A 55,865-nucleotide genomic window follows, 5' to 3' on the forward strand; every position below is an offset into this window, starting at 1 on the left:
TCGCCACTGATCCACCCCGAAGGGCTTCACCGTTCGACTTGCATGTGTTAAGCACGCCGCCAGCGTTCGTCCTGAGCCAGGATCAAACTCTCCGTGAATGTCATCACGCAAGAGCGGCACAGCGACCGGCGGAATAGCCAGCCCCGTGCACTGCGTCCTCGCTATGTAAAACAGTTACTGCCAAATGAAACATTTGGCGTTGACTTTTGGCACGCTGTTGAGTTCTCAAGGAACGGACGCTTCCTTCAGGACCGTTACCGGGACCCTCCGGGCGCTTCGTTCTTCGTTCTGTTTCAAACCTTAGCGGATTCCAGCTCCACAAGCCAAATCCGCCGATTTCCCGATAAACGGCATGACAAAACAACGCCACACCATCTGATCAGGGATTTTTTTGCACCCACACGCTCGCGGGGCAACTCGAAGGACACTACGCGCCGCAGGCCGCCCGCTGCAAATCGGGGCCAGCGTTGGGCCAGCGTTGGGGTCAGCGTCCGGCCAGGGCGTCGAGCTGCTTGCGGTCGAGGCCGGTCGCCTGTTCGACCTCGGACGGGTCGACCGCGCCGCAGTCGAGGCCGCGGAGCAGGTAGCTGCTGAGGGCCTTGGCCGTCGCGGGCTCGTCCATGACGTCCCCAGCCGAGCGCGACACATAGGCCGCGAGCCGGGCGGCGGCCTGCGGCAGGCCCTCCCGGTAGAAGGAGTAGACCGCCGCGTAACGGGTCGGAAGGTGACCGGGGTGCATGTCCCAACCCTGGTAGTAGGCGCGTTCGAGCGACCGGCGGACCAAGCGGTGGTGCAACTGCCAGGCCCCGCGGACCTGCTCGGCGTCTCCGGTCGGGATGACGTTCGTCGAGCCGTCGGAGAGGCGGACGCCGGTGCCGGCCGCGGCCACCTGCATCACCGCCTTGGCGTGGTCGGCGACCGGGTGCTCCATGCTCTGGTACGCCGCGCCGACCCCGCATGAGGCGCTGTAGTCGAAGGTGCCGTAGTGCAGTCCGGTCGCGCGTCCCTCGGCCGCCTCGATCATGCGGGCGACTGTGGCGCGGCCGTCGGCGCCGAGGATGGACTGGGTGGTCTCGATCTGGATCTCGAAGCCGATCCGGCCGTCCGGCAGGCCTGCGGCCCGCTCGAAGTCCTCGACCAGGCGCACCATCGCGGCGACCTGCTCGGTGTAGGTGACCTTGGGGAGTGTCAGCACCAGCCCGTCCGGAAGCCGGCCGCCGCCCGCCGCGAGCAGTTCGGTGAGGAAGAGGTCCAGGGTGCGGATGCCCCGGCTGCGGACCGCCGCCTCCATGCACTTCATCCGGATGCCGATGTACGGTGGCGCGCTCCCGTCCCCCACCGTCGCGGCGACGAGCCGGGCGGCCCGCACGGCGGCGGCGTCCTCCTCGGCGTCGGGACGCGGGCCGTAGCCGTCCTCGAAGTCGATCCGCAGGTCCTCGACCGGCTCGCGCACCAGCTTGGCGCGGACCCGGTCGTACACCTCTTCCGCCAGTTGGTCGGCGGGGCGGCCGACGATGCCGGCCAGCGTGGCGGCGTCGGGCGCGTGCTGGTCAAGGAGGGCGGTCGCCGCGCTGCCCCAGTCGCGGACGAGTCCGCCGACGGTGAGGTCGTCCAGCGCGTCGGCGGGGACGTAGACGGTGTGGACCGGCTGGCGGGTACTGGGCTCGCCCGGGTAGCGGGCGGCGAGATCGGCGTCGACGGGGGCGAGGGCGGTCTCGACTCCGGCCCGTACTGTGCTGGACAGTGTGGTGCCGTAGCCCATGCCCGCAGCAGCCTGCCCCGCGCCGTTCGCCGAGTCGTGACGCCCCATCGCGTACCCCTCCAAGATTTCAACAGTTTGTTGATGTGACGGTAGCTGCGCCGCTCGGGGGCGTCAATGGCCGACCGTCGACCATCAGAGGTGCGGTGGACGGGCGGGTCCGGTGGACAGCCGGGTCCGCCGGACCGTCAGGTGCGATATTCGTTTGACGCCTGACGGACCGCGCCGCCAGAGTGCGCGGATGCCTGCCGACCACCGTTCCGCGCTCGCCCCTCTGCGGTTTCCAGCATTCCGCTTCCTGGCCGCCGGACGCGGCGTCAACACCCTCGGCAGCGGAGTGGCGCCCATCGCGCTGGCCTTCGCCGTGCAGGACATGACCGGGTCGGTGAGCGACCTCGGGCTGGTGGTGGGTTCGCGCACGCTGTTCAACGTGGTGTTCCTGCTCTTCGGCGGGGTGATCGCGGACCGGTTCGCGCGCCACCTGGTCATGGTCGGCTCGGGGGTGCTCAGCGCGTGCAGCCAGGCCGCGGTGGCCGCACTGGTGCTGACCCACTCCGCGAACATCCCGTTGCTGATGGCGCTGTCCGCGGCCAACGGGACGTTCTCGGCCTTCGCCCTGCCCGCGTCCTCGGCGCTGGTGCCGCAGACCGTGCCCGAGGATTTCCGGCAGTCCGCCAACGCGCTCAACCGGATGGTGGGCAACGCGGCGCAGATCGTCGGAGCCTCGCTGGGCGGCGTGCTGGTGGCCACGGTCGGACCGGGCTGGGGACTGGCGGCGGACTCGGCGAGCTTCCTGCTCTCCGCGGCGCTGTTCCTCCAGGTCCGGGTGCCCAAGCAGCTGCTCCAGGGCCCGGCGGGAGCGGAGGACGCAACCGCGCCCGCCCGGACCGGGTTGATCGCCGAGCTGCGGGAGGGCTGGCAGGAGTTCGCATCCCGGACCTGGGTGTGGGTGGTCGTGGTGGCCTTCGCCTTCATCAACGCGGGGTTGGGCGGGTCGGTCCAGGTGCTCGGCCCGGCCGTGGCCGACGAGACCTTCGGGCGCCTGTGGTGGGGTGCGATCCTGGCCGCCGAGACCGCGGGCATGGTGGTCGGCGGCCTGCTGGCGATGCGGCTGCGACCGCAGCGGCTGCTGCTGGTCGGCGTGGTCTGCGTCGGTGCGGAGGTGGCGCTTCCGCTCGGGCTGGGGCTGCACCTGCCGGCCGTCGCGGTCGCCGGGGCCGGCTTCATCGCCGGGGTGTGCATCGAACAGTTCGGCATCGCCTGGGAGATGTCCCTGCAGCAGGAGATCCCAGCCGACCGGCTGGCCCGGGTCTACTCCTACGACATGGTCGGCTCCTTCGTCGCCATCCCGGTCGCGCAGATCGCGATCGGCCCGCTGGCGCTGCTGCTGGGCACCAGAGCCGCCCTCTACAGCGCGGCGGCCGTCATCGTCGTCGGCACGCTGGCGATGCTCTCGGTCCGCGAGGTCCGCACGCTACGGGTACGGACTCCGCGGCGCGGGCCGGAGGCCGCGGACGCAGCGCTCACGGCAGAGCCCGCGGCGGGGCCGAGCCTCGTCACGATGCCCAGCCCCGCCGCAGAGCCGAGCCCCACCGCAGAGCCCAGCCCCGCCGCAGACCCCGCCCTCGGCCAGGACGTCGCCGCTGGCCCGGACCCCGCCGCTACGCGCTGAGCCGTCCCCCGGCCTCGGCCACCAGCCGCCGCACCAGCGCCGGGACGGCCGTGCCGATCGGCTCGCGGACGACCGCCGCCGCCCGCTCGTCGTACGGGGTGGGCTCGGCGTTGACGATGGTGACCTCGGCCCCGGCCGCCAGCGCGACGTCCACCAGGCCGGCCGCGGGGTGGACCCGCAGCGTGGTGCCGATGACGAGCATCCGGTCGCAGGCTGCCGCGATGCCGCGGGCCTTTCCCAGCACCTCGGGGTCGAGGTGCTCGCCGAACATGACGGTGGCGGGCTTGAGCACACCGCCGCAGGCGGAGCAGGCCGGGTCGGGCTCGCCCGCGCGGACCCGGTCCAGGGCGTCCGCCATCGAGCCGACGACCTTGCAGCCCAGGCACTGCGTCTTCCGGGCGGTGCCGTGGAGTTCCAGCACCTTGCGCGCGCTGACGCCGCCGAGCTGGTGCAGCCCGTCGACGTTCTGGGTGAGCACGCGCAGCGGGACGCCCGCCCGCTCCAGCTCGGCGAGCGCGTGGTGGGCCGGGTTGGGCCGGGCGTCGAGCACCCCTGCCTCGGCCCGCAGCAGCCAGGCCTTGCGGCGCACCGCCGGATCCGCCCGGTAGGAGCCGATGGTGACCGCCTTCTCGGCCTCGGGATCACGGCGCCACAGCCCGTTGGGGCCGCGGTAGTCGGGGATGCCGGAGTCGGTGGAGAGCCCGGCACCGCTGAGCACCGCGACGAGGGGACGGGAGGTGGCCATGAAGGAACGGTAGGCGCGGGCGGCGGCCACGGGCGAGTGGATTTCGTGACGGGACACCCGATACATGAAGGATTCTTCATGTATTCCGCTAGGGTGGTCCCGACGCTGTGCGGAACCCTGCGCGGGAGCCCGCGCCAAGGCCTGTGCAAGGGCCTGCGCAATGGCCCGCACGGAACGAGGAGGACCAGGTGGGCACGACCCGGGAGCACCTGCACGACGAGGCCGGGCACGACCACAGCGGCCACGGCGGCAGCCACACCGGTCACGGCAACGACCACGCCGGCCACAGCCACGGCGTGTCCGCCGACGCCGACGGCCGCTATCTGCGGGCCGCGCTGGCGTTGATCGCCGCCTTCATGGTCGGCGAGGTGGCGGTGGGCATCGCGGCCCGCTCGCTGGCGCTGATCTCGGACGCCGGGCACATGCTCACCGACGCCGCGTCGCTGGCGCTGGCGCTGCTGGCGATGCGCCTCGCGGCCCGTCCGGCCAAGGGGGCGCTGACCTTCGGGCTGAAGCGGGCGGAGATCCTTTCCGCGCAGGCGAACGGGATCACCCTGCTCGGCCTGGGCGGCATCTTCACCTATGAGGCGATCCGCCGGCTGTTCTCGCCGCCGGACGTCGAGGGCGGGATCGTCCTGGTCACCGCGCTGGTCGGGATCGTCGTCAATGTCGGCGCGGCCTGGCTGATCTCGCGGGCCAACCGCAGCAGCCTCAATGTCGAGGGCGCCTACCAGCACATCCTGAACGACGCCTGGGCCTTCATCGCCACCGCGCTGGCCGGTCTGGTGGTCATGCTGACCGGCTTCGACCGGGCGGACGCGATCGCCACCCTGGTGGTCGCCGCGCTGATGTTCCACGCCGGGTACGGGCTGGTCCGGGAGTCCGGGCGGATCTTCCTGGAGGCGGCCCCGGCCGGGCTCGACCCCGACGCGATCGGCGGCGAACTGGCCGCGGAGGGCGGCGTGGTGGAGGTGCACGACCTGCATGTGTGGACCATCACCTCGGGCTACCCGGCCCTGTCCGCGCACGTCCTGGTCCGGGAGGGGCTGGACTGCCACGCCGTGCGCGGGCGGCTGGAGGCGTCGCTGCGCTCGCGGCACGGGATCGAGCACACCACGCTGCAGGTGGACCATGCCACACCGGAGCTGTACCAGCTCGGTTCGAACGACGGCGCCGGCGCCGCCGCGGACCGGCCGCACTGCAACGACGCCCACGGCAGCCCGCACCGGGGAGCCGGCGCCAGCTTCACAGGAAATGCGTAGACCGACGCCGTTATCAACCTGTTACCTCTTGATATCGGACATTTCATACCAAAGTAAGATCATCGACCTGCCTGCTGCCTGCACACTTGCGAGACCAGCTACTAACGTGACCGCGCAGGGACGTACAGCCGTTCCAGTGGTCGATCAAGGCCTGGCCGGAAGCAACTGAGGACCGATGACACAGAACAAGCCGTCGAACGCCGAGCGGCGTCGCATAGCCCAGCAGCGCATCGCCGAGCAGCGGAAGGCCGACGCGCGGCGCCAGCGCAATGTGATGATCGCCTGGATCGTGGCCGGCGTGGTTGTCATCGGTGGAGCCGGAACGGCCGCCGCCTTCGCGATCAGCAGCCAGAACAGCTCCAACCAGAAGGCCGCGGCGGCCAAGCAGGCGTCGGACCCGTCGATCGACAAGAGCACAAGCATCCTCGCCAGCACGGCGCACCAGGCCACCGGCGGAACCGTGGACGGTGTGGTCAAGGCCGACCAGATGGAGGCCCTGGCCTACCACATCCACTCGCACCTGCAGATCTACGTCAACGGCACGCAGAAGAACCTCCCCTACGGCATCGGCATCAGGCCGCCGTACAGCCTGACCAACGACGCCAACGGCAGCCCGTTCGTCGGCGGCGGCTCGGCGTTCTACTACCTGCACACCCATGACGAGACCGGCGTCATCCACGTCGAGTCGCCGACCAAGCGGCAGTACACGCTGGGCAACTTCTTCGACGTCTGGGGCCAGCCGCTGAGCACCACCCAGGTCGGCCCGGCCAAGGGCGCGGTCACGGTGTACGTGGACGGCAAGAAGTTCACCGGCGACCCGCGCACGATCGAGCTGACCGAGTTCAAGAAGATCCAGTTGGACGTGGGCACCGACACCCCGTACAAGGACTTCACCTGGCCGTCGGGGTACTAGGCCGCCATGGACCCCGACCGGCAGCAGGCCGAGGAGGAGCGCGAGCTTCTCGCCCTCGAGCAGGAGGCCGCCGCCCTGGAGGCGCGGAACCGGCGCAGGGGTGGGTTGCCGCGGCTCCGGCGGCTGCTGATGGTCCAGGCGCCGGTGCTGGTGGCGCTGGCCGTGGTGCTGCTGCTCTGGGGCCGCAACGCCCCCGAGCAGGCCGCCGCGGCGGCGCCGTCGCCCGCGCTGATCGGCATGACCGACGCGCATCTCGATCCGCCCGCGAGCAGCGGCGGACCGGTCTACGCCTATGTGACCATCCGCAACAACGGCGGGACGCCGGACCGCCTGGTCGGCGCGTCCAGCCCGTGGGCGAAGACGATCAGCGTGGTGAGCGGTTCCTCCAACGCCGGGGTGCCCTGGATCACCGTCCCGGCGCACGGCTCGGTGACGCTGAAGGCCGGCGCGGACCGGTTGGCGCTGTCGGACCTGAACCGGGTCCCCAAGGTCGGCGACACCATCCAGCTCGACCTGAACTTCGCCAGTTCGGGGACGGTGTACGTGTTCGCCCCGGTCGGCCCGGCCAGCAGCCTGACCGTGCTGGACGTGATGAACGCGATGAAGCACATGGACCGGCTCCCGCCGCAGTAGCGCACCCGCTCGCACACGTCACCGCCCCGGGGGGTTCCGTGGTCTCCGCCGACCGTCTTGCCGCGTTCGCGGCCATGTCCCTGCTGCTGATCGTCATCCCCGGCCCCAGTGTGCTGTTCGTGGTGGGACGGGCGCTGGCGCACGGTCGGCGGACCGCGCTGCTGTCGGTGCTGGGCAACACCGTCGGCGCCTACGTCCTGGTGCTCGCGGTGGCCCTCGGGATCGGGCCGCTGGTGGCCCGATCGGTGCTGGCGTTCACCGCGCTGAAGCTGGTGGGCGCGGCCTATCTGGTGTTCCTCGGGGTCAAGGCGTTCCGGCAGCGGCAGGCGCTGCAGGAGGCGTTCGGCACGTCCGCACCGGAGCGCGGCAGCCTGCGGACGCTCGGGGAGGGGTTCGCGGTCGGCGTGGCGAACCCCAAGACCACGGTGTTCTTCGCCGCGGTGCTGCCGCAGTTCGTGAACCGCCAGGCGGGGGACGTGACCGGGCAGTTGATGCTGCTGGGGCTGGTGTTCACGCTGATCGCGCTGGTCTCGGACAGCACCTGGGGGCTGGCCGCCTCGACCGCCCGCTCCTGGTTCGCCCGCTCCCCGAGGCGCCTGGCCGTGGTCGGCGGCACCGGCGGGCTGGCGATGATCGGCCTCGGTGTGGCGGTCGCGGTGACCGGCCGCAAGGACTGACGGGCGAGGAACCGAACCGGTTTCCGGGAAGTCTGCGCTGTCGGGGCCCGAACCGGCTCCAGACTGAACGTCAGTTCCCATCGAGAGGACCACAGATGGCTCCACTGGCTCCGCCCCGCAGCAGCCGGTCCCGGCGGCTCGTCGCCTCCGCCCTCGGCAGCGCAGCACTGGCCGCCCTGCTCCCGCTCGCCGCCGCGGCCCCGGCCCGGGCCGCCGCCGCCCCGCTCTGCGCGTCGACGTCCCATCCGGCCCTCGCCGCCAAGATCGCGAGCGATGTCAAGGCCGCTCTGGCCGGGCGCTCGTCCACGGTGGGGCTCTACGCCTGGGACATCAACACCGGGGTCTTCTGCTCGGTCAACGCCTTCCGGCACTTCGACTCGGCGAGCGTGGTGAAGGCGACCATCATGGGAGCCGTGCTCCGCCGGGCCCAGGACCAGCACCGGAAGCTGACCTCCTGGGAGGTCTCCAACCTCAAGCTGATGATCACCCACTCGGACAACACCGCCGCCACCAACCTGTGGAACAGTATCGGCCGCACCCGCTTCGCGGCCTATCTGAAGCTGGCCGGGATGACCAGCACGGTGCCGGGCTCCGGCCCGTACTGGGGTCTGACCCAGATCAACGCGCACGACGAGGTGAAGCTGCTGAACACCTTCACCAACAACCACGCGGTGCTGTCGGCGGCCTCGCGGGCCTATGCGCTGACGCTGATGTCGCAGGTCATCCCGTCGCAGCGGTGGGGCGTGCCGTACCGGGCGCCGAGCGGTTCGCTGGTGTCCAACAAGAACGGCTGGCTGCCGCGGGCCACCCGGGCCTGGCGGGTGCACAGCATCGGCGCGGTCACCGGCGGCGGCCGGGACTACCTGATGGCGGTGCTCTCCGACAACGACAAGACCATGCAGTACGGGATCGACACCCTGCAGCGGATCACCGGGGTGCTGAACCGCGACCTGGGCGCGCCCGCGACCGCCCCTGCCACCGCCACCGCCACCGTCCGCGCGGCGACCGGGGTGCTGCCGCAACTGTCGGACGGCTCGGCACCGTTCGCGAACGTTCCGGGGCAGCCGTAGCGGGCGTGCCCGCACCGTCCGTGCACCCCGTCCGGGACTCCGGGCGGGGTGTTCCGTGCTTCGAGGTGCACATGTATGCTCATTTCTGCTCAGTCCTCGATTGGTCTGCGCAACTTCAATCATCACCGGTGGGGAGCCGACCATGACCTGGACCGCAGAAGAGATCGCCTCGCAGCCCGACTGCTGGCAGCAGGCGCTGGACCGGCTGGGCGAGTTCGCCCCGCTGCTCCCCCGGCACGGCGAGCGGGTGGCCGTGGTCGGCTGCGGAACGTCCTGGTTCATGGCGCAGTCGTACGCCGCGCTGCGGGAGTCCGCCGGGCTCGGCGAGACCGACGCCTTCGCCGCCTCCGAGGCCCCGCTCGGCGACGGCTTCGTCCGGCGCTACGACCGGGTGCTCGCGCTCACCCGCTCCGGCACCACCAGCGAGGTGCTGGAGCTGCTGGCACAGGTCCAGGGGCAGACCAGGACCACCGTGATCACCGCCGACCCGATCACCCCGGTCGCCGACCTGGCCGAGGACCTGGTCGTGCTCGACTTCGCCGACGAGCACTCGGTGGTGCAGACCCGTTTCCCCACCACCCAGCTGCTGCTGCTCCGCGCGCAGCTCGGCGAGAAGCTGGACGGCGTGCTCGCCGACGGCTCGGCGGCGGTCGCCGCCGAGCTGCCGTCCGAGCTGCTGGAGGCCGAGCAGATCAGCTTCCTCGGCCGCGGCTGGAGCTACGGCCTGGCCCGCGAGGCGGCGCTCAAGGTCCGGGAGACGGCGGCCTGGTGGACCGAGGCGCACCCGGCGATGGAGTACCGGCACGGCCCGATCAGCGTGGCCCGTCCCGGCCGCGCGGTGTGGAGCCTGGGCGACCTGCCGGAGGGCCTGGCCGAGCAGATCGCGGTGACCGGCGCCCATCTGGAGCAGCGGACGCTGGACCCGATGGCCGAGCTGGTGCGGGTGCAGCGGCTCGGCGCGGCACTGGCCGAGCGGCTGGGCCGGGACGTGGACAACCCGCAGCACCTGTCCCGCTCGGTGGTGCTGGACGGCCCGTCCGCCGGCCGCTGACGGCCCGTCCGGGCCCCGACCCGCCCCGCCGACCGTTCGACCACCGCCGGGAGGAACCCCAGCCATGCCGCTCACCCCCACCGCAGAGATACTCGGGACCGCCGAACGGGGCGGCTTCGCCGCGGGCGCGTTCAATGTGATCCAGATCGAGCACGCCGAGGCGATCCTGTCCGGCGCGGCCCGCGCCGGTGCGCCGGTGATCCTGCAGATCAGCGAGAACGCGGTCAGCTACCACGGCGGCCTGGCGCCGGTGGCCGCGGCAGCACGGGCGGCGGCGGAGGCGGCGGAGGTCCCGGCCGCGCTGCACCTGGACCACGCAACCGGGTTCGCGCTGATCCGGGAGGCGGCGGAGTGCGGCTTCGGCTCGGTGATGTACGACGGCTCCCGGCTGCCGTGGGACGAGAACGTCCGCAGCACCCGGGAGGTCACCGCCTGGTGCCACGACCGCGGGCTGCTGGTCGAGGCGGAGCTGGGCGAGATCGGCGGCAAGGACGGCGCGCACACGCCCGGCGTGCGGACCGACCCGGCCGAGGCCGCCGCGTTCGTCTCCGCGACGGGCGTGGACGCGCTGGCGGTCGCGGTCGGCTCCTCGCACGCGATGACCGTCCGTCAGGCCGCGCTGGACCTGCCGCTGATCGCCGCGCTGCGCGCGGCCGTCCCGGTGCCGCTGGTGCTGCACGGCTCGTCCGGGGTCCCGGACCGGACGCTGACCGCGGCGGTCGCAGCCGGGATGCGCAAGGTCAACATCGCGACCCACCTCAACCGCCTCTACACCGAGGCGGTCCGGGAGGCGCTGGCCGCGGACCCGACCCTGGTCGACCCCCGCCGCTGGCTCGCCCCGGCGAGGGAGGCAGTCGCCACCGAGGTGTCCCGGCTCCTGCGGATACTCGGCGCACCGACACCCCGCTGACCTGCGGCCCGCACCTGACCCGCGACCACCCCACGCGCGGCATCGGCAGCCTGCGGCGCACCCGGCCTGTGCCGGACCCGCTCCGCGGCGCCAGCGGTCTGCGGCGTTTCCGGCCTGAGGCACCGCCGACCCGCGGCGTTACCCGGCCCCGTACTCCGCGCACCCCGGCCCCGGGCCCCGCCCCGGGCCCCCGCTCAGGCGCGGGTCACCCGGACGCCCGCGTCGGTGATGGTCTTCTCCTGCTCCTCGGTCAGCGCGTCGTCGGTGACGAAGTCGTCGACCGCGGCCAGCGGGCAGATCCCGGCGAAGGTGGTCCTGCCGACCTTGCTGCTGTCGGACACGACCACACTGCGGCCGGCCGCGCGGAGGAAGGCCAGGTCGGTGGCGGCCTCCATCTCGTCGTAGGTGGTGCAGCCCTCGGTCGCGGTGAGGCCGTCCACCCCGATGAACGCCAGGTCCAGGTGGTACTGCGTCAGCATCCGCTCCGCGGCCGGGCCGACCAGCGCGTAGCTGGCGCTGCGCGCGGTCCCGCCGACGACCAGCAGCCGGATCTCCGGACGGACGATCAGATCCGCCGCGATGTTGACCGCGTTGGTCACCACGGTCAGCCCGCGCTCGCCCGCGCGGCCCTCGCAGAGCGCGCGGGCCAGTTCGGTGACGGTCGTGCCCCCGGTCAGCCCGACCACCGCGCCGTCCGGGACCAGCGCCGCCGCGGCCAGTGCGATCCGGCGCTTCTCCGCCTGCCGACGGCCGGTCCTGTGCCGCAGCGGCAGCTCCAGGTTGACCGACCCGGTGACCGCGCCGCCGTGCGTGCGCTGCAGCAGGCCCTGTTCGTCCAGCAGTTGCAGGTCGCGCCGGACGGTCGCACCGGAGACCCCGAGCAGCGCGCTGAGCTGGTGCACGTCCGCGCTCCCCGCGGAGGCGACGTGGTCCAGGATGCGCGCGATCCGGTCGGCTTTGAGCATGCCAGGAGTGTACGGCGAGCAGCGCCCCGCGGTGGGCGGGCCGCCCGGTCCGTCCAGGTTTGCGACACTCCGCCGCACCTCCCCCGGGCGAACGGCCCGCTGCCGCAGGCTTGGGCGGTGACGCAGCCGACCGGACCCCGACCGCAGCCCCCGCAGTCGCCGCAGCAATCGCTGCCGCGGGGGCTGCGGCAGCGCCTCAACGAGCTTCCGGCCACCCTGCTGCGACTGCGGGCGACCGCGGAGCAGCGGCTGCCGGTGATCACCCGGTTCGCGGCCCAACTGGTGCGGATCAACATCCTGGACGTGGCGACCCGGCTGGCCGCGCAGATCTTCCTGACCGCCCTCCCGCTGCTGTTCGTGGTCGCCGCGTTCGCCCCGCAGGGCGTCCGGAACCAGCTGGTGGACTCGCTGCGCGAGGTGTTCGGCCTGTCCGGGGCGCCGCTGGACCAGCTGCAGTCCGTCTACCAGGGCGGGAACGACTCCTTCGTGCAGACCACGGGGGTGATCGGGGTGCTGGTGGCGCTGGCGTCGGCGACGGTCTGCGCCCGGGTGCTGCAGCGGCTCTGCGAGCGGTCCTGGGAGCTGCCCAAGTCGGGTACCAGGATCGCGGCCTGGCGCTGGTTCATCTGGGTCTGCTCCTGGATCCTGATCATGATCGCGCAGCAGCCGCTGCGGACCGGGTTCGGGGCGGGGCTGTGGCTCGGCATCCCGCTCTCCTTCGCGGCGGGCGTGCTGGAGTGGTGGTGGACCCAGCACCTGCTGCTCGGCGCGCGGGCCCGCTGGCTGCCGCTGCTTCCCGGCGCGCTGCTCGGCGCCGTGGCGATGACGGCGCTGAGCCTGACCGCCAAGATCTACATGCCGATCGCCATCAACAACAGCCAGAACAAGTTCGGCGGCCTCGGACCGGTCTTCACGCTGCTGTCCTGGCTGATCGTCATCTGCGCCGCGGTCGTCGGCAGCATCAGCCTGGGCCAGGTGGTCGCCACCGAGCCCCCGGTCTCCCACTGGCTCGGCCCGGTACTGCGCGAGCAGGGCCCCGCCGGCCCGGCCCCTCGACAGGACCGCCCGCCCCAGCCCGCCACGGACACCACCGGACCGGCTGCGAACACCTCCGGACCGAATGCCGATCCCGCCGGCCCCACCGGCCCCGCCGGCCCCGCCGATCCCGCGGGCCCCGCCGGCCCCGCCCCGGACCGCGCCGGATCTTAGCCGGTCCTCCCCGTCCGCGCGGGAAGATCCGGGTACTCTCCGCGCCCGTTCCGTCACCTGGGGTACCCATGGGGCGGGAGGGAAGAATCCACGTGATATTTCAACGGACCGCTCTAGCCCGCCGCAGGCGACCCGCGCCGGGCTCCACCCTGGCGGCAGCAGAATCGTTCATCCGTCAGTTCGCCGCGGAGAACCCGCAGACCGCCGGGGATCCGGACCGGCGTCTGCGCGAGGTGCGCCGCGCGGTGGAGTCGTACGGGACGTACGAGCACACCACCGAGGAGCTGGCGTTCGGGGCCCGGGTCGCCTGGCGCAACGCCGCGCGCTGCATCGGGCGGCTGTACTGGCGCAGCCTGGTGGTGCGCGACCTGCGGCACCTGCGGCATCCGGACGACATCGCCGACGAGTGCGTCCAGCACCTGCGGACCGCCACCAACGGGGGCCGGATCCGGCCGCTGGTCAGCGTGTTCGCCCCGGACCGGCCGGACCGCCCGGCCGCCCGACTGCTGAGCGAGCAGCTGGTGCGCTACGCGGACGACCCGCTGAGCGCGAAACGCGCGGCGCTGGCACAGGAGTCGGGCTGGAAGGGCGACAAGGAGGAGTTCGACGTGCTGCCGCTGCTGGTGCAGTCGGCGCCGGACCGCGCGCCGGACTGGTACCCGCTCCCGGAGGACGCGGTGCTGCAGGTGCCGCTGCGGCACCCCGAGCACCCCGGCTTCGCCGCGCTGGGCCTGCGCTGGTACGCCGTCCCCGCGGTGTCGGACATGACGCTGCGGATCGGCGGGGTGGACTACCCGGCGGCGCCGTTCAACGGCTGGTACATGGGGACCGAGATCGGCTCGCGGAACCTGGGCGACGCCGACCGCTACGACCTGCTGCCCGCGGTCGCGGCGCTGTTCGACCTGGACACCGCCAGCGACCGCAGCCTGTGGCGGGACCGGGCGCTGGTGGAACTGAACCTGGCGGTGCTGCACTCCTTCCAGCAGGACGGGGTGACCATGGCGGACCACCACACCGAGTCGGCCCGCTTCCTGGCGCACATCGAGCGGGAGCGGCGGCACGGCCGTCCGGTCCCGGCGGACTGGAGCTGGATCGTGCCGCCGCTGTCCGGCTCGGCCACGCCGGTGTTCCACCGCTACTACGACGCCCCGGACGCGAGCCCGGGTCCGGCTCTGCTGCGGCGGCTGCCGGAGGACCCCTGGGCGCCGCTCGACTGAGCCGGACGGGCAGGGCGCGCAGGTAGGGGCGGGTGTGCGGCGCGAACAGCGCGCCGGGCACCCGCCCTTGGTGCTTCTTGAGGCAACACGTTCGATCTTGTTTGGCATCCGGTGGTTCGGACATGAGCAATCAGGGCGTGCGGCACCCGGCACGGCTAGCAGATCACGGTCTCACAACGCATCCGGACCAGGGCGTTGACGCTCCGATCCTTCCGGCGTAGAACTACCCCTGCGGTTGCGACAACGTTTCATCCTGGTGAGTTCTGTTGGAAACCGAGGGATGCTTGCAGGCCTCACCAGGCGACTCCACCCACCTGCCAACGGAGGAACCACCATGTCGGACGCCGGAATATCGCCAAACCGTCGGACCCTGTTGAAAGGTGTCGCCGGAGCAGCCGGACTCGCCGCCGTCTCCGGCGGCCTGCTGACCGCCTGCGGCAGTTCCGGGTCGGGTTCGAGCAAGCCGAGCACCGGCGGCTCCTCCGGCTCCTCCAAGGGAGGGACCGTCACCTTCGGGTCGAACTACTCCGACCCGGGCGTGAAGGCGGCCTTCGCCTCGCTGTGCGCGGGGGCGACGACCTCGACCGGCTCGCCGATCAAGATCAACACCGTGGACCACAACACCTTCCAGAACAACATCACCAGCTATCTGCAGGGCACTCCTGACGACCTGTTCACCTGGTTCGCCGGCTACCGCATGCAGTACTTCGCCGCGCAGGGCCTGGCCCAGCCGATCGACGACGTCTGGGAGAAGATCGGCGGCAGCTTCGGCCCGGCCGCCAAGGCGCTCTCCACCGGCCTGGACGGACACCAGTACCTGGTGCCGCTCTACAACTACCCCTGGGTCGTCTTCTACAACAAGAGCGTCTTCGCCGCCAAGGGCTACACCGTCCCCACCACCTGGGACCAGTATCTGGCGCTGGCGAAGAAGATGAAGGCCGACGGCATCGTCCCGATCGCCTTCGCCGACAAGGACGGCTGGCCCGGCCTCGGCACCTTCGACATCCTGAACATGCGGATCAACGGCTTCGACTACCACAGCAAGCTGATGAAGCACCAGATCCCGTGGACCGACCAGGGTGTGGCCACGGTGTTCCAGCACTGGGCCGAGCTGATGCCGTACCTGCAGACCGGCGCCAACGGCCGGATCTGGCAGGACGCCGCGAAGGCGCTGGAGGCCAAGCAGGCCGGGATGATGTTCCAGGGCACCAACCAGGTCGCCGCGCAGTACGTCAGCGACAAGGCGAACCTGGACGACCTGGACTTCTTCGTCTTCCCCGAGATCAACCCGACCTACGGGCAGGACTACATGGACGCCCCCACGGACGGCTTCATGCTCAGCAAGAAGGCCAAGAACACGGACGCCGCCAAGGCCGTCCTGGAGTACATCGGCACCGGCGCGGCCGAGGCCAACTTCCTCAAGACCGACCAGTGGGACGTCGGCCTGGCCAACGGGCTCAGCGTGCCGACCTACGACGCGATCCAGAAGAAGTCGGTCACCGAGATCGCCAAGTGCAAGGCGGTGGCCCAGTTCATGGACCGCGACGCCGACCCGGCGATGGCCACCGCGATGATCTCGATCATCCAGAAGTTCATCGACAACCCGACCACCAGCAGCATCGCGTCGCTGCAGAAGAGCGCCGAGGACCAGGCGAAGGCGATCTACACCTCATGAGTTCAAGCACCACCGAAGCAGGCGCGGCGGCGTCGGCGGAACCGGCGGGGACGACTCCCCCGGTCCGGCGCCGCCGTCGCGGCGGCCTGCGCCGGCTCTCCGGGCGCGACAAGGTCGTGGTCGCGCTGCTGCTGGGCATCCCGCTGCTGCTGGACCTGGCCTTCGTCTGGGTCCCGGCGCTGGCGACCGTGCTGCTGTCGTTCACCAAGTGGAACGGCGTGGGCAGCCTCAGCGGCAAGGCCTGCCTGCCCAACGTCCCCTCGATCCTCAACAACGGCTGCCTGTACGGGGTGCAGAACTACCACCAGGCCGCGACGATCTATCCGGAGTTCTGGCCGGCGGTCCGTCACAACCTGATCTGGCTGGCCGTGTTCATCTTCGTGGCCACCCCGCTGGGCATGCTGTTCGCGGTGCTGATCGACCGCGGCATCAAGGGCAGCCGGATGTACCAGAGCATCCTGTTCCTGCCGGTGATGCTGTCGCTCGCGCTGATCGGGATCATCTGGGAGTTCATGTACTCGCAGAACCTGGGCCTGATCAACACCGTGATCGGGCGCAACGGCAACAGCAACGCCATCGACTGGCTCGGCAACCCGCACCTCAACCTCTGGGCGGTGCTGGTCGAGGCCACCTGGCGGCAGGCCGGCTACGTCATGGTGCTCTACCTGGCCGGGCTCAAGGCGGTCGACCCCACCCTGCGCGAGGCCGCCCTGGTCGACGGGGCCAACCCGTGGCAGACCTTCTGGCGGGTGATCTTCCCGGTGATGAAGCCGATCAACATCGTGATCATGGTGGTCACCGTGATCGAGTCGCTGCGCGCCTTCGACCTGGTCTACATCACCAACAAGGGGGTGAACGGCCTGGAGCTGCTCTCGGTGCTGGTCACCTCCAACATCGTCGGCGAGACCCAGCGGGTCGGCTTCGGCTCCGCGCTGGGCGTGGTGCTCCTGGTCATCTCGCTCGTGCCGATCAGCATCTTCCTGTACCAGACGTTCCGCCGTGAGGCTGCCGAATGACCGACACCGCGATACCCACCACGACCGCGCCCCGGCAGCAGTCCAGGCCGGGGCCCAAGCCGCGCGCCTGGGGCCAGGCCGCCTCGCAGCTGTTCCTGATCAGCGCCTGCGTGCTGTGGCTGCTGCCGATCGCGTTCGCCCTGTACGTGGCGCTGCGGCCGTACTCGGAGACCAGCAAGTACGGCTATGTCTCGCTGCCGCACACCCTGACGCTGAGCAACTTCACCAATGCCTGGAACCAGTCGGACATGCTCCACTTCTTCTGGAACTCGGTGGTGATCACCGTCCCCGCGGTGATCATCGTGCTGCTGCTGGCCTCCGGCGTCGCCTTCGTGCTGACCCGGGTGAACGTCAAGCTCAACGTCACCCTGCTGATCGTGTTCACGGCCGGCAACCTGCTGCCGCAGCAGGTGATCATCACCCCGCTCTACCGGATCTTCCTGCAGATCCCGCTGCCGGACTTCCTCAGCGGCGGCAGCGGCCTGATGTACAACTCGGCCTTCGGCCTGATCGTCATCAATGTCGCGTTCCAACTCGGCTTCTGCGTCTTCGTGCTGAGCAACTACATGAAGTCCGTCCCGGACGAGATGTACGAGGCGGCGCTGGTCGACGGGGCCGGCCTGTGGACCCGGTACTGGCGGCTGACCCTGCCGCTGTGCCGTCCGGCCCTGGCCGCGCTGGCCACCCTGCTGACGACCTGGATCTACAACGACTTCTTCTGGGCGATCACCCTGATGTCGTCCGGCGACAAGCGCCCGGTCACCTCGGCGCTGGCGAACCTGCAGGGCCAGTTCGTCAGCAACCAGAACATGATCGCCGCCGGGGCGCTGATCGCGGCCGTGCCGACCCTGGTCGTCTACGTGCTGCTGCAGAAGCAGTTCATCGCCGGCCTGTCGCTCGGTTCGAGCAAGGGCTGACGTGGGGGCCGCGAGCGCGCCGTCCAGGACACCCGCCGACACACCGTCAGAACAGGAGGCCATCGCCGCCGCCGCGGCGGCGCGTACCCTGCGCGGGCAGCGGATCATCGGGCTGACCGGCGGGCCGGTGATCCACAAGCTCGCGGTGCACCTGCGCGAGCTGCCCGGCCTGACCGTGGTCACCAACTCGCTGCTGACCGCGTCGGTGCTGGGCCGCTCGGGCCGGGGCAGGGACCGGCCGACGGTGATCCTCACCGGCGGCTACCACAGCCCCAGGGACGACATGCTGCACGGCCCGGTCACCGCGATGGTGCTCCGCAGCATGCGGCTTGAGCTGGCCTTCTTCGACTGCGCCGGTCTTGAGGGCCCGCACGGCGCGAGCACCGACAGCCTCGCCGACTGCGAGACCAGGCGCGCCCTGGTCCAGTCGGCGGCCCGCACCTGCGTGCTGGCCACCGCCGAGCAGTGCGGCCGGACCTCGCTCAGCTCCTTCGCCGCGCCGGACGAGATCGACTGCGTGGTCACGGCCGCGGCCGGGGCCCCGTCGGCGGCGCAGCGGACGGTGCTGCGCTGGGCCCGGGAGTCGGTCTGCGTGGATGTGGATACTGCCGCGACAGCCCCTCGACCAAGGCGGTGAGGCCGGTCTCGAACGCACCCTCGTCGACGCTGCGGCGGTGCTCGGCGAGCAGGTGCGCCTGGCCGAGGTGCGGGTACTCGGCGGCGTAGATCTCCTGGTCGTCCACGAAGCCGCCGGCGAACGAGCCCAGCGCAGACCCGTAGACGAAGTAGCGCATCAGCGCGCCGATCCGGGTGGCGTCGCCGCGGGCCCACCCGGCGTCGACCAGGCCGCCGAAGACGGCGTCGGCGAGCCGCAGTGAGTTCGCCCTGCGGCCGGGGCCCTGTGCCAGTACCGGGACCAGGTTGGGGTGCGCGACCAGGGCGGCCCGGTAGGAGCGGGCCCAGGCGGTGACCGGTCCGGCCCAGCCGTCGGTGTCGACAGATTCCCACATCGACAGGTCGACCTCGCCGACCACCTCGTCCACCACCGCGTCCATCAGCTGCTCCTTGGTGGCGAAGTGGTTGTAGAGCGAGGGCCCGCTCACCCCGAGGACGGCCGCGAGCCGCCGGGTCGACAGGGCTGTCAGGCCCTCGGTGTCCACCAGCTCCAGCGCCGCGGCGACGATGCGCTCGCGGCTGAGCAGTGGGTTGCGCGGTCGTGCCACGACGCATCTCCCTTCACCACACCCGGTGACCTTCACAACACCCAGCGACCGGGCTGGAGTCCAAAAACTTGCAGTGCTAGTTTATTGCACGACACCCCACCGAGGACCGAGGACCCCGTGAACCTGGAGCTCGACGAGGAGCAGGCAGCCGTCCGCGCGCTCGCGGCCGACTTCGTCAATCGCGAGATCGTCCCCCATTCCACCGCATGGGACCGCGCCGAGCAGGTCGATCGCGGGATCGTGAAGAAGCTGGGCGACCTCGGCTTCCTCGGCCTGACCATCCCCGAGGAGTACGGCGGCTCCGGCGGCGACCACCTCTCCTACGTCCTGGTGACCGAGGAGCTGGGCCGCGGCGACTCCTCGGTCCGCGGGCTGCTGTCGGTCTCGCTGGGCCTGGTCGGCAAGACCGTCGCCCACTACGGCACCGAGGCGCAGAAGCAGCGGTGGCTGCCCCGGCTCACCTCCGGCGAGGCGCTGGGCTGCTTCGCGCTGACCGAGCCGGGGACCGGCTCCGACGCCGGGAACCTCAGCACCAGGGCGGTGCGCAGCGGCGAGGAGTGGGTGGTGAACGGCAGCAAGATGTTCATCACCAACGGCACCTGGGCCGAGGTCGCCCTGGTCTTCGTCCGCACCGGCGGCGACGACCCGGCGCAGGCCGGGCACCGCGGCGTCAGCGCCTTCCTGGTACCGACCGACACCCCCGGCCTGACCCGGAACACCGTCCACGGCAAGCTCGGCCTGCGCGGCCAGCCCACCGCCGAGCTGGTCTTCGAGGACGTCCGGGTGCCGCACAGCGCCATGCTGGGCGAGGAGGGCAAGGGCTTCGGGATCGCCATGGCGGCGCTGGCCAAGGGCCGGATGTCGGTCGCCGCGGGCTGCGTCGGGCTGATCCAGGCCTCGCTGGACGCGGCGGTGGCCTACTCCACCCAGCGCGAGCAGTTCGGCAAGCCGATCGCCGCGCACCAGCTGGTGCAGGAGATGCTGGCCGACATCAAGGTCGAGCTGGACGCCGCCCGGCTGCTGGTCTGGCGGGTCGCCGACCTGATCGACCGGGGGCAGCCGTTCGCCACCGAGGCGTCGGTGGCGAAGCTCTACGCCTCGGAGGCGGCGGTGAAGGCCTCCAACACCGCGCTGCAGGTCTTCGGCGGCTACGGCTTCATCGACGAGTACCCGGTCGGCAAGTACGTCCGCGACGCCCGGGTGCTGACCCTCTACGAGGGCACCAGCCAGATCCAGAAACTGCTCATCGGCCGGGCCCTGACCGGCGTCAACGCCTTCTGATCCGCCCTGCACCTCTCCGCACCACACCCTCCCCGCACGTCCCGAAGGAGCCCGACCATGCGCCCTGTGTACTTCGCAGCGGCCCGCCGCACCCCCATCGGCCGGCTGCGCGGCGCGCTGTCGAGCGTCCGGCCGGACGACCTGGCGGCGACCGCGGTCCGGGCCGTGCTGGACAGCGTGCCCGCGCTCGACCCGGCCAGGATCGACGACGTCTTCTGGGGCGCCGCCAACCAGTCCGGCGAGGACAACCGCAATGTGGCCCGGATGGCGGTGCTGCTGGCCGGAATCCCGGACACGGTGCCCGGCGCGACCCTGAACCGGCTCTGCGCCTCCGGCCTGGAGGCGGTCACCACCGCCGCCCGCGCCATCGGCTCCGGCGAGGCCGACATCGTGCTCGCGGGCGGCTCGGAGTCGATGAGCCGGGCGCCGTTCGTGCTGCCGCGAGCCGAGGTGGCGCTGCCGCACAACGCCGAGATCTTCGACACCAAGCTCGGCTGGCGGATGACCAACCCGAGGATGCACGAGCTGCACGGGGTGCTCTCGATGGGCGAGACCGCCGAGGAGGTCGCCGCCCGCTACGGCGTCAGCCGCGAGCAGCAGGACGCCTTCGCGCTGCTCAGCCACCAGCGCGCGGCAGCCGCCCGCAAGGACGGCCTGTTCGACGCCGAGATCGTCCCGGTGACGCTGGCCGACGGCAGCAGCGTCAGCCAGGACGAGTCGATCCGCCCGGACACCACCCTGGAGAAGCTCGCCTCGCTCAAGCCGGTGTTCCGGCCCGGCGGCACGGTCACGGCCGGCAACGCCTCGCCGATGAACGACGGCGCGGCCGGGCTGCTGCTGGTCAGCGAGGAGGCGCTGCGCTCGCTGGAGCTGGAGCCGCTGGGCCGCTACGTCGGCGGCGCCAGCGCCGGGGTGGGCCCGGACGTGATGGGCATCGGCCCGGTCCCGGCCGTCCGCCGGGTGCTGGCGCGGACCGGGCGGGCGCTGGACGGCATCGACACGGCCGAGTTCAACGAGGCCTTCGCGGCCCAGGCGCTGGCCTGCGTCCAGGAGTTGGGCATCGACCCGGGCCTGGTCAACCCGCAGGGCGGGGCGATCGCGCTGGGCCACCCGCTGGGCGGCTCGGGCGCGCGGATCCTCACCACCCTGCTGCACCGGATGGCCCGCACCGGCGCGGGTCGTGGCCTGGCCACGATGTGCGTGGGCGTCGGCCAGGGCACCGCGGTGCTGGTCGACCGGGGGTAGTCGGCACCGGCCCGCGGGCGGTTGCCCGCTTACGTCTTCTCGTTTCCTCGCGTCCGCAGGGGTCGCGACTCACGCTTTGGAGGGATACCCATGACCCGTTTCACCGGCAGGGTCGCCGTCGTCACCGGGGCGGCGCAGGGCATCGGCGCGGCCACCGCGCAGCGCCTCGCCGCCGAGGGCGCGACCGTGGCCGTGGTCGACCTGACCGGCGAACGCGCCCGGGGCACCGCGGACGCGATCACCGCCAAGGGCGGCAGCGCGCGGGCGTACGGCTGCGACGTGGCCGACTACGACGCGGTCGAGGCGGTCTTCGCCCGGATCGCGGAGGAGCTGGGCGGAATCCACATCCTGGTCAACAACGCCGGGATCACCCGGGACAACCTCTTCTTCAAGATGCCGAAAAGCGACTGGGACGCCGTCATCACGGTCAACCTGACCTCCGCCTACAACTGCTCCCACGTCGCCCAGACGTACATGTGCAAGCAGAAGTACGGCAAGATCGTCTCGCTCAGCTCCCGCTCCGCGCTGGGCAACCGGGGCCAGGCCAACTACGCCGCCGCCAAGGCCGGCATCCAGGGCCTGACCGCGACCCTGGCCATCGAGCTTGGCCCGTTCAACGTCAACGTCAACGCCGTCGCCCCGGGCTACATCGCCACCGGCATGACCGCCGCCACCGCCGAACGGGTCGGCGCCACCCCGGAGCAGCACCAGGAGCAGGCCGCCGAACGCACCCCGCTGCGCCGGGTCGGCCAGCCGGACGAGGTCGCCTCAGTCGTCGCCTTCCTCGCCTCCGACGACGCCTCCTACGTCAGCGGCCAAACCCTCTACGTCAACGGCGGAGCCCGCTGACCTCAGCGATGCGGATCCACAGATCCGCCATCAGCGATCCCCCGTCGCACCGACGCCGGCCAGTCGCCCCACCTGGCCGGGTCGGACTCCGTGTACTGGAAGAACAGGACCAGCCCCGTGTCCGGATGCTCCTCCAAGGCGATGTACTGCTCCGGGACCCCGGCCGTGCCCGCGGTCAGCGGGCGTCCCAGGCGGCGAGGAGGGTGGCTTCCTTTTCCGGGGTGAGGCGGCGTTGGCCGGCCATGGTGCGGTAGTCGGCGAAGGCGGTCTCCAGGCCGCCGGGGGCGAACAGCCACTGCGCGGTGTCGCGGACCGACTCCGGGACCGGGCGGCAGCGCAGGCCGGCCGCGATCGCCTTGGCCGAGGAGGGCTTCCAGGTGGCGGCGAAGTCCTCCCGCTGCGGGAACCACAGCGGGAGCTCGGACCAGGGCTCGACGTCGTGGTCCAGCAGCAGTTGGTCGTCGTCGATCCAGACCAGCTCGGCCTTGCCGCCGGTGGCCTCGACGCAGCTGCCGAGGAACTCCCCCCAGCTGGTGTTGGCCGGGGTGCCGCTGGTCAGGTAGGTGCCGCTGTCCTCGGCCTCGATCCGGTCCAGGCCGAACTCCGCGATGTCGCGGGCGTCGATCAGCTGCATCTCCCGGTCAGGCGCGCCGGGGGCGACCATCCGGCCGCCCTCCGCCGCGCGGCGCAGCCACCAGGTGGTACGGCGGGCGCGGTCGCCGGGGCCCATGATCAGGCCCGGCTGGATGATCAGCGCCCGGCCCGGGAAGCCCTCCTGCACCGCGCGCTGGCAGCCGACCTTCAGCTGGCCGTAGTCGCCGTCGTCCGGCCCCGCGTCCGGGGCGCACTCGTGCTGCGGGGAGCTCTCGTCCACCGGGAGCGCGGAGAAGTCGGGGTAGGCGTTGATGCTGGAGACATAGAGATAGGTCGACGCGGACCCGGCCAGGGCGGCGACCGAGGCGCCGATCACCCGGGGGACGTAGCCGCAGTCCACCACCGCGTCCCAGGGGCCCGCCTGGACCAGTCGGGCCAGGTCGTCGGGCTGCTCCCGGTCGCCGTGGACGGCGTGAACCCCGGGCTCGTCCGGGCCGGACAGCCCGCGGTTGAAGGTGGTCACCTCCCAGCCGCGGGCGAGAGCCGCACGCGCGAAGGCCTGGCCGAGGAACACCGAACCGCCGATCACAAGGAGTTTCATGTGATCGAGTGTCAGCCCGGCGCGGCGGCGGCCGAAAGGGCGTTCCGCCGTCGGCGGAGTTCTTCCGCCGACGGCGGAACGGGAAGCCGGGTCCCGCCCGCCGGGTGTCGGTGCCGCTGCTGCCGGGCTACTGGGCCTACGTCCGTGCCTACTGGGCCTGGGTGCGCCAGGCGTCCGCGCCCGCGTGTGAAGCGGCCTGGGACGCGGCCTTGGCCCCGCGCATCGCGCGGGTCGCCAGCTCGGTGGGCGGGGTCTCCAGGTTCTGCACCCAGCCGCGCCCGGCCGTGGCCAGCGCGGTTCCCGCGATCGCGGTACCGACCAGGGCCAGCACCGCCCCCGTGCCGGTGAGCACCGCGCCCACCGCGAGCAGTCGCCTGTTGACCCGGAATGTCGTCTGATTCGTCGCCATGTGCTCACTCTGCGTGCTGGACGGCCGAACCGCGCGCCGGGTGGGCCTTCCGGGGAGGGGCACCGGCCGTTTGGGTCTGCGGTGTGCGACTGCGTAAGGTGTCTCAGTTGGCGCATCCAGCGGCCGGCACCTCCTCCCTCCCCTTTCCCTCCATCCACGGAACGGCTATCGGCATGAGCGCAGGACCTGACGGCGGCACCATCCTCACCGACGCCCCGGTGGAGGACGCCCCGGTGGAGGACGCCCCGGTCGCGGACGTGCCGGTCGCGGACGTGCCCGGGATCGCGCCGGAGCGGCTGGAGCTGGCCCTCGCCGTGCTCGCCGAGCTGGATCAGCTCCCGATCGACCACCCGGACGCCATCGCGATCCGGCTGGCCACGGCCGGTCTCTACCGGACCGTGAAGCAGCGCCGCCGCCAGGAGCGGCGCGCGGCCAAGACCGCCAACGACAAGGCCGTGACCGAGGCCACCGCGACCGGCGCGGCGGACCGGATCGACGACGAGACCCAGGGCCTCCAGCTCACCACGCTGACCACCGGGCCGATCGCCGGTGTGCTGGAGCGGCCCCGCTCCTGCTACATCTGCAAGACCCGCTACACCGAGGTCGACGCCTTCTACCACCAGCTGTGCCAGCCCTGCGCGCACGAGAACCGGGCCCGCCGGGACGCGCGTACCGACCTCAGCGGCAAGCGGGCGCTGCTCACCGGCGGCCGGGCCAAGATCGGCATGTACATCGCGCTGCGGCTGCTCCGCGACGGCGCGCACACCACCATCACCACCCGCTTCCCCAACGACGCCATCCGCCGCTTCACCGCGATGCCGGACAGCGCCGAGTGGCTGCACCGGCTGCGCATCGTCGGCATCGACCTGCGCGACCCCTCGCAGGTCATCGCGCTGGCCGACTCGGTCGCCGCGGCCGGGCCGCTGGACATCCTGATCAACAACGCCGCGCAGACCGTCCGCCGCTCGGCCGGCGCCTACGCCGAGCTGATCACCGCGGAGGACGCGCCGCTGCCCGCCGGGGAACTGCCGGAGGCGACCGTGCTGGGCCGCTTCGACCTCAGCCGCCAGCCTGCTCTGCCGAGCCAGTCGCGCGGCGAGCGGGGTGCGCTCAGCGCGCAGGCGCTCACCGCGCTCGCGCTGACCAGCGGCTCGGCCTCGGCCGCGCTGGTGGAGGCCGGGACGGCGATCGACGCGGGCGGCCTGGTGCCCGACCTGGACCCGGTGAACAGCTGGAGCCAGAAGATCGACGAGGTCGACCCGATCGAGCTGCTCGAAGTCCAGCTGTGCAATGTGACCGCGCCGTTCATCCTGGTCAGCAAGCTGCGCCCGGCGATGGCCGCGTCCCCGGCCCGGCGCAAGTACGTGGTGAACGTGTCCGCGATGGAGGGCCAGTTCAGCCGCGGCTACAAGGGCCCCGGCCACCCGCACACCAACATGGCCAAGGCCGCGCTGAACATGCTGACCCGCACCAGCGCCCAGGAGATGCTGGACAACGACGGCATCCTGATGACCGCGGTGGACACCGGCTGGATCACCGACGAGCGCCCGCACCCGGACAAGATGCGGCTCGCCGACGAGGGCTTCCACGCCCCGCTGGACCTGGTCGACGGCGCGGCCCGGGTCTACGACCCGATCGTGCGCGGCGAGCAGGGCGAGGACCTGCTCGGCGTGTTCCTCAAGGACTACGCCCCGTCCCCGTGGTGACCGGGGCCTCCGGCGGCGGGCCGGACACGCTGATGTGGGAGGTCCGGGCGGCTCGGGACCGCCTCGCCGAGCTGCTCGCCTGGGTGCGGGGGCTCCCTGCCCCCGACGGCGGCAGCGCCGAGGTCTACACCGCCGCGGACGACCGCGTCGTGGTGATCCTGCACACCCCGGGGACCACCCCGCCGCGCCTGCCCGAACCCCCGGCCGAGCTGCTCTCCCGCCCACCGCACCAGTGGCCGTTCACCCGCCACGGGACGCTCGGACCGGACGTTTCCCAGCCGGGCTGATCCGGATAACGTTGCAGGCATGACGTATGCGGGTGACGAGGAACGCGAGATCCAGCGGCTCTGGAACGAACTGGAGCTGCCCTCCGGAGCCTGGGCGGAACTGCTGGACTCCCAGATCGTCATGCAGGCCAATCCGACCCACCTGCACGACGTCCCCGGCCGGGTTTTCGTGCGCACCGTGCCCGAGCCGTTCGAGGCGTTCTCCGAGCGGGGCATCGAAATCGGCCCCAGTGACAGACCCCGCCCGGACGTCGCCATCGCCCTGGCCGCCGACATCCCCGAGGACGTACGCGACTGGCCCGCTTCCATCGTCCTCGCCGTCGTGGAGACGGTCAGTGCCGGGCGGGGAGCCGCGCAGCGCGACTACGAGACAAAACGCGATGCCTACCAGCGTGCCGGTATCCCGGTCTACGTGATCGTGGACCCCCGCGACGGCACCTGGCTGGTCCTGCAACTGACCGACGGCGGGTACCGGGAGCACGCTAAGGGGGCCTTCGGCCAGCCCATCCCGCTGCCCGCTCCGCTCGGCTTCCCCATCCCGACCGTCGCCTTCCACCCCTACCCGGCGTAGCGGGAGCAGCCGGGGGGCTACTCCGTCAGCAACGACCAGGTGTAGCTGTCCATCCGGTCGCGGGGGCTGATCACGGAGAGCTCCGCGCCGCCGGGGCCGATCGCGGCGATGCGTGGGCGCACGCCGCCGCGGACCGTGGACGGGGGTGATTTCCACGCCACGATGAGCCGACCGTCCTCGGGCACCTGGATCCGTCGACCGCCGACCAGGAGATGGTCCACCTCGGCGGCCACCCGGAGGGTGTGGGAGCCGACCCACGGGGCCGACGTCCAGCCGTCCGGGTTCCGGAGGAGGTGGGCGCGGCTCAGGCCACCGCCGCCCCCGTTGAGTTCGATCATGCCGAGCTGGCCGGTGCTGCCCACCGCCGGGCGCCTGCGGGGCGGGTTCTCGTCCGCAGCCCCGCCACTGGCGCTGCCGGTGGACTGCCACTCCTCGCCGCAGCGCTCGAAGAACACGGTGTGCTCTGTCCCGTTCTCGTGCCCGGGGTGCGACACCAGCCACAGGACGCCGACACCGGCTTCGGGGTCGATGTCCCCGTACACCACCGTCACCCAGCGGCGGGGCAGCCAGCGGGGCTGGAGCCGGTCGCCGCTGTCACCGGCGAGCAGACGGCCGATCAGTCGCCGGGACAGGGCGCCGGTCCAGTAGAGCGACCATCGCATCCGGCGCAACTCCGCTTTGCTGGGCACCGGTTCATCGTAGGCACACGGTTCAGCGGGCGGGGGTGGTTGCCGCTTCCAGGCGGGCGAGGTGCTTCTCGACGGCGCGGAGGCGGCGGGTGTCGGGAACGTCGCGGCGGAGCAGCAGGATGTCGGGGCCGAGCCGACGGGCCTCCGCGTCGTCCTCGACCGCGCGCCAGCAGGCCTCGGCGTTGGCGGTGGCCTGGCGGGTCTCCTTGTCGTCGGCGCCGCGGGTGCGCAGCAGGCCGAGTGCGACGGCCCGGTACAGCTCGGCGGCCTCGGCCTGCTCCCCGGCGAGCCGGGAGACGTGCGCTCGGACCTGACGCACCCGCAGGAACGGTTCCGCGTCCGGGCCGTGGGCGGCCAGCGCCTCCCGTTCGAGCTCGCGCGCGAAGGTGGCGGCGCGGGTGTGCTCGCCTGCGTCCGCGGCGGCCACGATCACGCCTATGGCCTGCTGGTAGTCGTCGTCCGGGACGGTTGCGCCGGGCGGGGAGGCGACGGTGCCGGGTGGCGGGACGGCGCCCCCGGGCGGTGGGGCGACGGCCTGGAGGTGCACCGTCGGCGGGTGTTCCGGCAGCGGCGGGAGGCCCGTCGGCAGCACGGGCAGGAAGCCTGCCGGCACGGCGTCCATCGGCACCGTGTCGGCGGGCGGCACCGCGTCGGCCGAGGCCGAAACCGGGGCCGGTTCCAGCCGCCGGGCGGTGTTGCGGAAGACCTGTTGCCCCGCGCTGTGCGAGGCGACCAGCAGCACGTCCGGTCGGAGCACCGAGTGCACCTGCTGGTGCAGCTGTTCCGGGGTCAACTCGCCGTCCGCGCCGGGGCGTCCGCCGTGCAGGGTCTCGACCAGGGCCCGGGTGAAGGTGCCGACCTGCCGCGGGTCGGGGTTGACCGCCGCCCACAGCGGCAGCCCCGCCCCCAGCGGGGAGGGGACCACCCGCAGCGGCGGCAGCACGTCCTCGTCCGCGCTGAGGTCGGCGACGACCAGCGAGGTGGTCTCGACCGGGCGCAGCCGCAGTTCCTCGACCAGCGCCTGCCAGGCCAGCCGGTCCTCGCCGAGGTCGAGCTCCGCGCCGCCGGTGCGGCGGTTCCTGACCAGGTGTCCGCCGAGGTGCACCAGCAGCGGTCCCGGGTGCCGGACCGCGGCCCGCAGGTGGGACAGGATCCCGGCGGCGTCGGTGGCGGACGGGAGGTGCACCGTGTCCACCGCGTCCGCGGCGAGCAGCACCTGCGGCGAGATGGCGGCCAGGATGACCGAGAGCGCGGGCGCCGGGCGTCCGCCGCGCGGCGGGAAGCGGCGGGCCTGCCGTCCGGCGCCGCCCTCGACCACGAGTATCCGCCCGCGCGGATTGGCCCCCCGGGCCACCGTCTCGCTCGCCACCACTAGCGTGTCACCTCGTCAGAACCGTAGGCCCAGTGCCTGGCCTGTCACCCTACCGCCGCTGTCACGCCGCACCACCGGTCCCCCGGAGTTCGGCGATCAAGGCGTCGGTCTCCGGCTCCAGCGCCCTGCCGTTGCGGGCGGCCAGGCGCTCCAGCCGGTGCACGGCCTTGTGCAGCTGCTCGGTGGCCCCGGCGTCGGCGTAGACGCAGAGCAGGTCGCGGTGCAGCAGCTCGGTGTCCGGGGCCGGGCTGAGCCCGGCGAACGCGGCGGCCTCGGCGCCCTGGTGGTCCCCGGCCCGGAGTCGGCGCAGCGTCAGCTCGTGCGCGGCCTCGACGCTCTCGGCGGCGTCCTGGTTCTCGACCGAGGCCGGGTCCGGCCAGGGGCTGCGGACGGCCCACGGGTCGAGCGCGGGGGCGATGTCGAACCGCGGGTCGGGCCGCGCCCCGGCAGGCGGTTCCGGACGGGACTCCAAGCGCGGCTCCGGACGGGACTCCGGACCGGACTCCAGGTGCGGTTCCGGCCGCGGCTCGGGACGGGCGGCGAGGCCGGGCGGGACCGACGAGGGGCCGGCCGTCTGCCCGCCACCGCCGCCCCGGGGCGGCGCCGCGGCGAACTCGTCCGGCTCCTCCAGCACCTCGGGAACGATCGGTGCGGTGCCCAACAGGCCGAGCCACTGCAGGTACTGATGGTCGTTCAGATGCTGCAGCTCCACGCTCATGCCGAGCCCCGGCAGGGTGGCCGGGCCGGTCGTCGGCAGGGTCCACCGGGCCATCGGGCCCGCGCCGGGCGGCGGCGCGGAGGCGACCACGGCGACGCTGCCGCGCGGGCTGGCGTCGAGCATCCTGCCCAGCTCCTCCGGCATGGTCCCGTCCGGGACGGTGGCGCAGAGCACGATCTCCGGGGCCCAGGCCGCACCGGCCGCACCCCTGCTCCTGGCCTCGCGCGGGGTGTTCGCGCCCGCCTCGGCCAGCGCCGTGCGCACCTCGTGGTCGCGCGCGGACACGGCCGCGACCGCCTCCCGCAGGCTGTCGTGGACCCGCAGCCGTCCCTCCGCGGCCGGCTCCAACTCCTCGGCCACGCCCACGGTGTGGACGGTGACCTGGTCGGCCAGCGGGGTGAAGGCCAGCTCCAGGGCGAGGGTGCGCAGCACCTCGGTGACCGCCTTCGGCGCACCGGACAGGTGCACCAGCCGGACCGCCTCCAGGTCGACCAGCACGATGCTGCCCTCGGCCGCCGTGCCGAGGCTGACCAGGGCCGGGTACGGGGCGGGCACGGCCGCCGCGTCCCGGGCCGGGAGCACCTGGTCCGAGTCGGCGGGGCACCACCAGACCGTGGAGGCGTGCGCGGCCCGGAACGGCTCGATCGGCGGGGCCGGGGTGGCCAGGTGCAGTTCCACGGTGTGGGCCGGGGTGATCCGGACCACGGTGAGCGCGGGCAGCCGCCGCCCCTCGGCGGCAGCGGTGCGGGCGAGGCTGCGCAGGGCGCGGTCGAGCAGGTCGAGCCCGATGGCGTCCTGCCGGGCGGACATCGCCGCGAGGAAGGCGATCCCGGGCTCGTTCACCGGAGCGGACACCTCGTCAGCAACGGACGCCTCGTCAGCAGCGGCGGGCTCGACCGGCGGGGCGGGCTCGGGTTCGGCCGCCCGGCCGCGCAGGGCGGCGAACGGCGGCGGCACCGGCTCCAGCAGCGAGGCGGGCAGCGCCGCGCCGGTCTGCCGGGGGTCGGTCCGCGGCCGGTGCTGCGCCTGTCGCCGCTGCGCCGGATTGCGGGGCCGTCCGGCCCGACGGACCGCCACCGCGCCGAGGACCACGGCGGCGAGCAGCGCGGTGCCGCCGATCAGGCCCTCCTCGACACCCGAGGAGGCCGAGGAGGCCGACCCGGTGTGGGTCGGCGCGGGCGCCGCGGCCTGGGTCGGCGGCGCCGCCGGGGGGACGGCCGGGACCGTGGCCGGGACGTGCTGGCTCGGCGCGGCCTGGGTCGGCACCGGGTGGCTCGGGTGGGCCGCGCCGGAGGCGGGCGCGCCGCCGTGGGTGCCGGTGGGCTGCGGGCCGGCACTCGGGGCGTGCGACGGCGTCCCCGTCGTCGGCGTGCCGGTCACCGGGGCGGACCCGGACGGCGGACCGGACGCCGTGCCGGACGGCGGCGTGACCGGGGGCGCTGCCGGGGGCGTGACCGGCGGCGCGGACCCGGCCTGAGGCACCGTCAGCACCATTCCCGGCTCGATCAGGTTCGGGTCCTCCAGCCGCACCCCGTCCGGAGCCCGCACCCCCTTGTTGGCGGCGAACAGCTCCGGCCACCGGTCGGCGTTGCCCATGTCCTCCTGGGCCAGTCCGGACAGGGTGTCCCCGGCCTTGACCACCACCTGGGTCCGGTGGCCGTCGGCCGCCTGCTGCGACCCGGTCTGCGCGGTCCTACCGGCGGCATCGCCCGCCGACGCGGCGTCGGCGGGCATCAGCAGCACCCAGCCGGGGTGGATCGGCTGGTCCGCGTCGAAGCGGCGGCCACCGGCGTCCATGGTCCGGCCCTGGTTGAGCCGGGCGATCTCCTTCCAGCGCGCGCCGGAGCCGAGCTCCTTCTCGGCGATGCTCCACAGGCTCTCCGCCGGGCGCTCCTCGCGCACCCGGTAGGTCGGCTGGGCCGGGGTCCGCACCGTCCCGGGCCGGCCGACCGCGACCGGTCCCGCCACCGGGCCCGCCTCAGCCCGCGCCACCGCCGCGACCGGCGGGTGCAGCCCGACCGTGGTGGTCGCCGCGGCGGGCGAGGCCGCCAGCGCCGCCCCGGCCGTCGGCAGCAGCGCCAGCACCGCACCGACCAGGCCGCCCGCCATCCGCTGGCTCCAGCCCAGCGCGAACACCCGCCGGGCGCTGCGCCCGCGCAGCTGCGCCGGGATCTCCACCAGCACCGACCCGGCGAAGCAGAGCCAGCCGATCCAGCCCACCACGACCAGGGTCCACAGGAACAGGTTGCCGTTGTCGGGCCGGGTCAGCAGGTCGACCAGGTCGGAGTGCTGCGGGTCCGCGTTCCGGGTGACCGCGAGCGTGCCCACGGCCAGCACCGCGGGCAGGCCGACCAGCAGCAGCGCGAGGGCGGCCAGCGCGGCCAGGCCGCGGCAGAGGTTACGGAGCATCAAGACTACTCCCGTACGGGATCGGAGTCGGCGGGATCGGAGTGGTGTCGGGACGGGTGGGCTGACGGGGGATCAGGACGGGCCGGTGGGGACGGGCTGCGCGGTGGAGACGCCGGGGACGAGCCGGGCCTTGCCGATGCCGTGGACGGTGAGGTGGTCCAGGCCGATGATGCTCAGCAGCGAGGTCCGGTAGGTGGTGTCGACGGTGACGGTGACCATCGTGGTGGTGGCCACCGGAGTGCCGGTGATGTGGTTGCGGTCGAGATAGGCGTTCGCCGCCGCCTCGGCCGCGGCCGGGTCCAGCTTCAGCCCCTGGCCGCGCAGCAGCGCCGCCTGGTCGATCTGCTGGCCGCCGGCCCGCGCCGCCTCCTGGGCCAGGGCGTCGGCGCGTTCGATCGCGCGCAGCCGTCCGCCGCCGTCCATCACCAGGCCGGTGAGCATCAGCATCATGGTGGCGCAGATGGCGACGAAGATCGACAGGGTGCCGGCCTCGGCGTCCCGGCCGTTCATCGGGCCCGGTAGGCGTCGACGACCGAGGTGAAGCTGCTGGTCACGGTGATACTGCCGGGCAGTCCCGGCACGGACAGATCGCCCAGCGAGACCGTGCAGCGCACCGTAACGGTGACCTCCCCGGTCTGGCCGAGCCGGGGTGCGAAGTCGCTGGTGTCGACCTGGGCGACCTGCTGGTCCCGGCACGAGACCCCCTCCTGGTGCAGTGTGGTGGCCGCGGTGTCCCGGGCGTTCTGGACGGCGGCGTCGGTGGTACGGGCCAGCGAGGCGCTGCGGGCGCCCTCGCGGGCCGCCGCGTCCACCACGCCCCTGGCGGTCTGGACCCGTCCGGCCGCGATCACCAGGAGCAGGAACAGCAGCAGCGAGGGGACCAGGATCGCGGCCTCGATCGCGAAACTGCCCTGCTCCGCGGCCGGTGTCCGGCCCGTCGGCTCATTGCTCACGGCGTGTCCGGGACGAAGCGCTCGACCGGGGCGACGACGGTCTGGGTGATCAGGATGCCGGGCAGGAACGGCAGCAGCGACTGCGTCCGCACGGTCACCGTGGAGGTGACCGTGACGCTGTCCGCCGTCACCGGCGACACCGTCACCCGACGCTCGGTCAGACCGTCGCCGACCTGGTCGAGGAAGAGGTTGGCGGCGGTCTCCCCGGCGTCCGGATCGGCCTGGAAGCTGCTCGCCGCCTCGCTGCCCTGGCGGGCAGCACTGAGCGCGATCTGGCGGTCGTACCACCAGAGCGCGCCCTGCACGGTGAGCAGGATCAGAGCGAAGACGAGCGGGAAGACCATGGCGAGGCTGATCGACATGACCCCGCCGTCTCCCGTCCGGGGAGGCCGTCTGCTCACTGGCCGCTGGTGTCCGTGGTGCCGATCTGGTCGGACTTGGTCTTGACCAGCTTGCCGATCGCGACGACGACCAGGACCGCGGCCGCGATCAGGGCGATCACCAGCATCGCCATCTCGATGCTGAGCGCGCCCTTGTCGCGCTCGGCGCGGGCCGCGCTGACCCGGTGGGCCCGGTAGCGCACGTGCTGGCAGGTCATCACCAGGGGCAGCGCGACGTCGGGGATGAGTGCGGTGACCGTTCGGCTGTCGAGCTGTACGGGGATGCGCTTCATTTCAGCCTCCTTGGAAGATCTGGTACACAGCGGGAAATCCGACCAGTACGGTCATCAGCGTCACCAGGGCGGTTCCTGGTGCGACCATGCGCTCGCTGTCGACGTTGGCCTTGGCCAGCTCCTCGGCGAGGAGTTCGGAACGGAGGTTGTGGGCGCGGGCCCGCAACGTCCGGTAGACGGATGCTCCGTCGGTGCCGGAGATCCTCATGATGTCGGCGACGTCCTGGAGCGGTGTCAGGGCCAGTTCCGCGGCGAGCGCGTCGAGCCCGTCCCAGGGCGGCCTGCGGTCCAGGGTGGCCCGGTCCAGGGCGTCGGCGATCCGGCGGAACACGGTCCCCCGGCCGACCAGCGCGGCCCGGCTGAGCGCCTCGGCCGGGCCGCAGTCCGCGGCCCGCTCCAGCGCCACCAGCTCCAGGTAGGCGGCGACGCCGTGCAGGTACTCGACCCTGGCCTCCTTCGCCTCCCCCCGGACGATGCCGTCGGGGACGAACCACAGCAGGGCGGCCAGCAGCAGCGAGCCGACGACCGGCAGGGTCACCGGGAACGACTCGCCGATCAGCGCCGACGCCAGCACGATCACCGGCGGGATCAGCAGCCCCATCAGCGCGAACATCAGCTTGTGGCCCATGAACCTGGCCGGGCTGCGGCCGATCAGGGCGAGTTCGGAGCGCGGCAGCCAGCTGCCCTGCACCCCCACCAGCCGCGCACCCAGGGTGTCGAACGGGCTGGGCGGTTCGAGCCGACGGGTCGAGGTGAGCCGTACCGGCTCCTGGTGCAGCCGCTCCAGCGCGGTGCCCAGGTCGGGCGGGCCCGGCCGCAACTCCGAGGCCAGCAGCCCGATGCCGAGCCCCACCACGATTCCGGCGACGATCAGCCAGGTCATCAGCGCCTGCCCTTCGTGGTGTCGAACGGAGCACGGGCAGCACCGGGCACCGGCCCGGGATCGGGGACGGTGGGGTCGAACTCCGGCTCCTGGACCGGGTCGGGGGCGCTGCCGGTGCGGCTGCGACGGTCCCGTTCCAGGAACCGCGGGGTCGGCGTGTGGCTGGCCAGGCTGCGCATCCAGGCCACCACGCCCACGAACGCCATCCCCACCGCGACCAGCACGACCAGTCCGAGCACGCTGTTGTAGGGGGCGACGTAGGAGCGGTCGAAGGAGCCGACCACCACCACGCCGATGACGATGACCACCAGCCAGCGCACGGTCGCCCGGTGCTTGGCCCGGTCGGCCTCGATGGCGCGGCGCTGCCGCACCTCCTCGCGGACCGAGTCGGCCAGGTCGGCGAGCGCCCCGGCCAGGCCGGGGCCGCGGTCGGAGGCCCGCAGCACCAGGGCGGCCAGCACCTTGTCCGCGGTGGAGTCGTCCAGGGTGTCGGCCAGCGCGCGCAGCGCGTCGGCGGGCCGCCAGCGGGACTGGAGCCGGCCGACCAGTTCGTCGATCGGCTGCTCCAGCGCGGCGGGCACGGTCCGGCGGCTGCTGATGATCGCCTGCTCCAGGCCGACCCCGAGCAGCAGCACGTCGGCCAGCCGCTGGGTCCACTCGGCCAGGGCCTCCATCCGCTCGATCCGCCCGGTGTGCGAACGGGTCGCGTCGAACAGCCAGGGGATCACGAACACCAGCGCGACCACCAGGATCGGCGTCAGCAGGATGCCGCTGTACAGCCAGGCCCCTACGGCGCCGACGAGTGCGACGCAGAGCTGGAGCCGACGGCCCGCCAGGTTGCGGGCGAGCAGTTCCGGCCGAGTGGGCGGCCGGACCAGTTGTTCCGCCTCGGTCGGGACGTGGCTGCCGCGCAGGAAGACCACCAGCGCCACCAGGCCCGCCACGACCGCGGCCCCGGCCAGCATGAAGAGGAGCGTCACCAGGCACCCCCCGCCTGGATCCGCAGGTCCAGCGGCTTGGCCCAGGAGCCGTGCGGCGAGCCCAGCGCGCGGGCGTCGAAGCCGACCCGGCGCAGGTCGTCCAGGCAGGCGGGCGGGGTCTGCGGGACCGCCCGCAGCTCCGTGCCGACCGGGCCGAAGACGGTGTTGAGCGCGGGCCGGCCGCTCTCGCCCATGCCGACCACCTCCAGCACATGGGACACGAAGCGGTGCCGCCGCCCGCCGATCGGGGTCTCGTCCAGCATGGTCACGTGGACCACGAAATCCAGCGCGTTGGCGGTGAGCCGGTAGGCGAGGGTGTCGGTCATGTGCGCGCCGTACTCCAGGCAGAGTTCGGCGATCCGGTCGACCACCATGTGCGGGGTGCGGGCGTGCAGGGTGCACATCGAGCCGCCCTCGCCGTTGGTCATCACCCGCAGCATCGGGACCACCTCGGCGGAGCGGACCTCGCCGACGATGATCCGGGTGAGCGTCATCCGCAGGGCCGCCGGGATCAGCTCACCGATCGTCAGCTCGCCCGCCACCCGGCCGTCCACCCGCTCGCCGTTGCCCTCGCGGGCCTCCATCGGGACCACCTGGCGCAGGTGGCCGAGGGTGTGCAGCCACAGCTCGTACTCCGACTCCAGCGTGCCGACCCGCTCGTCCCGCGGGATCTCCCCGGCCATGGCGCGCAGCAGGCTGGTCTTGCCGACGCCCTGGGTGCCGGTGATCATGACGTTCTTGCGGGCCCGGATCGCGGCGGCCAGGAAGGCGGCCAGGGTGCTGTCGATGGTGCCGAGGGCGACCATGTCGCCGAGGGTGGCGCTGGCGACCCGGTGCCGCCGGATCGCCACATAGGGGCGCGGGGTGACCCCGGTCAGCGCCTGCAGCCGCATCCCGCCCTCAAGACGCAGCGCCAGCATCGGGCTTGAGGTGGAGAGCCCGCGCTCGCCGCCGCCGTGCCGCCGGGCCAGGTCCTGGAGCAGCTCGATCAGTTCCTCGTCGGTGTCGGCGACCGGCGGGACCTGGCGCAGCGGCTGGTGCACCCGGGAGATCCAGACCTCGTCGCAGCCGTTGATCAGGATGTTCTCGATGTCGGGGTCGTCCAGGTAGGGCTGCAGCCGTCCGGCCCGGAACAGCAGGTCGTAGACGGCCTCGGCCAGGGCCCGGTCCTGCGCGCGGGTCGGCGCCTTGCCGTTGGCCAGCGCGTAGGCGTCGGACCAGCGGGCGACGGCGTCCTCGACCAGGGCGCGACCGCGTTGCCGGCGGGTCGCCGGGTCGGCGGCGGCGCCGCGCTGGTCGTCCAACAGCGAGAGCTGCTCGTGGAGTTCGGCGGCGACCTGACGCTTCAGCTCCCGGGCGACCTGCGGGTCGGGCGTCGGGACGATGCCGCTGGCCTCGTACGCGGCGGCGACGTGGTGGGGGGCGGGGTTGTTGCCGTTGCTGCCGTTTCCGTTGGGTGGGGGCGGGGGTTGGACGACCGGTTGCAGGAGGGGGTGGCGCAGCGCGGTCGGGGACCAGTCCTGGTTCCCGGGCGGGCCGGACACGATCCTGGCCTCGCCGTTCACCGGCTCGCCGGTGGCGCTCGGAGCCGCATGCCTAGAAGACACGGGCCACCTCCTGCCCGGGGCCGTTCGGCCCGTCGGGCCCGTCCGGCGACGCCGGGTCGAAGGCGGGCGGGACCGGCTGCCGCGGCGCGTAGCCGGCCAACGGGGCCTGCTGCGGTTGCCCGCCGCCCGACACCGGCGGCACAGGCTGCTGCGCAGCGGCCGACCGGGGCTGTGACGGCTGCGGTTGCTGCGGTTGCTGCGCGTGCTGGGGCTGCTGCGGCACGCTCGGCTGCGGCGTACCCGGCTGCGGCACCGGAGGCGGCGGCGGGACGAACCGCGACCGCGGATGCCCTCCGTGCTCCGGCGCAGGCCGCCGATACGGACCGGGCTGAGCCGCGGCAGGCGGCGACACCGGGCCCTGATACGGGCCTTGGCCTGACTGCGCCGCACCTGGCTGCGACGCCGAGCGCTGGTACGGGCCCGGCTGCGGCGTGGGCCGTTGCTGGTAATGGTCAGGCTGCGGCGCGGGCCGTTGCTGGTACGGGCCGGGTTGTGGCATCCCCGGTTGCTGCGGGGCGGGGCGCTCGTACTGGCCGGGCTGCGGTGCCCGCGGATGCGGCTGCGGCTGTTGTGACGACGGCGATGACGGCGACGGCCGCCCCGCCGTCATCGTCGGCTGCGGGTGCGGTGGGGTCTGCGGGACCACGCCGTAGCGGGCCCGGCGACGGCTCGTCAGGACCAGGATCTCGTCCGCCGTCGACCGCACCGCGCGCATCAGCCCGGACCGGAGCAGGCGCCGGTCCGCACTGTTCCCGCCGTCCGAGAGCACCCGGGCGCTCCGCGGTTCGTACGGCAGCAGGCCGACCACCGGCGCGCCCAGCGCCCGGCCGACCTCGGCCGGCGCGTACGGGCCCTCCTGGACCAGGACCACCCCGATCGCGTCTGCCCCGGTCCCCTCCGCGTCCAGGTCGGCCGCCAGCGCGGCGACCCGCGGCTTGGCGGCGCTGAGCCCGCGCAGCGTCGAACGGACGGTGACCAGCACCGCGTCCGCGCGGCGGGCGAGGACCGCCGAGGGGCCGTGCGCCCCGGACCGGCCGAGGTCGATCAGCACGTCGCAGCCGGCCCGGTCCAGGTCCTGACAGGCCGTCACCAGTGGTTCCCAGGTGTAGGCGAGACCCGCCGCCTGGGCCGGGTCGGTGAGTCCCGGCAGCAGCAGTCGCCCGCCGTTCCCGTCCGGTGAGATGTCGACAAGCTGCTCCCAGAGCGTCTCGGCCAACCGTCCGCGCCGGTCGGCGACAGCCAGGTGGCGCAGCCCGTACTGGGCCACGACCCGGCCCTCCAGCGCGCCCGCGAGCACCGCGCCGCCGTCCGGGTCGCATTCGAGCAGGACCACCCGGCGGCCCTCGCCCAGCGGCCAGGCGAGCAGCAGGCCGAGGGCGGTGGTGGTCGCGCCGGGCGCGCCGGTGCCCCCGCTGATGGTGACGACCGGCATCAGCCACTCCCCCGTGCCGCGATCAGCAGGGCGAACTTCCCGCTCGCCGCGAGGTCGGCGACCGCCGCACCCTGGGCCGCGGGGACGGCCAGGTCGACCACCACGGTGCCGTCGTTGTCGGGCGGGCCCACGTCCACCACCCGGGCGGTCAGCGCGGTCAGCGCGGCGCCGGTGCCGCCCGCGGCCCCCGAGCCGCTGCTCGCGCCGCTGACGCCGGGACCGGACGGGGTGGCGACCAGCACCACCGTGCTGCCCGGTTGCAGCTTCACCGCGGGCAGTTGGGTGTGCTTGGCCGGGACGCCGACCACCTGCTGACCATCCGTCACCAGCGGGTCGTCGGTGAGGTCGGAGTTGGTGAGCAGGCTGCCCGCCTTGAGGTCGGCGGTGGCCCGCAGGCCGACCACCTTGCTGTGCACCGACAGCGGGTGCAGCGCCGGGTCGAGCGAGATCTCGGCCTGGGTGAGGTCGGCGCCGGTGATGGTGCTGCCCTCGGGGACGTCGCGGGCCAGCGCGATCACCGCGACCCGCTTGCCGGTGGCCGTGTAGAGGGCCGCACCGCCGAGGCCGCCCGCGGCGACCAGGGCGACGGCGAGAGCGAGCACGGCTGGTCGCCGTCGGCGCGCGGTGCCCAGCCGGTACGGCGTGCTGGGTGGGGCGATCGGCTGGCGTGTGGCCGTCAGCGGCCCGTTGGGGGTGTCCACCGTTCGGTCGCCTCTCACTCGTTCGGACCGTCAATTGACGTCGGGTCAGTTCAGGACTTGCAGTTCGGAGACTCGCAGCGTGGTCGCCGGGGTGGCGATGGGATCGAGCACGATGGTGCCCGCGGGGCCGCCTGCCGCCACCACGTTCCAGCGGGCGATCCAGTGCACGGTGGCGGTGATCGCATAGCGCTCGTCGGGCTGCCCGATCGAGGGCTTGGCGTAGGAGTAGCCGCAGTCGGGCGAGGCCTTGGCGCCGTCCGACGCCCGGTACGGGGTGCCGGGGAGGGTACAGGTCCTGGCGCTGCTGCCGTCGCCCATGTTCCAGTCGACGGCGGTGACATAGACGTTGGCGGTGACCGCGAGACCGGGGACGGCCGCGGTCGCGCTCAACGGGTGGGCCCTGGTGGCGTAGTCGGTGCCGGTCCTGTCGATCCAGAGCCAGATCGGCGACCCCACCAGCGCGGTCCTGGCGCCGCCGGCATCCGGCGCGGTGCCGACCGTGGCGGCGCTGCGCTGGATCATGGCGAGGGCCCGCTGGGCCAGCTCCGCCGGGGTGACCACCGGCGGGCCTGCCGGGGCGGCGGCCAGCCAGATGTTCACCGCTCCACCACCGCCCGGGGCGAAGGGGCAGGTCTGCGAATAGACGGCGCCGTCGCCGGGCAGATGACCGTGCCAGTCGGGATCGCCGGCCGGGGGCTGGGGCTGCGCCTGCTGGTAGTAGCAACCGTCGTTGGGGTCGAACGAGCCGTAACCCGTGGTGCACGGCACCGTGTTCCCGTTGTAGACGCACACCGCGACGCCGCCCGCGCCACCGCCGCCGCCCCCACCGCCGTGGCCGCCGTGCGGCGGGGTGCTGGCGCCCACGCAGACACTGGTGTTCTCGCACGGCCCGACCGGCGGCCCGGCGGCCCCCGCGCTCGCGCCGTGCAGCCACAGCGGCGAGCACAGCACGGCCGCGAGCAGCAGCGCGAGCACGGCCCACGGCCTGCGGCGGACCGGGCCGCTCCCGGCCCTCAGCATGTCGTGCCCGTCTCGTTCCGGACCGCGGAGATCATCCAGACCCCTCCCACCGTTCGTGCGGTGACCACCGAGCGGTAGCGGGTCAACCGCTGCGCCGGATCCCTGAGCTGGTGCGTCCTGGCGTCGACCTGGTGCCAGCCGCTGACGTCGAGGCAGTCTTCGACGGTGGCCGTCTGCACGCCGGAGGACGGCGCGACCGCGCTGATCGCGGTGACCACCGGGTTCCGTCCCGGCTGACCCGACATCACCAGCCCGGCCTGGGTCAGCCGGAAGGAGTTGGCGTTGACCGCGCTCAGCGCCGCCCCGGTGGTGAAGGTCTGCAGTCCGCTGCCGGTGACCTGACCGCTGTTCAGCGCCTGGACCTGGGCGGCCCAGTAGCCCGCGTAGGCGCGCAGCACCAGCACCTTGGTGGTGCCGGACGGCAGCGCCGCTGCCGCCGCGCGGGTGGACACTCCCGCCGAGGGCGCGGCCGGCACCGACGCTGACGGGGCGTCAAGTGTCTGTACTCCACCGCCATGGGAACATCCGGCCAGGACGCATATGCCAACACTGATCATGGACGCGACAACAGCAGTCACGCACCTCTGCGCTGAACTCCCCTGTCGCATTGATGCCTCCTCGCCGCGTTCTCCCCAACTGGCGGTGAATATGCACACTATTACGCGCAAGCCGCAGTGTCCCGTATGTGGCCGATTTTGTGGCTACGAAATGTTCACATCAATCACATCCCCGTCACCGTTCACCAGAAACACCCCCAGACGCCCCCCGCAACGCCCCGCGCAGCACCGCACGGTTGCGCAGCAGCAGCCGGGACGCCGCGGGCGGGCCGAGCCAGCGCGAGCCCGGGGTGTCCCGTGCCTCCAGGGTCGGGTGCAGCGCGGCCGGATCGAGCACCGCGGGCAGTCCCGGCAGCCCCTCCCGCAGCGCCTGGGCCAGCAGCGCGGCGAACCCGCCCGCGGTGGCGGTCACCGCGCCGACCCCGACCACCCCGCCGGGACCGGCGTTCGCCCCCGAGCCGCCACCGCCGCCGCCCCGGCCCCAGCGCGCGGGCGCGTACGGCTGGAGCCGGCCCCAGAGCCGCACCCCGACCGCGTCGAAGGTGGCACTCGCCCACGCCTCCGCACCCACCACCGCGTCCACCACCAGCAGCGATTCGCCGCGGGCGGCCCCGGCGCCGTGCGCGAGCGCGCTCACCACCCAGTCCCAGGCCAGGCCCCGCCCGTGCGCGTTGTCCCGTCCGCTGCCCGCGGTGACCAGGACCGGACGGCGGCGCCGGACGTCCCAGGTGAACTGCCCGGCCAGGTAGACCACCAGCAGCCTGCTGTCCCGCTCCACGGCCTCCTTGACCGCGGTGAGCAGGGTGTTGGCGTCCGCGTCCGGCGGTACCGCGGTGACCCTGCACCGTCCGGCCCCGGCGTCCAGCAGCGCGCCGGTCACCACCCCGGCGAACAGCTCACCGCCCGCCGCCGCCCCCAGCGATCCCGTGAAGGCCCGCTCCTGCGGGCACTCGGCCCCCAGCAGCACCAACTCCACCACCATGCCCGTCTCCCCCTCCTCGACGCGTGCCCCTTTCCCCACCTGCGACGGAACTATGTACTCCACTTCGGGCCGTGTATCCGAAAGCCCGTTCGGACCGTCGGCTCCGCCGTCCGGGGGACGGCCGAACCGGTACCCGGAACCAGCCACCCGCCGGGCCCCGGGGCCGCCTCCGCGGGAGCCCCGGGGCCGCCTCCGCCGGGGCCCGAACAACTGACGCGCCACCGTCATCCGCCCCGGGTACGCTGCCCAGGAGCCCGAGGATTCCGTCCAGAGGAGGCACCGTGCCCGCCCCCCGCTCGTGGTACTCCCGCGTCACCGACCTGCGACCGCTCCGACCGTCCGCGCTCCAGTCGCAGCTGCGGCCGGCCGCTTTCGGGGCCGAGCCCACCGGCGAGCGGCTGGCCCGCGTCCTCCGCTCACCCAACTTCTCGGACGGCTCGTTCCAGAACCCGGTGCCGACCCGGCGGCTGGTCCCCGGCTCGATGCCCGCGGCGCTGCGCGCGAGCCTGACCAAGAAGCGCAGCCGTCCGGTCGCGGCGGTCCCGGTGCACCGGCTGACCCCGGAGCAGCTGGCCACGCCCCCGGACAGCGGCCTGCGGCTGACCTGGATGGGCCACGCCACGGTGCTGGCCGAGATCCAGGGCCGCCGGGTGCTGTTCGACCCGGTCTGGGGCGAGCGCTGCTCCCCGTTCCCGGCCTTCGGCCCGCGGCGGCTGCACCCCACGCCGATCCCGCTGCCCGAACTGGGCGCGGTGGACCTGGTCGTGGTGTCGCACGACCACTACGACCACCTCGACATGGACGCCGTCCGGGCGCTGGTCGCCTCCGGCGCCGACTTCGCCGTGCCGCTGGGCGTCGGCGCGCACCTGGAGCACTGGGGCGTGCCGGCGGAGCGGACAACCGAGCTGGACTGGAACGAGTCCGCGCGGATCGCCGGGCTCACCCTCACCGCGACCCCGGCCCGGCACTACTGCGCCCGCGGCCTGCGCACCGGCACCCACCAGCTGTGGGCGTCCTGGGTGGTGGCCGGGGCCGAGCACCGGGTCTTCCACAGCGGCGACACCGGCTACTTCCCCGGCTTCGCCGAGATCGGCGCGCAGCACGGCCCCTTCGACGCCGTGATGATGCAGATCGGCGCCTACAGCGACTTCTGGCCCGAGGTGCACATGACGCCCGAGGAAGGCGTCCGGGCCCACGGCGACCTGGGCGGCGGCGCGGTGCTGCTGCCGATCCACTGGGCCACCTTCGACCTGGCCCCGCACCCGTGGGAGGAGCCGATCGAGCGCACCCTGGCGGCTGCCCGCCCGCTCGGCGTCGAGGTCGCCACCCCGCGTCCCGGCGAGCCGTTCGAGCCGGCCGCGCTGCCCGGGTTCCGGCCCTGGTGGCGCGCGGTGGCCGCGCCCGTGCCCGGCTCCGAGCAGCCGACCGGGACGCTGGCCCCGATCACCGCCGAGCTGCTGACCGCGACCGACCCGGCTGCGGTCGGCCAACCGGCCCAGGCGGCTCGACCGGCCCGGACGGCCCAACCGGCGGCTAGCGAATCGGCAAGCCGGACAGGGTCCGGGCGATGACCAGGCGCTGGATCTCGCTGGTGCCCTCGAAGATGGTGTAGATCGCGGCGTCCCGGTGCATCCGCTCCACCGGGTACTCCCGGGTGTAGCCGTTGCCGCCGAGGATCTGGATCGCCTGCGCGGTGACCCACTTGGCGGTCTCACCGGCGTAGAGCTTGGACATCGAGCCCTCGGCGGCGGTGAACGGCTTGCTGTTGTTGGCCATCCAGGAGGCCCGCCAGACCAGCATCCGGGCCGCGTCGATCCGGGTCCGCATGTCGGCCAGGGTGAAGGCGATGCCCTGGTTGTCGATGATCGGGCGGCCGAACTGCTCCCGGGTCTTGGCGTAGTCGAGCGCCACCTCGTACGCGGCCCTGGCCACGCCGACCGCCTGGGCGCCGACCGCGGGGCGGGAGGCCTCGAAGGTCGCCATCGCCGCGTTCTTCACCTGCTCCTGGCGCTCGCCCCGGGCCGCCGCCGCGGCCCGCTCGCGGGCTCGGGCCAGCCGCTCGTCCAGCTTGTCCTTTCCGCCGAGCAGGCAGTCGCCGGGCACCCGGACGCTGTCGAGGACGACCTCGGCGGTGTGCGAGGCGCGGATGCCGTGCTTCTTGAACTTCTGACCCTGGCTCAGCCCCGGCGTCCCCGGCGGCACGATGAACGAGGCCTGGCCGCGCGCCCCGAGCGCCGGGTCGACCGAGGCGACCACCACGTGGACGTGGGCGATGCCGCCGTTGGTGGCCCAGGTCTTGGTGCCGTTGACGACCCACTCGTCGGTGGCCTCGTCGTAGACGGCGCGGGTGCGCATCGCGGCGACGTCCGAGCCCGCGTCCGGCTCGGACGAGCAGAACGCGGCGACCTTGACGTCGTCCGGGGTGCCGAACATCTGCGGGGCCCACAGGCCGACCTGCTCGGGCGTGCCGTTGGCGACCACGCCGACCGCGGCCAGCGCGCTGCCGACGATGGCCAGGCCGATGCCCGCGTCGCCCCAGAACAGCTCCTCCATGGCGATCGGGATGCCGAGGCCGGTCGGGTCGAACTGCTGGGCGGCGAAGAAGTCCAGCGAGTAGATGCCGACCTTGGCGGCCTCCTGGATCACCGGCCAGGGGGTCTCCTCGCGCTCGTCCCATTCGGCCGCGGCCGGACGGATGACGTCGGCCGCGAAGCCGTGCAGCCAGTCGCGCACGGCGATCTGGTCCTCGCTGAGGTCGAGGCTGAAGGCAGCAGTCATGGTCGGTGTGTCTCCCGGGCTGGTCGGGGTGAGGCGGAGGCCGCTTGCTGTTACCTTGGGTAACTGGGCACCCATCTTGCTTACCCACCAGTAAGGATGTCAAGGAATGTCGACCCCCGACCGCCGCAGCGAGCTGCTGGACGCCGCCGACCGCGTGGTGCGCCGCGACGGGCCGCGGGCCAGCATGAACACCATCGCGGCCGAGGCCGGCATCACCAAGCCGATCCTCTACCGCCACTTCGGCGACAAGAACGGCCTCTACCGGGCCCTCGCCGACCGGCACATGTCCGGGCTGCTGGACTCGGTCCGCACAGCGCTGGCCCGGCCGCTGGAGCGCAGGGACCGGGTGGAGGCGGTGCTCGACACCTATCTCGCGACGATCGAGTCGGGTCCGCAGGTGTACCGCTTCCTGGCGCACCCCGACCCGGCGGCGGACAGCCTCTCCCCCGCGGGGCCGCTGGCCCCGGCGCTGCGGCTGATCGCGGACGAGCTGTCGCAGGCGATGAACACCCAGGTGGACCTCGGCCCGGACGGCGCGGTGGTCGCGGAGGCGTGGGGGCAGGCGATCACCGGGATGGTGCTGGCGGCCGGCGACTGGTGGCTGGAGCGGCAGCCGTTCCCGCGCGAGCGGATGGTCCAGGTCCTGGCCGACCTGCTCTGGGGCCGCCTCGCCGCGGCCGGCGACCGCCCGGTCCCCGCAGGACACGCCCCCGACCCGCACCCGCACCACACACCGGACCCGCACCGCACGGCGGACCAGCCGAACGCCACCGAGCCGCCGACCCCGCCCACCCATCCGGCCGAGGGCCCACCCCACCCGGAAGCCACCGCCGAGGGGCACGCGTAACCGGTCCCCGCCAAGATCGGCCCGACCCCGGGCCCCGCCAGGGGCCCCACTCCCCCAGCTCACCCCTCGGCTCAGCTCACCCCTGCGCCCCGCTCACCCCTGAGCCCCGCGGTACCAGTCCGCCCCGCGGATCGACCGTTCCACCCTCATCCGGCGCAAGCCGGACAACCGGTCCACGAAGACGCCGCCGTCCAGGTGGTCGGACTCGTGCTGGAGGCAGCGGGCGAAGAAGCCGGTCCCCTCGACCTCGACCTCCGCGCCGGTCAGGTCCTGACCCCGCACCAGGGCCCGGTCCCAGCGCGGGGTCTGCGCCCGCAGCCCCGGCAGCGACAGGCAGCCCTCCTCGCCGCGCACGCTCACCCCGTCCGCCTCCACCAGCACCGGGTTGACCAGGTGTCCCAGATGGCGGACATCCTCGTCGTCGGGGCAGTCGTAGACGAACACCCGCAGGCCGACCCCGATCTGATTGGCCGCCAGGCCCACCCCGTCCTGCGCGTACATGGTCGCGAAGAGGTCCTCGACCAGCCGTTCGAGCTGGTCGCCGAAGCCGGTGACGGTGTCGCAAGCCGTACGGAGCACCGGGTCGGCCCAGACTGTGACGGGGTGGACCGCGCCGGTACTGCCGGGGATTCGGGGACGTGTGGGTGCCATGGACAGGAGGGTAGGGCCGGTGCTGCCGCTTGGCGGAATCGCCGGTGCCGGTAGGCTGAGCACCGTCGGATCCGAGGAGGAGAGCCACCACGATGCCAGCGAACCCTGAGCCGGGCACCCGCACAGCCGGCCCCTCGGCCACGCTGCCCCCGCGCGCCAAGCTCGCCGTGACCGCGGGCAAGGTGGCCGCCGCGGTCTCCCGGACCGCCGGACGCGGCAGCGGCTCGGTGATCGGCGGCAAGGTCGCCCTCCGCCTCGACCCCGACCTGCTGCGCAGCCTCGCCGAGAACCTCGACGTGGTGCTGGTCTCCGCGACCAACGGCAAGACCACCACCACCCGGCTGATCGCCGAGGCGCTCAAGGCCGCGGGCCCGGTGGTCTCCAACGCGCTGGGCGCGAACATGCCGGCCGGGATCACCTCCGCCCTGGCCGACGGCTCCGAAGCCCGCTACGGCGTGATCGAGGTGGACGAGAAGTACCTGGTCTCGGTCGCCAGGGACACCGCGCCCAAGGCGATCGCGCTGCTCAACCTCTCCCGGGACCAGCTGGACCGCTCCTCGGAGACCCGGATGCTGGCCGAGCACTGGCGCGAGGGCCTGCAGGGCACCGAGGCCGTGATCATCGCCAACGCCGACGACCCGCTGGTCACCTGGGCGGCCTCCTCCTCCCGCAAGGTGGTCTGGGTGGCGGCCGGGCAGGCCTACCGCGAGGACGCCTGGTCCTGCCCGAGCTGCGGCGGCGTGATGCAGCGCCCCGGCGAGGACTGGTTCTGCCCCTCCTGCGGCTTCCGCCGCCCGCAGCCGCACTGGGCGCTCCAGGGCGACCACGTGGTGGACCCGCAGGGCTCCGGCTGGCCGATCCGGCTGCAGCTGCCCGGCCGGGCCAACCTGTCGAACGCGACCAGCTCGGCCGCCGTCGCCGCGGTCTTCGGGGTGCACCCGCAGACCGCGCTGCAGCGGATGGAGGCGGTGCAGGCCGTCGCCGGGCGCTACGAGTCGGTGACCGTGGCCGGCCGCGAGGTGCGGCTGCTGCTGGCGAAGAACCCGGCCGGCTGGCTGGAGACCTTCACCCTGATCGACCCGGCCCCGGCCCCGGTGGTCCTCTCGGTGAACGCGCTGTCCGCCGACGGCACCGACACCTCCTGGCTGTGGGACGTCGACTACGAGCGGCTGGTCGGCCACCCGGTGTTCGTGATGGGCCAGCGCAAGCTGGACCTCGCGGTCCGGCTGGAGGTCGCCGGGGTGCACTTCCAGGTGGTGGACTCGCTGGCGCAGGCGGTGGCCGCGGCCCCGCCCGGCCGGATCGAGGCCGTCGCCAACTACACCGCGTTCCAGCAGCTGCGCCGCGACGTGCGCGGCTGACGAAGAGGACCACTGACATGAGCGAGAGCGCACTGCGACTGGTCTGGGTGTACCCGGACCTGCTGAGCACCTACGGCGACCGGGGCAACGTCCTGGTCGTGGAGCGCCGGGCGCGCCAGCGCGGTCTGGACGTGGCCAGGATCGACGTGCGGTCCGACCAGCCGGTGCCGACCAGCGGCGACATCTACCTGATCGGCGGCGGCGAGGACCGGCCGCAGCGGCTGGCCGGCGAGCGGCTGCGGGCCGACCCGGGCCTGGGCCGCGCGGTCGAGAACGGCGCGATCGTGCTCGGCGTCTGCGCCGGCTACCAGATCATGGGCCACGAGTTCGTCGACGACCGGGGCCAGCGCACGCCGGGCCTGGGCCTGCTCGACGTCTGGAGCACCCGCGGCGAGGGCGTGCGCAACGTCGGCGACATGCTGGCCGAGCCCGACCCCCGGCTCGGCCTGCCGACCCTGACCGGGTTCGAGAACCACCAGGGCATCACCCACCTGGGCCAGGGGGTGTCCCCGCTGGCGCGGGTCACCGTCGGCGGCGGCAACGGCACCGGCGACGGCACCGAGGGCGCCTGGCGGGACACCGTCTTCGGCACCTACCTGCACGGTCCGATCCTCGCTCGCAACCCGGGCGTGGCGGACCTGCTGATCAAGCTGGCGCTGGACGTCAGCGCACTGCCCCCGGCCGACAACACCTGGTACGACGCACTGCGCGCCGAGCGCATCGCGGCAGTCCAGCAGCCGGTGCAGTGAGCATTCACTAACCAGACCCCGGCCCACCCGGCCGACGGGTCGTCATGACTGCGCACCGCCCGCCAGGGTGCAGGGCCGCTCCCGTCAGGGGCGTGCGGCGCGCAGAGCAGGGAACCTCCCCGCGTGGAGTGGCGATGACGCCGCTCCACGTCCGCCCCAGCCCCACCGGAGGCCGCGGCGGTATCATCACGATGGGGCATAAGTCCGATTTGCCGTACCTTCACGCAGGCGAAACGCCGACGACCACCCTCGTTGGCCGCATGCCTGTACGGTGGCCCGGTTGTCGGGCGCCACGTCCGGTTGTCCGGTTCTGCTCGGGAGTTGCAAAGCGATGCGTATTGGTGTGCTGACCAGCGGCGGGGACTGCCCTGGCCTCAATGCCGTGATCCGCTCCGTGGTCCACCGGGGAGTGGTCGACCACGGCGACGAGATCATCGGCTTCGAGGACGGGTGGAAGGGCCTGCTCGAGGGCCAGTACCGCGAGCTGACGCTCGACTCCGTCAGCGGCATCCTGGCCCAGGGCGGGACGATCCTCGGATCGACCCGGGTCCAGCCGAGCCACCTGCGGGACGGGGTGGCCCGGGCCAAGGAGTACTGCGACGAGCTCGGCCTCGACGGGATCATCCCGATCGGCGGCGAGGGCACCCTCAAGGCCGCCCGACTGCTGTCGGACGGCGGGCTGCCCATCGTGGGCGTGCCCAAGACCATCGACAACGACATCGCCTGCACCGATGTCACCTTCGGCTTCGACACCGCGGTCTCGGTCGCCACCGAGGCGCTGGACCGGCTGAAGACCACCGCCGAGTCGCACCAGCGGGTGATGGTGGTCGAGCTGATGGGCCGCCACACCGGCTGGATCGCACTGCACGCCGGCATGGCCGCCGGGGCGCACGCCATCATCGTCCCGGAGCGCCCGTTCAACATCGACCGGGTCACCGCGATGGTGAAGGAGCGCTTCGACCGCGGCAAGAAGTTCGCCATCGTGGTCTGCGCCGAGGGCGCCAAGCCGGAGCCCGGCACCATGCACTGGGAGGAGGGCACCGTGGACATCTACGGCCACGAGCGCTTCACCGGCGTCGCCACCCAGCTGTCGATGGAGCTGGAGCACCGCCTGGGCAAGGAGGCCAAGCCGGTCATCCTCGGCCACGTCCAGCGCGGCGGCACCCCCACCGCCTACGACAGGGTGCTCGCCACCCGCTTCGGCTGGCACGCCGTCGAGGCGGTCCACAAGGGCGCCTTCGGGCACATCACCGCCCTGCAGGGGACCCAGATCAACCTGGTGCCGCTGGCCGAGGCGGTGGCCGACCTGAAGACCGTCCCGGCCGAGCGCTACGCCGAGGCCGAGACCGTCATCTGACCCGGCGAAGCACATGGTCGGACCCCCGCCCGGAATGCCGGGCGGGGGTCCTCCGCTTACCGTGGCGGCATGGAGATCCTCGCCTACGGCGTGCAGGCCGACGAGAAGCCGCTGATCGAGAAGGCCTTCGCGGACCGGCACGCGGTCCACTGCCTCGACGTGTTCCTCAACGCGGACACCGCGCCGCTCGCCGCCGGGCACGAGGTGATCAGCACCAGCGTCAACGCCAGCCTGGACGCCTCCGCGCTGCGGATTCTCGCGACCGGCGGGACGAAGATGATCGCCCAGCGCTCCACCGGCTTCAACAACATCGACCTGGCCGTCGCCGAGGAGCTGGGCCTGACCGTGGCCCGGGTCTCCTACTACTCCCCCTACGCGGTCGCCGAGTTCGCCTGGACCCTGGCCCTGGCGGTGAACCGGCGGATCACCCGGGCGGCCCTGCGCACCCGCGAGTTCGACTTCCGGCTGGACGGGCTGATGGGCCGTGACATCCACGGGATGACGGTCGGCGTGATCGGCACCGGCAAGATCGGTGAGTGCTTCACCCGGATCGCCCACGGCTTCGGCACCCGGCTGCTGGGCTGGGACGTCGCGGAGAACCCGGCCTGCCGCGAGCTGGGGATGGAGTACACCCCGCTGGAGCAACTGCTCGCCGAGTCCGACCTGGTCAGCCTGCATGTGCCGCTGCTGCCCGACACCCACCACCTGATCGACGACAGCGCGCTGGCCCGGATGAGGCCGGACGCGATCCTGGTCAACTCCAGCCGGGGCGGCCTGGTCGACACCGCAGCCCTGGTCGAGCGCCTGCGCACCGGCCATCTGGGCGGCGTCGCGCTGGACGTCTACGAGGAGGAGACCGGGCTGTTCTTCTTCGACCGCTCGCTGGAGGTGGTCACCGACGACACCCTGGCCCGGCTGATGACCTTCCCGCAGGTCCTGGTGACCTCGCACCAGGCGTACTTCACCAGCACCGCGGTGGGCCAGATCATCGACGCCACGCTGGGCAACGTGGACGACTTCCTGGCCGGGCGGACCAGCGAGAACACCCTGATCCCGCGCTCCTGACGACCGGGGCGGGGACGGCGGGGGAAGCGGTCGGGGGCCGGGGCGAGGGGGGCGGGTAAAAGGAGCAGACCGGACAGTCCTACCCTGGTTCAGGACAGCCGCGCGACCAGGGAAGCAGGGACGGACCGATGGGCGACATGCCTGGTATGGGAGCCGACCTCCCCCCGCTGACCCTGGGCCGGGCACTGGCCCTCGACCCGTCCGCCGACTGGCCGTTCGTGCTGCTCTGCCTGCTGTTGCTGGCGCTCTACCTCGGCGGAGTGGTCCGGCTGCGGCGGCGCGGCGACAGCTGGCCGCTCGGGCGCACCGTCGCCTGGGTGCTCGGCACCGCCACCGTCGCCCTGGTCACCTGCACCCGGCTGAACGCGTACGGGATGCAGCTGCTCAGCGCGCACATGATGCAGCACATGGTGCTGTCGATGCTGTCGCCGATCATCCTGCTGCTGGGCGCGCCGATCACCCTGGCGCTGCGGGCGCTGCCGGCCGGCCACGGCCCGTTCAGTCCGCGCGACCTGCTGGTCAAGCTGCTGCACTCGCGCTACCTGACGGTGGTCTCGCACCCCGCCTTCACCATCCCGCTGTTCATCGCCAGCCTCTACGGGCTGTACTTCACCCCGCTGTTCGACTTCCTGATGCGCTCCACCGCCGGGCACACCCTGATGATGATGCACTTCCTCGGTGTGGGGCTGCTGTTCTTCTGGCCGATCATGGGCGTGGACCCGGGCCCGCACCGCCCCGGCCACCTGATGCGGATGCTGGAGCTGTTCATCGGGATGCCGTTCCACGCCTTCTTCGGCATCGCGGTGATGATGGCCTCCGGGCTGATGGTCACCACGTACGCGCACCCGATGGCCACCCTGCATGTGGACCCGCTCTCGGACCAGCATCTGGCCGGCGGGCTGGCCTGGGCGTTCAGTGAGATCCCGACCTTCATCGTGCTGATCTCGCTGACCTTCCAGTGGGCCAGGTCGGAGGAGCGGCTCTCCCGCCGCAAGGACCGCACCGCCGACCGGGACGGCGACCGCGAGCTGAACGCCTACAACGCCTACCTGGCCTCTTTGGAGCGCCGCTCGGTCTGAGCAGGCCGCTCGGCCCGGACGGACTACTCGGCCCGACCGGCTCCCGGCAGGCGTCCCGCGGAGTGCTCCATCCCGGCCAGGATGACGTCGATGCCGAACTCCCAGCGCTCGTCGCCCGCGTCGCGGGCCATCTCGGGGAGCATCGTCAGCAGCACCGGGTAGCGGTCCGCGGGCATCGAGGCGAGGTAGCCGCGGAGGCCGTCCGGGTACTCCTCGGCCTCGGCCTGCTCGGGTGAGGTCTTCGGCCCCCGGCGCCGGCTCGCCTCGTAGGCCGAGGCGACCAGGTAGAGGGCCAGCAGGTCGGTCCCGTGGGCGACCACCCGGTCCGGCAGGCCGCCGGCCTTCAGCAGGGTGGCCACGGTCTCCGCCGCGTCCAACCGGTGCGGCAGGGTCGGAGTGTTGGAGATCATCGCGGCGCGGGCGAGGTCGTTGTGGGCGACCAGGTCGTCCCTGGCCCGGGTGAGGAAGTCCTTGAGCTGCTCGCGCCAGTGCGCCGGGTCGGCGACCGGGTGCTCCAGTTCGGCGCTGACCCGGTCCAGCACCAGCCCGACCAGCTCCTCCTTGCTGCCCACGTGCGCGTAGAGCGAGGCCGGTCCGGTGTTCAGCTCCTGCGAGACCCGGCGCATGCTCAGCGCGTCCAGCCCGTCCGTGTCCACGACGCCGAGGGCGACCTCGACGATCAGCTCGCGGCTGAGCGCACGGCGCTTGGGGGCTGCGCTCACGGGGACTCCTCGCGGGACAGGACAGCGCAGAACGGCGGACGGCCGGTGCGCTCCCACCCTAGTGACCGCAGGGGTGCTGCCGAGGCGGACCCGGCTCGGGGCCGGGCCCGCCCAGCAGTCGGGCCGCCCGCTACGGCAGGTAGTACATCGGGTTGGGGATCTTGTAGGTCTGCTCGGCGAAGCCGCCGCTCAGGTCGCTGTACTGGTCGCCGAAGTTGGCGACGATGTCGTAGCCGAGGCTCTCGATGTGGGCCCGGGTCTGCGACTTGTACTGGATCGTGGTGCAGGTGTACGTCGGCGTGGCGCAGGTCAGGTACGCCGGCGGGGCCGCGCTGTTCTTCAGGAAGAGGTTCGACGCGCCCGCCGCCGGGAAGCCGACGGCGGCCAGGTTCGCGGCCGTGTAGGAGCGCTGCGCCTCGGGCCGGCCGGTGATGTAGAAGACCGTGTAGCCCTGCTTCTGCGCCCAGCTGGCCAGGGTGTTCATGCCGAACACGGCCGGCATGGTCTTGGTCGCGATGTAGTTGGCGTTGCTGGTCGGGTTGTAGACGAAGGTCGTCTCGATCTCGTAGTTGTACGTCGACAGCGCGGTGTCGTCGACGTCCAGCACGATGGCCTTCTTGAGGTTCTTGCCGTGCTTGTCCTGCTTGCCCTGCTTGATCTGCTTGGCCAGGTACTTCTCGGCCTTGGCCTCGATCCCGTTGACCTGGATCGCGTAGTTGCTGTCCGGGGAGGCGAAGTGCTCCCCGTTGGCGTCCACGGTGTCCCCGTAGTACGCCTCGATCTGGGCGACCTCGGTGGTCATATTGGTGATCTGCTTGTCGGACCGCGGGGCCGAGTTGTCGGCCATGGCGAAACTGCCGCCGGCCACCACGGCTCCGGCGACGACGCCGACCGCGAGGACGGCGAGTTGCTTCGAGTGCTTGCTGAGGGTGCGTACGCGCATGGAGTGCTTGCTCCCCTGGGATCGGCTAGGCGGTGCACAGGTTGGGATCTGACAGACCGTAGAGGGCCGACCGGTACCGGTCAAGGGTTGTCTATGCGCGTTGTCTACGCGCGAAGCCCCGACGACACGCTTAGCCAACGATTCCGACCCCGCAGGCTCAGGTCGGGCCCGCGCCGACGATGATGGTCGGATGACGACCCAACCCGGCGACACCCGACCAGGCGAGCAGAGCTACGGCCCCGGCTCCGGTTCCTCCGCCCTCGGGCGGCCGACCCTGCAGCAGGTCGCGGCGCTCGCCGGGGTGTCCAGGGCGACCGCGTCACGGGTGGTCAACGGCGGGGCGGGAGTGCGCGCGCACGTCCAGGCGAAGGTGCGCACGGCGGTGGAGGAGCTGGGCTACGTCCCCAACCCGGCCGCACGGACCCTGATGACCCGTCGGCACGACGCCGTCGCCGTGGTGGTGGCCGAGCCGGAGAGCCGGGTCTTCTCCGACCCGTTCTTCGCCCGGCAGTTGCGCGGCATCGGCCGCGAGCTGTCGGCGGCCGGGATCCAGCTGGTGCTGCTGCTGGTGACCGACGCCGGGGACTACGCCCAGGTCGGCCGGTATCTGGCGGCGGGTCATGTGGACGGGGCGCTGATCTTCTCGCTGCACCGGGACAACCCGCTGCCCGAGGTGGTCGACCGGCTCGGCCTGCCCGTGGTCTACGGGGGGCGGCCGGAGCGGGACGGGCCGCAGGGGGACGGGCCGGAGTCGATGCCTCTCTATGTCGACACTGACAACCGCTCCGGCGCCAGGGCCGCGGTCGAGCACCTGGTCGAACGCGGCCGGAGGCGGATCGCGGTGATCACCGGCCCGCTGGACCAGACCTCCTCGGTCGACCGGCTGGACGGCTTCCAGGACCTCGCCCCCGACCCCGACCCGGCCCTGGTGGTGGAGGGCGACTTCACCGCACCGGGCGGACGCCGCGCCATGGAGCAGCTCCTCGACGCCCGTCCCGACCTGGACGCGGTCTTCGCCTGCTCGGACCTGATGGCGGCCGGTGCGCTGGCGGTGCTGACCGAGCGCGGGCTGCGGGTGCCGCAGGACGTCGCCGTGGTCGGCTTCGACGACGGCGACACCGCGGCGCAGTGGGCCAGCCCGCCGCTGACCACGGTCCGTCAGGACATCGAGGGGATGGGCCGGTTGATGGCCAGGCTGCTGCTGACCCGGCTCCAGCTGGCCTCCGACGGCCGCGCCGAGGAGCTGGCGACGCTGGCCCCGGTGGTCACCCCGACCGAACTGATCGTCCGCCGGTCGAGCTAGCCGCGGCCGGCGCCGGTCGTGAGCGCTCGCCGTGGGCGCCCGTCGTCGGTGGCGGCCCTCAGGCGGTCGTGCTCCGCACCGGGGGCTCTGCCGGTGTGCCGTGGGCGGCTGCGATCGCGCAGGCGGCCCGTACGAAGGCGGCGACGGCCGGTGAGCGGGCGTCCTGGGGCCAGGCGATGGCCAGAGTGCAGTCCGGCAGGTCGCTGACCGGCCGGTAGGCGAGCCCGGGGCGCGGGTTGAGCCGGGCCACCGAGGCGGGCGCGAAGAACACGATGCTGCCGGTCTCGACGAGGCTGAAGATCTCCGACAGGTTCGAGGCCCGCCCGGTCGTCCCGGGCGCAGGCGGAACAGCTCGGCCGCCCTCGGCCGGCGCGCCGTTGGGGAGGTCCCGGCCGGCCAGGTCGGCCAGGCACAGCCGGGTGCGGGCGGCCAGCGGATCGGCGGCGGCCAGGGCGACCAGGACCGGCTCGGTCAGCAGCGGCTCGCTGTCCAACCCGCGGTCGTCCATGGGGTGGAGCACCAGTGCGACATCGGCGAGGCCGTCGCGCAGTGCCTGGGGCTGGTCGCCGAAGCCTCCGAGGACCAGTTCGGGGGCCGGGGCGAGGGGGTCGGCGCCGTAGGCGTCCAGGATCGGCAGCAGCAGGCCACCGTCGAGGTCGGCCTTGAGCGCGATCCGCAGCCGCGGCGACGCGCTGCCCGCGTGCCGGGCCCGGTGGGCGGCGGCGGTGACCGCCTCCAGGGCGGTTCTGGCGTCACGCAGCAGCGCCTCTCCGGCGCGGGTGAGCGTCACCTGCCGGGTGGTCCGCTCGAACAGCGCCACACCGAGCTGCCGTTCCAGCTCCCGGATCGTGCGGGACAGCGGGGGCTGCGCCATGCCCAGCCGGGCGGCGGCGCGACCGAAGTGCAGCTCCTCCGCGACCGCGACGAAGTAGCGGAGCTGCCGGACCTCCAGGTCATTCATATCCCCAGGGTATCAATCGCGACCAAGACGGTCCTTCACCTGCGCCGTTGCTCCGGGTTCACTCGAAACCGACCACCCGGAACACCTCATGGAGGCTCTCATGATCGTTATTACCACGCCGACCGGCGACATCGGCCGACAGGTCCTGGACCGGGTCCTGGACCGCGGCGAGCCGGTCCGGGTGATCGTCCGCGACCCCTCCCGCCTCCCGGAGCACGTGCGCGCGCAGACCGAGGTGGTGCCGGGCTCCCACGCCGACCCGGACACGATCGCGAAGGCGCTGGAGGGCGCCGACCGGCTGTTCTGGCTGGTGCCCCCGGCCGGGTTCGCCGACGCCGGCCCGGCCGGGCGCTACTACCTGGACTTCACCCGGGCCGCGGCCCAGGAGGCCGCGCGCCGGGACGTACGGATGGTGCACGTCACCACGCTGGGCCACGGCCACCGAGGAGAGGCCGGACTGCTGTCGGCCGCGCTCGACATGGACCGGCTGATCGAGAGCAGCGGCGTGCAACACCGGGCCCTGGCGCTGCCGTTCTTCATGGAGAACCTGTTCCGGCAGACCCAGCAGATCACTGAGCAGGGGGTGTTCTCCCTGGCGAACGCCGCGGACCGGCCG

General features: G+C 72.9%; 54 protein-coding genes, 1 rRNA gene and 1 pseudogene (1 of these 56 running past the window's edge). 29 read left to right on the top strand and 27 right to left on the bottom strand.

The genetic code is table 11. From position 1 onward, the window contains the following. A 16S ribosomal RNA gene (locus ACEZDE_RS23295) occupies positions 1-98 on the bottom strand; the annotation flags it as partial. A 386-nt stretch (positions 99-484) separates the two neighbouring features. Next, positions 485-1,810: a DUF6986 family protein gene (locus ACEZDE_RS23300; protein ID WP_380538991.1), complete on the bottom strand. Its 1,326-nt coding sequence runs from the start codon at positions 1,808-1,810 to the stop codon at positions 485-487. Positions 1,811-2,000: 190 nt separating this feature from the next. On the opposite strand from ACEZDE_RS23300, the gene ACEZDE_RS23305 reads away from it, so the two are divergent. After that, positions 2,001-3,431, top strand: a complete 1,431-nt coding sequence (locus ACEZDE_RS23305) for an MFS transporter (RefSeq protein WP_380538994.1) — start codon at positions 2,001-2,003, stop codon at positions 3,429-3,431. Here ACEZDE_RS23305 and ACEZDE_RS23310 read toward each other — a convergent pair. Next, on the bottom strand, positions 3,421-4,176 hold the full coding sequence (locus ACEZDE_RS23310; protein ID WP_380538997.1) for an SIR2 family NAD-dependent protein deacylase: 756 nt from the start codon (positions 4,174-4,176) through the stop codon (positions 3,421-3,423). The genes ACEZDE_RS23305 and ACEZDE_RS23310 overlap by 11 nt on opposite strands. Positions 4,177-4,364: 188 nt before the next feature. Here ACEZDE_RS23310 and ACEZDE_RS23315 point away from each other — a divergent pair, with 188 nt between their 5' ends. From ACEZDE_RS23315 to ACEZDE_RS23345, 7 genes are all read left to right on the top strand, one after another. Beyond that, complete coding sequence (locus ACEZDE_RS23315; protein WP_380539000.1) at positions 4,365-5,438, top strand: cation diffusion facilitator family transporter; 1,074 nt, start codon at positions 4,365-4,367, stop codon at positions 5,436-5,438. Between the two features lie 175 nt (positions 5,439-5,613). After that, positions 5,614-6,351, top strand: a complete 738-nt coding sequence (locus tag ACEZDE_RS23320) for a hypothetical protein (protein WP_380539003.1) — start codon at positions 5,614-5,616, stop codon at positions 6,349-6,351. Positions 6,352-6,357: 6 nt separating this feature from the next. Beyond that, positions 6,358-6,984, top strand: coding sequence for a copper chaperone PCu(A)C (locus ACEZDE_RS23325; RefSeq protein WP_380539006.1), 627 nt, complete (start codon positions 6,358-6,360; stop codon positions 6,982-6,984). Between the two features lie 38 nt (positions 6,985-7,022). Then, positions 7,023-7,661 carry a LysE family translocator gene (locus ACEZDE_RS23330; RefSeq protein WP_380539009.1) on the top strand — a complete coding sequence of 213 codons (639 nt, stop codon included), beginning with the start codon at positions 7,023-7,025 and terminating at the stop codon, positions 7,659-7,661. A 95-nt stretch (positions 7,662-7,756) separates the two neighbouring features. Beyond that, positions 7,757-8,731, top strand: coding sequence for a serine hydrolase (locus tag ACEZDE_RS23335; protein WP_380539012.1), 975 nt, complete (start codon positions 7,757-7,759; stop codon positions 8,729-8,731). Between the two features lie 142 nt (positions 8,732-8,873). Next, entirely contained in the window at positions 8,874-9,782 is a 909-nt protein-coding gene (locus tag ACEZDE_RS23340; RefSeq protein ID WP_380539015.1) for an SIS domain-containing protein, read from the top strand. A gap of 64 nt (positions 9,783-9,846) precedes the next feature. Next, positions 9,847-10,692 carry a class II fructose-bisphosphate aldolase gene (locus ACEZDE_RS23345; protein ID WP_380539019.1) on the top strand — a complete coding sequence of 282 codons (846 nt, stop codon included), beginning with the start codon at positions 9,847-9,849 and terminating at the stop codon, positions 10,690-10,692. A gap of 194 nt (positions 10,693-10,886) precedes the next feature. On the opposite strand, the gene ACEZDE_RS23350 is transcribed toward ACEZDE_RS23345, so the two are convergent. Next, positions 10,887-11,657 carry a DeoR/GlpR family DNA-binding transcription regulator gene (locus tag ACEZDE_RS23350; RefSeq protein WP_380539022.1) on the bottom strand — a complete coding sequence of 257 codons (771 nt, stop codon included), beginning with the start codon at positions 11,655-11,657 and terminating at the stop codon, positions 10,887-10,889. A 117-nt stretch (positions 11,658-11,774) separates the two neighbouring features. Here ACEZDE_RS23350 and ACEZDE_RS23355 point away from each other — a divergent pair, with 117 nt between their 5' ends. From ACEZDE_RS23355 to ACEZDE_RS23380, 6 genes are all read left to right on the top strand, one after another. Continuing rightward, the gene (locus tag ACEZDE_RS23355) at positions 11,775-12,866 is read left to right on the top strand and encodes a ribonuclease BN (protein WP_380539025.1); all 1,092 of its coding nucleotides are present in this window, start codon (positions 11,775-11,777) and stop codon (positions 12,864-12,866) included. A 92-nt stretch (positions 12,867-12,958) separates the two neighbouring features. Continuing rightward, positions 12,959-14,083, top strand: coding sequence for a nitric oxide synthase oxygenase (locus tag ACEZDE_RS23360; RefSeq protein WP_380539028.1), 1,125 nt, complete (start codon positions 12,959-12,961; stop codon positions 14,081-14,083). 370 nt (positions 14,084-14,453) lie between these two features. Continuing rightward, the gene (locus tag ACEZDE_RS23365) at positions 14,454-15,758 is read left to right on the top strand and encodes an ABC transporter substrate-binding protein (RefSeq protein ID WP_380539409.1); all 1,305 of its coding nucleotides are present in this window, start codon (positions 14,454-14,456) and stop codon (positions 15,756-15,758) included. Then, a complete protein-coding gene (locus tag ACEZDE_RS23370; protein WP_380539031.1) occupies positions 15,755-16,774 on the top strand; it encodes a carbohydrate ABC transporter permease in 1,020 nt (339 codons plus the stop codon). The genes ACEZDE_RS23365 and ACEZDE_RS23370 overlap by 4 nt, the downstream gene beginning before the upstream one ends. Then, on the top strand, positions 16,771-17,691 hold the full coding sequence (locus tag ACEZDE_RS23375; protein WP_380539034.1) for a carbohydrate ABC transporter permease: 921 nt from the start codon (positions 16,771-16,773) through the stop codon (positions 17,689-17,691). The genes ACEZDE_RS23370 and ACEZDE_RS23375 overlap by 4 nt, the downstream gene beginning before the upstream one ends. A gap of 1 nt (position 17,692) precedes the next feature. Next, the gene (locus ACEZDE_RS23380; protein WP_380539037.1) at positions 17,693-18,328 is read left to right on the top strand and encodes a hypothetical protein; all 636 of its coding nucleotides are present in this window, start codon (positions 17,693-17,695) and stop codon (positions 18,326-18,328) included. Here the strand turns inward: ACEZDE_RS23380 and ACEZDE_RS23385 are convergent. After that, entirely contained in the window at positions 18,213-18,914 is a 702-nt protein-coding gene (locus ACEZDE_RS23385) for a TetR/AcrR family transcriptional regulator (RefSeq protein WP_380539040.1), read from the bottom strand. The two genes, ACEZDE_RS23380 and ACEZDE_RS23385, sit on opposite strands and share 116 nt — an antisense overlap. Before the next feature lie 117 nt (positions 18,915-19,031). Here ACEZDE_RS23385 and ACEZDE_RS23390 point away from each other — a divergent pair, with 117 nt between their 5' ends. The 3 genes from ACEZDE_RS23390 (at position 19,032) to fabG (ending at position 22,289) form a co-directional block, all read left to right on the top strand. Next, positions 19,032-20,195, top strand: coding sequence for an acyl-CoA dehydrogenase family protein (locus ACEZDE_RS23390; protein ID WP_380539043.1), 1,164 nt, complete (start codon positions 19,032-19,034; stop codon positions 20,193-20,195). A gap of 57 nt (positions 20,196-20,252) precedes the next feature. Further along, positions 20,253-21,440 (top strand): thiolase family protein, encoded by a 1,188-nt coding sequence (locus tag ACEZDE_RS23395; protein ID WP_380539046.1) that lies wholly within the window; start codon positions 20,253-20,255, stop codon positions 21,438-21,440. A 90-nt stretch (positions 21,441-21,530) separates the two neighbouring features. Then, entirely contained in the window at positions 21,531-22,289 is a 759-nt protein-coding gene (fabG, locus tag ACEZDE_RS23400; RefSeq protein ID WP_380539049.1) for a 3-oxoacyl-ACP reductase FabG, read from the top strand. A 175-nt stretch (positions 22,290-22,464) separates the two neighbouring features. On the opposite strand, the gene ACEZDE_RS23405 is transcribed toward fabG, so the two are convergent. Together ACEZDE_RS23405 and ACEZDE_RS23410 are read right to left on the bottom strand one after the other, a co-directional pair. Next, a complete protein-coding gene (locus tag ACEZDE_RS23405) occupies positions 22,465-23,484 on the bottom strand; it encodes an NAD-dependent epimerase/dehydratase family protein (RefSeq protein WP_380539052.1) in 1,020 nt (339 codons plus the stop codon). A 148-nt stretch (positions 23,485-23,632) separates the two neighbouring features. Further along, positions 23,633-23,893, bottom strand: coding sequence for a hypothetical protein (locus ACEZDE_RS23410; protein ID WP_380539055.1), 261 nt, complete (start codon positions 23,891-23,893; stop codon positions 23,633-23,635). Between the two features lie 173 nt (positions 23,894-24,066). Here ACEZDE_RS23410 and ACEZDE_RS23415 point away from each other — a divergent pair, with 173 nt between their 5' ends. From ACEZDE_RS23415 to ACEZDE_RS23425, 3 genes are read left to right on the top strand one after another with little or no spacing between them, the layout of a single operon-like run. Beyond that, positions 24,067-25,599: an SDR family NAD(P)-dependent oxidoreductase gene (locus ACEZDE_RS23415; protein ID WP_380539058.1), complete on the top strand. Its 1,533-nt coding sequence runs from the start codon at positions 24,067-24,069 to the stop codon at positions 25,597-25,599. Further along, positions 25,596-25,886 (top strand): hypothetical protein, encoded by a 291-nt coding sequence (locus tag ACEZDE_RS23420; protein ID WP_380539061.1) that lies wholly within the window; start codon positions 25,596-25,598, stop codon positions 25,884-25,886. Before ACEZDE_RS23415 ends, ACEZDE_RS23420 begins: the two co-directional genes overlap by 4 nt. A 19-nt stretch (positions 25,887-25,905) precedes the next feature. Further along, the gene (locus tag ACEZDE_RS23425; RefSeq protein ID WP_380539064.1) at positions 25,906-26,457 is read left to right on the top strand and encodes a Uma2 family endonuclease; all 552 of its coding nucleotides are present in this window, start codon (positions 25,906-25,908) and stop codon (positions 26,455-26,457) included. A gap of 17 nt (positions 26,458-26,474) precedes the next feature. Here the strand turns inward: ACEZDE_RS23425 and ACEZDE_RS23430 are convergent, their stop codons facing one another. The 15 genes from ACEZDE_RS23430 to ACEZDE_RS23500 all read right to left on the bottom strand — a co-directional run bounded on the left by ACEZDE_RS23430 (position 26,475) and on the right by ACEZDE_RS23500 (position 41,433). Then, the gene (locus tag ACEZDE_RS23430; protein WP_380539067.1) at positions 26,475-27,146 is read right to left on the bottom strand and encodes a hypothetical protein; all 672 of its coding nucleotides are present in this window, start codon (positions 27,144-27,146) and stop codon (positions 26,475-26,477) included. 22 nt (positions 27,147-27,168) lie between these two features. Then, positions 27,169-28,515, bottom strand: a complete 1,347-nt coding sequence (locus ACEZDE_RS23435; protein WP_380539070.1) for a hypothetical protein — start codon at positions 28,513-28,515, stop codon at positions 27,169-27,171. Between the two features lie 64 nt (positions 28,516-28,579). Further along, entirely contained in the window at positions 28,580-31,645 is a 3,066-nt protein-coding gene (locus ACEZDE_RS23440) for a LysM peptidoglycan-binding domain-containing protein (protein WP_380539073.1), read from the bottom strand. Between the two features lie 72 nt (positions 31,646-31,717). Further along, entirely contained in the window at positions 31,718-32,155 is a 438-nt protein-coding gene (locus tag ACEZDE_RS23445; protein WP_380539076.1) for a pilus assembly protein TadG-related protein, read from the bottom strand. Continuing rightward, a complete protein-coding gene (locus tag ACEZDE_RS23450) occupies positions 32,152-32,598 on the bottom strand; it encodes a TadE family protein (RefSeq protein WP_380539079.1) in 447 nt (148 codons plus the stop codon). Before ACEZDE_RS23450 ends, ACEZDE_RS23445 begins: the two co-directional genes overlap by 4 nt. After that, the gene (locus tag ACEZDE_RS23455; RefSeq protein ID WP_380539082.1) at positions 32,595-32,960 is read right to left on the bottom strand and encodes a TadE family protein; all 366 of its coding nucleotides are present in this window, start codon (positions 32,958-32,960) and stop codon (positions 32,595-32,597) included. Before ACEZDE_RS23455 ends, ACEZDE_RS23450 begins: the two co-directional genes overlap by 4 nt. A gap of 35 nt (positions 32,961-32,995) precedes the next feature. Beyond that, positions 32,996-33,271: a hypothetical protein gene (locus ACEZDE_RS23460; protein ID WP_380539085.1), complete on the bottom strand. Its 276-nt coding sequence runs from the start codon at positions 33,269-33,271 to the stop codon at positions 32,996-32,998. Position 33,272: 1 nt separating this feature from the next. Continuing rightward, complete coding sequence (locus tag ACEZDE_RS23465) at positions 33,273-34,154, bottom strand: hypothetical protein (protein ID WP_380539088.1); 882 nt, start codon at positions 34,152-34,154, stop codon at positions 33,273-33,275. Beyond that, positions 34,154-35,134 (bottom strand): type II secretion system F family protein, encoded by a 981-nt coding sequence (locus ACEZDE_RS23470; RefSeq protein WP_380539091.1) that lies wholly within the window; start codon positions 35,132-35,134, stop codon positions 34,154-34,156. Before ACEZDE_RS23470 ends, ACEZDE_RS23465 begins: the two co-directional genes overlap by 1 nt. Continuing rightward, a complete protein-coding gene (locus ACEZDE_RS23475) occupies positions 35,131-36,741 on the bottom strand; it encodes a CpaF family protein (RefSeq protein WP_380539094.1) in 1,611 nt (536 codons plus the stop codon). Before ACEZDE_RS23475 ends, ACEZDE_RS23470 begins: the two co-directional genes overlap by 4 nt. Then, the gene (locus tag ACEZDE_RS23480) at positions 36,731-38,173 is read right to left on the bottom strand and encodes a hypothetical protein (RefSeq protein WP_380539097.1); all 1,443 of its coding nucleotides are present in this window, start codon (positions 38,171-38,173) and stop codon (positions 36,731-36,733) included. The genes ACEZDE_RS23475 and ACEZDE_RS23480 overlap by 11 nt, the downstream gene beginning before the upstream one ends. Beyond that, entirely contained in the window at positions 38,173-38,874 is a 702-nt protein-coding gene (locus ACEZDE_RS23485; protein ID WP_380539100.1) for an SAF domain-containing protein, read from the bottom strand. Before ACEZDE_RS23485 ends, ACEZDE_RS23480 begins: the two co-directional genes overlap by 1 nt. 45 nt (positions 38,875-38,919) lie before the next feature. Then, positions 38,920-39,894, bottom strand: a complete 975-nt coding sequence (locus ACEZDE_RS23490; RefSeq protein ID WP_380539103.1) for an ATP/GTP-binding protein — start codon at positions 39,892-39,894, stop codon at positions 38,920-38,922. Then, positions 39,888-40,370, bottom strand: coding sequence for a hypothetical protein (locus ACEZDE_RS23495; RefSeq protein ID WP_380539106.1), 483 nt, complete (start codon positions 40,368-40,370; stop codon positions 39,888-39,890). Before ACEZDE_RS23495 ends, ACEZDE_RS23490 begins: the two co-directional genes overlap by 7 nt. A gap of 256 nt (positions 40,371-40,626) precedes the next feature. After that, positions 40,627-41,433 (bottom strand): hypothetical protein, encoded by an 807-nt coding sequence (locus tag ACEZDE_RS23500; RefSeq protein ID WP_380539109.1) that lies wholly within the window; start codon positions 41,431-41,433, stop codon positions 40,627-40,629. A gap of 320 nt (positions 41,434-41,753) precedes the next feature. Here ACEZDE_RS23500 and ACEZDE_RS23505 point away from each other — a divergent pair, with 320 nt between their 5' ends. Continuing rightward, the gene (locus ACEZDE_RS23505) at positions 41,754-43,004 is read left to right on the top strand and encodes an MBL fold metallo-hydrolase (protein ID WP_380539412.1); all 1,251 of its coding nucleotides are present in this window, start codon (positions 41,754-41,756) and stop codon (positions 43,002-43,004) included. Here ACEZDE_RS23505 and ACEZDE_RS23510 read toward each other — a convergent pair. After that, the gene (locus ACEZDE_RS23510; protein ID WP_380539112.1) at positions 42,967-44,211 is read right to left on the bottom strand and encodes an acyl-CoA dehydrogenase family protein; all 1,245 of its coding nucleotides are present in this window, start codon (positions 44,209-44,211) and stop codon (positions 42,967-42,969) included. The two genes, ACEZDE_RS23505 and ACEZDE_RS23510, sit on opposite strands and share 38 nt — an antisense overlap. Before the next feature lie 106 nt (positions 44,212-44,317). On the opposite strand from ACEZDE_RS23510, the pseudogene ACEZDE_RS23515 reads away from it, so the two are divergent. Next, a pseudogene (locus tag ACEZDE_RS23515) lies at positions 44,318-44,914 on the top strand (TetR family transcriptional regulator); the annotation flags it as partial. A gap of 237 nt (positions 44,915-45,151) precedes the next feature. On the opposite strand, the gene def reads toward ACEZDE_RS23515, so the two are convergent. Next, complete coding sequence (def, locus tag ACEZDE_RS23520; RefSeq protein WP_380539115.1) at positions 45,152-45,709, bottom strand: peptide deformylase; 558 nt, start codon at positions 45,707-45,709, stop codon at positions 45,152-45,154. Between the two features lie 92 nt (positions 45,710-45,801). Between def and ACEZDE_RS23525 the strand changes: the two genes are divergently transcribed. The 5 genes from ACEZDE_RS23525 to ACEZDE_RS23545 all read left to right on the top strand — a co-directional run bounded on the left by ACEZDE_RS23525 (position 45,802) and on the right by ACEZDE_RS23545 (position 51,320). Then, on the top strand, positions 45,802-47,070 hold the full coding sequence (locus ACEZDE_RS23525; RefSeq protein ID WP_380539118.1) for a MurT ligase domain-containing protein: 1,269 nt from the start codon (positions 45,802-45,804) through the stop codon (positions 47,068-47,070). A 17-nt stretch (positions 47,071-47,087) separates the two neighbouring features. Further along, positions 47,088-47,819, top strand: a complete 732-nt coding sequence (locus ACEZDE_RS23530; protein WP_380539121.1) for a type 1 glutamine amidotransferase — start codon at positions 47,088-47,090, stop codon at positions 47,817-47,819. Positions 47,820-48,150: 331 nt separating this feature from the next. Continuing rightward, on the top strand, positions 48,151-49,176 hold the full coding sequence (locus tag ACEZDE_RS23535) for a 6-phosphofructokinase (protein WP_380539124.1): 1,026 nt from the start codon (positions 48,151-48,153) through the stop codon (positions 49,174-49,176). 69 nt (positions 49,177-49,245) lie between these two features. After that, the gene (locus ACEZDE_RS23540; protein WP_380539127.1) at positions 49,246-50,241 is read left to right on the top strand and encodes a 2-hydroxyacid dehydrogenase; all 996 of its coding nucleotides are present in this window, start codon (positions 49,246-49,248) and stop codon (positions 50,239-50,241) included. A 137-nt stretch (positions 50,242-50,378) separates the two neighbouring features. Beyond that, on the top strand, positions 50,379-51,320 hold the full coding sequence (locus ACEZDE_RS23545; protein ID WP_380539130.1) for a cytochrome c oxidase assembly protein: 942 nt from the start codon (positions 50,379-50,381) through the stop codon (positions 51,318-51,320). Between the two features lie 23 nt (positions 51,321-51,343). On the opposite strand, the gene ACEZDE_RS23550 is transcribed toward ACEZDE_RS23545, so the two are convergent. Then, positions 51,344-52,042 (bottom strand): TetR/AcrR family transcriptional regulator, encoded by a 699-nt coding sequence (locus tag ACEZDE_RS23550; RefSeq protein ID WP_380539133.1) that lies wholly within the window; start codon positions 52,040-52,042, stop codon positions 51,344-51,346. A gap of 130 nt (positions 52,043-52,172) precedes the next feature. Next, positions 52,173-52,985: an HAD family acid phosphatase gene (locus ACEZDE_RS23555; protein WP_380539136.1), complete on the bottom strand. Its 813-nt coding sequence runs from the start codon at positions 52,983-52,985 to the stop codon at positions 52,173-52,175. Positions 52,986-53,175: 190 nt separating this feature from the next. Here ACEZDE_RS23555 and ACEZDE_RS23560 point away from each other — a divergent pair, with 190 nt between their 5' ends. Further along, positions 53,176-54,288, top strand: coding sequence for a LacI family DNA-binding transcriptional regulator (locus ACEZDE_RS23560; protein WP_380539139.1), 1,113 nt, complete (start codon positions 53,176-53,178; stop codon positions 54,286-54,288). 58 nt (positions 54,289-54,346) lie between these two features. Here ACEZDE_RS23560 and ACEZDE_RS23565 read toward each other — a convergent pair whose 3' ends face one another. Next, on the bottom strand, positions 54,347-55,249 hold the full coding sequence (locus ACEZDE_RS23565) for a LysR family transcriptional regulator (protein WP_380539142.1): 903 nt from the start codon (positions 55,247-55,249) through the stop codon (positions 54,347-54,349). Between the two features lie 88 nt (positions 55,250-55,337). Between ACEZDE_RS23565 and ACEZDE_RS23570 the strand changes: the two genes are divergently transcribed. Next, positions 55,338-55,865, top strand: partial view of an NmrA family NAD(P)-binding protein gene (locus ACEZDE_RS23570; RefSeq protein ID WP_380539144.1) — the 5' portion only. The gene runs 363 nt beyond the window's last position; the window shows 528 of its 891 coding nt (coding positions 1-528); its start codon is at positions 55,338-55,340; its stop codon lies beyond the right edge, outside the window.

Source organism: Streptacidiphilus cavernicola, assembly GCF_042510955.1.
Lineage (GTDB): Bacteria > Actinomycetota > Actinomycetes > Streptomycetales > Streptomycetaceae > Streptacidiphilus > Streptacidiphilus cavernicola.

Coding starts and splice junctions, on each gene's coding strand:
- ACEZDE_RS23340 (WP_380539015.1), top strand. CDS start 8,874: ATGACCTGGACCGCAGAAGAGATCGCCTCGCAGCCCGACTGCTGGCAG.
- ACEZDE_RS23415 (WP_380539058.1), top strand. CDS start 24,067: ATGAGCGCAGGACCTGACGGCGGCACCATCCTCACCGACGCCCCGGTG.
- ACEZDE_RS23370 (WP_380539031.1), top strand. CDS start 15,755: ATGAGTTCAAGCACCACCGAAGCAGGCGCGGCGGCGTCGGCGGAACCG.
- ACEZDE_RS23455 (WP_380539082.1), bottom strand. CDS start 32,960: ATGTCGATCAGCCTCGCCATGGTCTTCCCGCTCGTCTTCGCTCTGATC.
- fabG (WP_380539049.1), top strand. CDS start 21,531: ATGACCCGTTTCACCGGCAGGGTCGCCGTCGTCACCGGGGCGGCGCAG.
- ACEZDE_RS23460 (WP_380539085.1), bottom strand. CDS start 33,271: ATGAAGCGCATCCCCGTACAGCTCGACAGCCGAACGGTCACCGCACTC.
- ACEZDE_RS23500 (WP_380539109.1), bottom strand. CDS start 41,433: ATGGTGGTGGAGTTGGTGCTGCTGGGGGCCGAGTGCCCGCAGGAGCGG.
- ACEZDE_RS23320 (WP_380539003.1), top strand. CDS start 5,614: ATGACACAGAACAAGCCGTCGAACGCCGAGCGGCGTCGCATAGCCCAG.
- ACEZDE_RS23405 (WP_380539052.1), bottom strand. CDS start 23,484: ATGAAACTCCTTGTGATCGGCGGTTCGGTGTTCCTCGGCCAGGCCTTC.
- ACEZDE_RS23445 (WP_380539076.1), bottom strand. CDS start 32,155: ATGAACGGCCGGGACGCCGAGGCCGGCACCCTGTCGATCTTCGTCGCC.
- ACEZDE_RS23525 (WP_380539118.1), top strand. CDS start 45,802: ATGCCAGCGAACCCTGAGCCGGGCACCCGCACAGCCGGCCCCTCGGCC.
- ACEZDE_RS23465 (WP_380539088.1), bottom strand. CDS start 34,154: ATGACCTGGCTGATCGTCGCCGGAATCGTGGTGGGGCTCGGCATCGGG.
- ACEZDE_RS23540 (WP_380539127.1), top strand. CDS start 49,246: ATGGAGATCCTCGCCTACGGCGTGCAGGCCGACGAGAAGCCGCTGATC.
- ACEZDE_RS23335 (WP_380539012.1), top strand. CDS start 7,757: ATGGCTCCACTGGCTCCGCCCCGCAGCAGCCGGTCCCGGCGGCTCGTC.
- ACEZDE_RS23395 (WP_380539046.1), top strand. CDS start 20,253: ATGCGCCCTGTGTACTTCGCAGCGGCCCGCCGCACCCCCATCGGCCGG.
- ACEZDE_RS23490 (WP_380539103.1), bottom strand. CDS start 39,894: ATGCTGAGGGCCGGGAGCGGCCCGGTCCGCCGCAGGCCGTGGGCCGTG.
- def (WP_380539115.1), bottom strand. CDS start 45,709: ATGGCACCCACACGTCCCCGAATCCCCGGCAGTACCGGCGCGGTCCAC.
- ACEZDE_RS23545 (WP_380539130.1), top strand. CDS start 50,379: ATGCCTGGTATGGGAGCCGACCTCCCCCCGCTGACCCTGGGCCGGGCA.
- ACEZDE_RS23410 (WP_380539055.1), bottom strand. CDS start 23,893: ATGGCGACGAATCAGACGACATTCCGGGTCAACAGGCGACTGCTCGCG.
- ACEZDE_RS23425 (WP_380539064.1), top strand. CDS start 25,906: ATGACGTATGCGGGTGACGAGGAACGCGAGATCCAGCGGCTCTGGAAC.
- ACEZDE_RS23440 (WP_380539073.1), bottom strand. CDS start 31,645: ATGCTCCGTAACCTCTGCCGCGGCCTGGCCGCGCTGGCCGCCCTCGCG.
- ACEZDE_RS23310 (WP_380538997.1), bottom strand. CDS start 4,176: ATGGCCACCTCCCGTCCCCTCGTCGCGGTGCTCAGCGGTGCCGGGCTC.
- ACEZDE_RS23345 (WP_380539019.1), top strand. CDS start 9,847: ATGCCGCTCACCCCCACCGCAGAGATACTCGGGACCGCCGAACGGGGC.
- ACEZDE_RS23480 (WP_380539097.1), bottom strand. CDS start 38,173: ATGCCGGTCGTCACCATCAGCGGGGGCACCGGCGCGCCCGGCGCGACC.
- ACEZDE_RS23555 (WP_380539136.1), bottom strand. CDS start 52,985: ATGCGCGTACGCACCCTCAGCAAGCACTCGAAGCAACTCGCCGTCCTC.
- ACEZDE_RS23325 (WP_380539006.1), top strand. CDS start 6,358: ATGGACCCCGACCGGCAGCAGGCCGAGGAGGAGCGCGAGCTTCTCGCC.
- ACEZDE_RS23535 (WP_380539124.1), top strand. CDS start 48,151: ATGCGTATTGGTGTGCTGACCAGCGGCGGGGACTGCCCTGGCCTCAAT.
- ACEZDE_RS23565 (WP_380539142.1), bottom strand. CDS start 55,249: ATGAATGACCTGGAGGTCCGGCAGCTCCGCTACTTCGTCGCGGTCGCG.
- ACEZDE_RS23375 (WP_380539034.1), top strand. CDS start 16,771: ATGACCGACACCGCGATACCCACCACGACCGCGCCCCGGCAGCAGTCC.
- ACEZDE_RS23300 (WP_380538991.1), bottom strand. CDS start 1,810: ATGGGGCGTCACGACTCGGCGAACGGCGCGGGGCAGGCTGCTGCGGGC.
- ACEZDE_RS23530 (WP_380539121.1), top strand. CDS start 47,088: ATGAGCGAGAGCGCACTGCGACTGGTCTGGGTGTACCCGGACCTGCTG.
- ACEZDE_RS23560 (WP_380539139.1), top strand. CDS start 53,176: ATGACGACCCAACCCGGCGACACCCGACCAGGCGAGCAGAGCTACGGC.
- ACEZDE_RS23350 (WP_380539022.1), bottom strand. CDS start 11,657: ATGCTCAAAGCCGACCGGATCGCGCGCATCCTGGACCACGTCGCCTCC.
- ACEZDE_RS23510 (WP_380539112.1), bottom strand. CDS start 44,211: ATGACTGCTGCCTTCAGCCTCGACCTCAGCGAGGACCAGATCGCCGTG.
- ACEZDE_RS23305 (WP_380538994.1), top strand. CDS start 2,001: ATGCCTGCCGACCACCGTTCCGCGCTCGCCCCTCTGCGGTTTCCAGCA.